The organism is Rhizobium sp. CG5 (assembly GCF_023701945.1).
GTDB lineage: Bacteria > Pseudomonadota > Alphaproteobacteria > Rhizobiales > Rhizobiaceae > Allorhizobium.
On record NZ_JABAEF010000010.1, the window covers coordinates 113,575 to 168,841 of the forward strand.

58 protein-coding genes (1 of these 58 cut by a window edge) are annotated in these 55,267 nt (G+C 62.0%); 18 read left to right on the forward strand and 40 right to left on the reverse strand.

Features of this window, described 5'->3' with window-relative positions; translation table 11 throughout:
* Positions 1 to 18: 18 nt before the first annotated feature.
* The 3 genes from HGO38_RS17440 to HGO38_RS17450 all read right to left on the reverse strand — a co-directional run bounded on the left by HGO38_RS17440 (position 19) and on the right by HGO38_RS17450 (position 3,729).
* Positions 19 to 402 (reverse strand): AGROH133_08824 family phage infection protein, encoded by a 384-nt coding sequence (locus tag HGO38_RS17440; protein WP_250957177.1) that lies wholly within the window; start codon positions 400 to 402, stop codon positions 19 to 21.
* Positions 403 to 512: 110 nt separating this feature from the next.
* Positions 513 to 2,714, reverse strand: coding sequence for a primosomal protein N' (locus tag HGO38_RS17445; RefSeq protein WP_250957178.1), 2,202 nt, complete (start codon positions 2,712 to 2,714; stop codon positions 513 to 515).
* 109 nt (positions 2,715 to 2,823) lie between these two features.
* Positions 2,824 to 3,729 (reverse strand): GNAT family N-acetyltransferase, encoded by a 906-nt coding sequence (locus HGO38_RS17450; protein ID WP_250957179.1) that lies wholly within the window; start codon positions 3,727 to 3,729, stop codon positions 2,824 to 2,826.
* Between the two features lie 139 nt (positions 3,730 to 3,868).
* On the opposite strand from HGO38_RS17450, the gene HGO38_RS17455 reads away from it, so the two are divergent.
* The 3 genes from HGO38_RS17455 to HGO38_RS17465 all read left to right on the forward strand — a co-directional run bounded on the left by HGO38_RS17455 (position 3,869) and on the right by HGO38_RS17465 (position 7,086).
* Positions 3,869 to 4,804: a tyrosine recombinase XerC gene (locus tag HGO38_RS17455; protein ID WP_250957180.1), complete on the forward strand. Its 936-nt coding sequence runs from the start codon at positions 3,869 to 3,871 to the stop codon at positions 4,802 to 4,804.
* Positions 4,805 to 4,887: 83 nt separating this feature from the next.
* Entirely contained in the window at positions 4,888 to 5,979 is a 1,092-nt protein-coding gene (locus HGO38_RS17460) for a TraB/GumN family protein (RefSeq protein WP_250957181.1), read from the forward strand.
* 222 nt (positions 5,980 to 6,201) lie between these two features.
* Entirely contained in the window at positions 6,202 to 7,086 is an 885-nt protein-coding gene (locus tag HGO38_RS17465; protein ID WP_250957182.1) for a TraB/GumN family protein, read from the forward strand.
* Here HGO38_RS17465 and HGO38_RS17470 read toward each other — a convergent pair.
* From HGO38_RS17470 to sdhC, 19 genes are all read right to left on the reverse strand, one after another.
* A complete protein-coding gene (locus HGO38_RS17470; protein ID WP_250957183.1) occupies positions 7,070 to 7,582 on the reverse strand; it encodes a DUF2867 domain-containing protein in 513 nt (170 codons plus the stop codon). The two genes, HGO38_RS17465 and HGO38_RS17470, sit on opposite strands and share 17 nt — an antisense overlap.
* Before the next feature lie 17 nt (positions 7,583 to 7,599).
* Positions 7,600 to 8,100: a cytochrome b gene (locus tag HGO38_RS17475; RefSeq protein WP_250957184.1), complete on the reverse strand. Its 501-nt coding sequence runs from the start codon at positions 8,098 to 8,100 to the stop codon at positions 7,600 to 7,602.
* A 115-nt stretch (positions 8,101 to 8,215) separates the two neighbouring features.
* Positions 8,216 to 9,622: a dihydrolipoyl dehydrogenase gene (lpdA, locus tag HGO38_RS17480; protein WP_250957185.1), complete on the reverse strand. Its 1,407-nt coding sequence runs from the start codon at positions 9,620 to 9,622 to the stop codon at positions 8,216 to 8,218.
* Positions 9,623 to 9,637: 15 nt separating this feature from the next.
* Positions 9,638 to 10,402 (reverse strand): SDR family oxidoreductase, encoded by a 765-nt coding sequence (locus HGO38_RS17485; RefSeq protein WP_250957186.1) that lies wholly within the window; start codon positions 10,400 to 10,402, stop codon positions 9,638 to 9,640.
* Positions 10,399 to 10,908 carry a hypothetical protein gene (locus HGO38_RS17490; protein ID WP_250957187.1) on the reverse strand — a complete coding sequence of 170 codons (510 nt, stop codon included), beginning with the start codon at positions 10,906 to 10,908 and terminating at the stop codon, positions 10,399 to 10,401. The genes HGO38_RS17485 and HGO38_RS17490 overlap by 4 nt, the downstream gene beginning before the upstream one ends.
* A gap of 2 nt (positions 10,909 to 10,910) precedes the next feature.
* Positions 10,911 to 11,555 carry a LysE family transporter gene (locus HGO38_RS17495; RefSeq protein ID WP_250957188.1) on the reverse strand — a complete coding sequence of 215 codons (645 nt, stop codon included), beginning with the start codon at positions 11,553 to 11,555 and terminating at the stop codon, positions 10,911 to 10,913.
* 46 nt (positions 11,556 to 11,601) lie between these two features.
* Positions 11,602 to 12,012 carry an MAPEG family protein gene (locus tag HGO38_RS17500; RefSeq protein WP_250957189.1) on the reverse strand — a complete coding sequence of 137 codons (411 nt, stop codon included), beginning with the start codon at positions 12,010 to 12,012 and terminating at the stop codon, positions 11,602 to 11,604.
* A gap of 12 nt (positions 12,013 to 12,024) precedes the next feature.
* Positions 12,025 to 13,266 (reverse strand): 2-oxoglutarate dehydrogenase complex dihydrolipoyllysine-residue succinyltransferase, encoded by a 1,242-nt coding sequence (gene odhB / locus HGO38_RS17505; RefSeq protein WP_250957190.1) that lies wholly within the window; start codon positions 13,264 to 13,266, stop codon positions 12,025 to 12,027.
* 56 nt (positions 13,267 to 13,322) lie between these two features.
* Entirely contained in the window at positions 13,323 to 16,307 is a 2,985-nt protein-coding gene (locus tag HGO38_RS17510; protein WP_250957191.1) for a 2-oxoglutarate dehydrogenase E1 component, read from the reverse strand.
* Positions 16,308 to 16,509: 202 nt separating this feature from the next.
* Positions 16,510 to 17,412, reverse strand: a complete 903-nt coding sequence (gene sucD, locus HGO38_RS17515; RefSeq protein ID WP_250957192.1) for a succinate--CoA ligase subunit alpha — start codon at positions 17,410 to 17,412, stop codon at positions 16,510 to 16,512.
* A gap of 17 nt (positions 17,413 to 17,429) precedes the next feature.
* The gene (gene sucC / locus HGO38_RS17520; RefSeq protein ID WP_250957193.1) at positions 17,430 to 18,623 is read right to left on the reverse strand and encodes an ADP-forming succinate--CoA ligase subunit beta; all 1,194 of its coding nucleotides are present in this window, start codon (positions 18,621 to 18,623) and stop codon (positions 17,430 to 17,432) included.
* Positions 18,624 to 18,656: 33 nt separating this feature from the next.
* Positions 18,657 to 19,619: a malate dehydrogenase gene (mdh, locus tag HGO38_RS17525; RefSeq protein WP_168473379.1), complete on the reverse strand. Its 963-nt coding sequence runs from the start codon at positions 19,617 to 19,619 to the stop codon at positions 18,657 to 18,659.
* 178 nt (positions 19,620 to 19,797) lie between these two features.
* Entirely contained in the window at positions 19,798 to 20,961 is a 1,164-nt protein-coding gene (gene zapE, locus HGO38_RS17530; protein ID WP_250957194.1) for a cell division protein ZapE, read from the reverse strand.
* Between the two features lie 48 nt (positions 20,962 to 21,009).
* A complete protein-coding gene (locus HGO38_RS17535) occupies positions 21,010 to 21,540 on the reverse strand; it encodes a protease inhibitor Inh/omp19 family protein (protein ID WP_250957195.1) in 531 nt (176 codons plus the stop codon).
* Positions 21,541 to 21,735: 195 nt separating this feature from the next.
* Positions 21,736 to 22,515, reverse strand: coding sequence for a succinate dehydrogenase iron-sulfur subunit (locus tag HGO38_RS17540; protein WP_250957196.1), 780 nt, complete (start codon positions 22,513 to 22,515; stop codon positions 21,736 to 21,738).
* A 24-nt stretch (positions 22,516 to 22,539) separates the two neighbouring features.
* Entirely contained in the window at positions 22,540 to 23,424 is an 885-nt protein-coding gene (locus tag HGO38_RS17545) for an FkbM family methyltransferase (protein WP_250957197.1), read from the reverse strand.
* Between the two features lie 11 nt (positions 23,425 to 23,435).
* Complete coding sequence (sdhA, locus tag HGO38_RS17550; RefSeq protein WP_250957198.1) at positions 23,436 to 25,277, reverse strand: succinate dehydrogenase flavoprotein subunit; 1,842 nt, start codon at positions 25,275 to 25,277, stop codon at positions 23,436 to 23,438.
* 6 nt (positions 25,278 to 25,283) lie between these two features.
* The gene (sdhD, locus tag HGO38_RS17555; RefSeq protein WP_250957199.1) at positions 25,284 to 25,664 is read right to left on the reverse strand and encodes a succinate dehydrogenase, hydrophobic membrane anchor protein; all 381 of its coding nucleotides are present in this window, start codon (positions 25,662 to 25,664) and stop codon (positions 25,284 to 25,286) included.
* 13 nt (positions 25,665 to 25,677) lie between these two features.
* On the reverse strand, positions 25,678 to 26,073 hold the full coding sequence (gene sdhC, locus HGO38_RS17560) for a succinate dehydrogenase, cytochrome b556 subunit (protein ID WP_250957200.1): 396 nt from the start codon (positions 26,071 to 26,073) through the stop codon (positions 25,678 to 25,680).
* Between the two features lie 313 nt (positions 26,074 to 26,386).
* On the opposite strand from sdhC, the gene HGO38_RS17565 reads away from it, so the two are divergent.
* The gene (locus tag HGO38_RS17565) at positions 26,387 to 26,761 is read left to right on the forward strand and encodes a hypothetical protein (RefSeq protein ID WP_250957201.1); all 375 of its coding nucleotides are present in this window, start codon (positions 26,387 to 26,389) and stop codon (positions 26,759 to 26,761) included.
* Between the two features lie 15 nt (positions 26,762 to 26,776).
* On the opposite strand, the gene HGO38_RS17570 is transcribed toward HGO38_RS17565, so the two are convergent.
* The 5 genes from HGO38_RS17570 to tsaD are packed head-to-tail and all read right to left on the reverse strand — an operon-like array spanning position 26,777 to position 30,293.
* The gene (locus HGO38_RS17570; protein ID WP_250957202.1) at positions 26,777 to 27,421 is read right to left on the reverse strand and encodes a class I SAM-dependent methyltransferase; all 645 of its coding nucleotides are present in this window, start codon (positions 27,419 to 27,421) and stop codon (positions 26,777 to 26,779) included.
* 25 nt (positions 27,422 to 27,446) lie between these two features.
* The gene (locus HGO38_RS17575) at positions 27,447 to 27,878 is read right to left on the reverse strand and encodes an EVE domain-containing protein (protein WP_250957203.1); all 432 of its coding nucleotides are present in this window, start codon (positions 27,876 to 27,878) and stop codon (positions 27,447 to 27,449) included.
* Between the two features lie 8 nt (positions 27,879 to 27,886).
* Positions 27,887 to 28,180, reverse strand: a complete 294-nt coding sequence (locus HGO38_RS17580) for a YciI-like protein (protein ID WP_168473367.1) — start codon at positions 28,178 to 28,180, stop codon at positions 27,887 to 27,889.
* A gap of 29 nt (positions 28,181 to 28,209) precedes the next feature.
* Positions 28,210 to 29,199: an NAD(P)H-dependent glycerol-3-phosphate dehydrogenase gene (locus tag HGO38_RS17585; RefSeq protein WP_250957204.1), complete on the reverse strand. Its 990-nt coding sequence runs from the start codon at positions 29,197 to 29,199 to the stop codon at positions 28,210 to 28,212.
* The gene (tsaD, locus tag HGO38_RS17590) at positions 29,196 to 30,293 is read right to left on the reverse strand and encodes a tRNA (adenosine(37)-N6)-threonylcarbamoyltransferase complex transferase subunit TsaD (protein ID WP_250957205.1); all 1,098 of its coding nucleotides are present in this window, start codon (positions 30,291 to 30,293) and stop codon (positions 29,196 to 29,198) included. Before tsaD ends, HGO38_RS17585 begins: the two co-directional genes overlap by 4 nt.
* Before the next feature lie 71 nt (positions 30,294 to 30,364).
* On the opposite strand from tsaD, the gene hemC reads away from it, so the two are divergent.
* The 6 genes from hemC (at position 30,365) to HGO38_RS17620 (ending at position 36,208) form a co-directional block, all read left to right on the forward strand.
* Positions 30,365 to 31,294 carry a hydroxymethylbilane synthase gene (gene hemC, locus HGO38_RS17595; protein ID WP_250957206.1) on the forward strand — a complete coding sequence of 310 codons (930 nt, stop codon included), beginning with the start codon at positions 30,365 to 30,367 and terminating at the stop codon, positions 31,292 to 31,294.
* Between the two features lie 5 nt (positions 31,295 to 31,299).
* A complete protein-coding gene (locus HGO38_RS17600) occupies positions 31,300 to 32,019 on the forward strand; it encodes a uroporphyrinogen-III synthase (RefSeq protein WP_250957207.1) in 720 nt (239 codons plus the stop codon).
* Between the two features lie 79 nt (positions 32,020 to 32,098).
* On the forward strand, positions 32,099 to 33,394 hold the full coding sequence (locus HGO38_RS17605; protein ID WP_250957208.1) for a COG4223 family protein: 1,296 nt from the start codon (positions 32,099 to 32,101) through the stop codon (positions 33,392 to 33,394).
* Positions 33,395 to 33,398: 4 nt separating this feature from the next.
* A complete protein-coding gene (locus HGO38_RS17610) occupies positions 33,399 to 34,991 on the forward strand; it encodes a heme biosynthesis protein HemY (RefSeq protein WP_250957209.1) in 1,593 nt (530 codons plus the stop codon).
* A 19-nt stretch (positions 34,992 to 35,010) separates the two neighbouring features.
* The gene (locus HGO38_RS17615; protein WP_250957210.1) at positions 35,011 to 35,487 is read left to right on the forward strand and encodes a tellurite resistance TerB family protein; all 477 of its coding nucleotides are present in this window, start codon (positions 35,011 to 35,013) and stop codon (positions 35,485 to 35,487) included.
* Positions 35,477 to 36,208 (forward strand): glutamine amidotransferase, encoded by a 732-nt coding sequence (locus tag HGO38_RS17620; RefSeq protein ID WP_250957292.1) that lies wholly within the window; start codon positions 35,477 to 35,479, stop codon positions 36,206 to 36,208. Before HGO38_RS17615 ends, HGO38_RS17620 begins: the two co-directional genes overlap by 11 nt.
* Here the strand turns inward: HGO38_RS17620 and HGO38_RS17625 are convergent.
* A complete protein-coding gene (locus HGO38_RS17625; protein ID WP_250957293.1) occupies positions 36,193 to 37,440 on the reverse strand; it encodes an MFS transporter in 1,248 nt (415 codons plus the stop codon). The two genes, HGO38_RS17620 and HGO38_RS17625, sit on opposite strands and share 16 nt — an antisense overlap.
* Before the next feature lie 143 nt (positions 37,441 to 37,583).
* Between HGO38_RS17625 and HGO38_RS17630 the strand changes: the two genes are divergently transcribed.
* Together HGO38_RS17630 and HGO38_RS17635 are read left to right on the forward strand one after the other, a co-directional pair.
* Positions 37,584 to 37,874: a YggT family protein gene (locus HGO38_RS17630; RefSeq protein WP_250957211.1), complete on the forward strand. Its 291-nt coding sequence runs from the start codon at positions 37,584 to 37,586 to the stop codon at positions 37,872 to 37,874.
* The gene (locus HGO38_RS17635; RefSeq protein ID WP_250957212.1) at positions 37,871 to 38,185 is read left to right on the forward strand and encodes a DUF167 domain-containing protein; all 315 of its coding nucleotides are present in this window, start codon (positions 37,871 to 37,873) and stop codon (positions 38,183 to 38,185) included. The genes HGO38_RS17630 and HGO38_RS17635 overlap by 4 nt, the downstream gene beginning before the upstream one ends.
* A 9-nt stretch (positions 38,186 to 38,194) precedes the next feature.
* On the opposite strand, the gene ppa is transcribed toward HGO38_RS17635, so the two are convergent.
* On the reverse strand, positions 38,195 to 38,728 hold the full coding sequence (ppa, locus tag HGO38_RS17640; RefSeq protein WP_250957213.1) for an inorganic diphosphatase: 534 nt from the start codon (positions 38,726 to 38,728) through the stop codon (positions 38,195 to 38,197).
* A gap of 209 nt (positions 38,729 to 38,937) precedes the next feature.
* Here ppa and HGO38_RS17645 point away from each other — a divergent pair, with 209 nt between their 5' ends.
* On the forward strand, positions 38,938 to 39,540 hold the full coding sequence (locus HGO38_RS17645) for a hypothetical protein (RefSeq protein ID WP_250957214.1): 603 nt from the start codon (positions 38,938 to 38,940) through the stop codon (positions 39,538 to 39,540).
* Positions 39,541 to 39,579: 39 nt separating this feature from the next.
* Here HGO38_RS17645 and HGO38_RS17650 read toward each other — a convergent pair whose 3' ends face one another.
* The 3 genes from HGO38_RS17650 to HGO38_RS17660 all read right to left on the reverse strand — a co-directional run bounded on the left by HGO38_RS17650 (position 39,580) and on the right by HGO38_RS17660 (position 44,413).
* Positions 39,580 to 40,086 (reverse strand): GNAT family N-acetyltransferase, encoded by a 507-nt coding sequence (locus HGO38_RS17650; protein WP_250957215.1) that lies wholly within the window; start codon positions 40,084 to 40,086, stop codon positions 39,580 to 39,582.
* Positions 40,087 to 40,295: 209 nt separating this feature from the next.
* Positions 40,296 to 42,125, reverse strand: a complete 1,830-nt coding sequence (gene typA, locus HGO38_RS17655; RefSeq protein WP_250957216.1) for a translational GTPase TypA — start codon at positions 42,123 to 42,125, stop codon at positions 40,296 to 40,298.
* A gap of 224 nt (positions 42,126 to 42,349) precedes the next feature.
* On the reverse strand, positions 42,350 to 44,413 hold the full coding sequence (locus HGO38_RS17660; RefSeq protein WP_250957217.1) for a M3 family metallopeptidase: 2,064 nt from the start codon (positions 44,411 to 44,413) through the stop codon (positions 42,350 to 42,352).
* A gap of 391 nt (positions 44,414 to 44,804) precedes the next feature.
* On the opposite strand from HGO38_RS17660, the gene HGO38_RS17665 reads away from it, so the two are divergent.
* A complete protein-coding gene (locus HGO38_RS17665) occupies positions 44,805 to 45,041 on the forward strand; it encodes a hypothetical protein (RefSeq protein WP_250957218.1) in 237 nt (78 codons plus the stop codon).
* Between the two features lie 150 nt (positions 45,042 to 45,191).
* Entirely contained in the window at positions 45,192 to 46,385 is a 1,194-nt protein-coding gene (locus HGO38_RS17670) for a multidrug effflux MFS transporter (protein WP_250957294.1), read from the forward strand.
* Between the two features lie 56 nt (positions 46,386 to 46,441).
* Here HGO38_RS17670 and HGO38_RS17675 read toward each other — a convergent pair whose 3' ends face one another.
* Complete coding sequence (locus HGO38_RS17675; RefSeq protein WP_250957219.1) at positions 46,442 to 47,665, reverse strand: argininosuccinate synthase; 1,224 nt, start codon at positions 47,663 to 47,665, stop codon at positions 46,442 to 46,444.
* A 297-nt stretch (positions 47,666 to 47,962) separates the two neighbouring features.
* On the opposite strand from HGO38_RS17675, the gene HGO38_RS17680 reads away from it, so the two are divergent.
* The gene (locus tag HGO38_RS17680) at positions 47,963 to 48,826 is read left to right on the forward strand and encodes an SDR family NAD(P)-dependent oxidoreductase (protein ID WP_250957220.1); all 864 of its coding nucleotides are present in this window, start codon (positions 47,963 to 47,965) and stop codon (positions 48,824 to 48,826) included.
* Positions 48,827 to 48,891: 65 nt separating this feature from the next.
* Entirely contained in the window at positions 48,892 to 49,533 is a 642-nt protein-coding gene (locus tag HGO38_RS17685; RefSeq protein WP_250957221.1) for a LysE family translocator, read from the forward strand.
* Between the two features lie 22 nt (positions 49,534 to 49,555).
* Here HGO38_RS17685 and HGO38_RS17690 read toward each other — a convergent pair whose 3' ends face one another.
* From HGO38_RS17690 to HGO38_RS17710, 5 genes are all read right to left on the reverse strand, one after another.
* Positions 49,556 to 49,825: a hypothetical protein gene (locus HGO38_RS17690; RefSeq protein WP_250957222.1), complete on the reverse strand. Its 270-nt coding sequence runs from the start codon at positions 49,823 to 49,825 to the stop codon at positions 49,556 to 49,558.
* Between the two features lie 779 nt (positions 49,826 to 50,604).
* Complete coding sequence (rlmN, locus tag HGO38_RS17695) at positions 50,605 to 51,846, reverse strand: dual-specificity RNA methyltransferase RlmN (protein WP_250957223.1); 1,242 nt, start codon at positions 51,844 to 51,846, stop codon at positions 50,605 to 50,607.
* A 235-nt stretch (positions 51,847 to 52,081) separates the two neighbouring features.
* Entirely contained in the window at positions 52,082 to 52,585 is a 504-nt protein-coding gene (locus HGO38_RS17700; RefSeq protein ID WP_250957224.1) for an invasion associated locus B family protein, read from the reverse strand.
* A gap of 294 nt (positions 52,586 to 52,879) precedes the next feature.
* A complete protein-coding gene (locus HGO38_RS17705) occupies positions 52,880 to 53,272 on the reverse strand; it encodes a YkvA family protein (RefSeq protein ID WP_250957225.1) in 393 nt (130 codons plus the stop codon).
* A gap of 50 nt (positions 53,273 to 53,322) precedes the next feature.
* A complete protein-coding gene (locus HGO38_RS17710) occupies positions 53,323 to 53,625 on the reverse strand; it encodes a 4a-hydroxytetrahydrobiopterin dehydratase (RefSeq protein WP_250957295.1) in 303 nt (100 codons plus the stop codon).
* A 48-nt stretch (positions 53,626 to 53,673) separates the two neighbouring features.
* Between HGO38_RS17710 and HGO38_RS17715 the strand changes: the two genes are divergently transcribed.
* Positions 53,674 to 54,177, forward strand: a complete 504-nt coding sequence (locus HGO38_RS17715; protein WP_250957226.1) for a low molecular weight protein-tyrosine-phosphatase — start codon at positions 53,674 to 53,676, stop codon at positions 54,175 to 54,177.
* On the opposite strand, the gene thpR is transcribed toward HGO38_RS17715, so the two are convergent.
* Positions 54,087 to 54,677, reverse strand: coding sequence for an RNA 2',3'-cyclic phosphodiesterase (gene thpR, locus HGO38_RS17720; RefSeq protein ID WP_250957227.1), 591 nt, complete (start codon positions 54,675 to 54,677; stop codon positions 54,087 to 54,089). The two genes, HGO38_RS17715 and thpR, sit on opposite strands and share 91 nt — an antisense overlap.
* Positions 54,678 to 54,788: 111 nt before the next feature.
* Positions 54,789 to 55,267, reverse strand: the 3' portion of a protein-coding gene (locus HGO38_RS17725; protein WP_250957228.1) for an arylesterase. It continues 175 nt past the right edge of the window; 479 of the gene's 654 nt are visible here — the last part of the coding sequence; the start codon falls outside the window, past its right edge — the gene reads right to left on this strand; the stop codon is at positions 54,789 to 54,791.

The window sequence follows — 55,267 nt, forward strand, 5'->3', positions numbered from 1 at the left end:
CGCAAGGCCGCAGGCAGGTCAAATCATCGCAAGCCCATAGGCCAAAGGGCAAGCAGCCAGCGCAATCTGCACAATCAGAAGGAGAATATTGCGCAAACTACCGCCTTGATCCGACATGATCGACAAGATTCGCGCAAACGCTGCCAGGGCCATGGCGGCACCGAGCGCCAGGTACATCAGGTTCTGGGCAAGCAGAATCGGCGGCAGCGCGGAGGCGGCATAGAAGGCTCCCGCCGATCGGGTTTCGGCATATCCCTCAAACCGGCCTTCGCGGGCCTGCAGACCGAAGAAGCGCAGCGCAAGACCCGGAGCAAGCATGACGATCAGCCCAAGAACGGCGATGGTCGCCGCTGACAGAAAGGCCATCTGCTCGCCTGTCTCGGTTGGAAAATAGAATTCCATGGTGGTCCCCTGATCTGCCAGAATCGTTTGGCCGTTTATGGCATAGGCGCAGGCCAAGCGGAATCCGCCCTTGGCCGTTTTTCGTCAGAGCAGTGCCACTGTCCTGCACGTCAGAGAAAGCTCTGCGGATCCACGTCGACCTGGACATGGATGGAGCGGCGCTCCTTCGGCCCCTTGCCCAGCATGTCCTTGATGAAGGCCTGCATGTCGCTGTTGCGCCGCCCGTGCACCAGGAGCCGGAAGCGATGGCGGCCGCGGATCAGCGCCAGCGGCGCCTCCGCCGGTCCCAGCAGAGCAATGCCGGGCGACTGCGGTGCGGCATTTCGTAGCTGCCGGGCATGGGTTTCGGCGTCCGCCCGGTTGTCGGCCGACACGATGATCGACACCAGCCGTCCGAACGGCGGCAGGCCGGCCCGCTCCCGCTCAGTGATCTCGCGCTCGTAGAAGGCGCCTGCGTCGCCGGACACCAGCGCTTGCATCACCGGATGCTGCGGCTGGAAGGTCTGCAGCAGGCCATGGCTCTTGCGCCCGGTCCGCCCGGCCCGGCCGGTCACCTGGCTGAGCAGCTGGAACGTCCGCTCGGCGGCCCGCGGATCGCCATTGGCCAGACCGATATCGGCATCGACGATGCCGACCAGCGTCATCAGCGGGAAATTATGCCCCTTGGCGACCAGCTGCGTGCCGATGATGATATCGGCCTCGCCGTTTGCGATCGCCTCAAGCTCCAGCCGCAGCCGCTTCACGCCGCCGAGATCCGACGACAGAACGAGCGTGCGCGCATCGGGAAAATGCTTCTCCACCTCTTCGGCAATGCGCTCCACTCCGGGACCGCAGGCCACCAGATGATCGAGCGTTCCGCATTCGGGACAGGCGTTCGGCGTCGGTTCGGCATAACCGCATTGATGGCACTGGATCTGTCCGCGGAACCGATGCTCGACCAGCCAGCTCGAGCATTGCGGGCATTGGAACCGATGACCGCAGACCCGGCACAGGGTCAGCGGCGCGTAACCGCGCCGGTTCAGGAACAGCAGCGCCTGTTCGCCGCGCTCGACTGTCTTGCCGACCGATTTCAGCAGCAGCGGCGACAGGAACCCGCCGCGGTCCGGCGGATGGCGCCGCATGTCGATCAGATGCAGGTCCGGAAGTGCCGCACCGGCATAACGGGTCGGCAGGTGAATGCGCTTGTAGCGGCCGCTCAGGCAATTGACCTGGCTTTCGACCGAGGGCGTTGCCGACACCAGCACCACCGGAATATCGGCAATCCGGGCCCGCACCACCGCCATGTCGCGGGCATTGTAGAACACCCGGTCTTCCTGCTTGTAGGCCGGATCGTGTTCTTCATCGACGATGATCAGCCCGAGATCCTCGAACGGCAGGAACAGCGCCGAGCGCGCCCCGGCCACCACCCGCACATCGCCGGTCGTCACCTGGCGCCAGACCTTTTCGCGCGACCGCGCCGCCAGTTCCGAATGCCATTCGGCCGGCTTTGCCCCGAAACGATCCTGAAAGCGCTCCAGGAAACTCGCTGTCAGGGCAATCTCCGGGATCAGGATCAGCACCTGCCGTCCCTGGCGCAGGGTTTCGGCAATCGCCTCGAAATAGATTTCGGTCTTGCCCGATCCCGTTACCCCGTCGATCAGATCGACCGAAAAGCCGCCGGTCTTCATGCCCTCGACAATGGTATCCGCCGCCTCGCGCTGCGGCCCCTCCAACGGCTGGCCGCCGAAATCCGGATCAGGCCTGGCGACGATCGGCGGCGGCGGCAGGAAAATCGTCTCAAACGCCCCCTGCCCGGCCAGCCCATCGACGACGCTGAGCGAAACGCCCGCCGCATGGGCAAGACCCGAACGCGACCAGGACAACCCGTCGCGGGCCATGTCCAGCACCTTGCGGCGCGCCGGGGTGATGCGCTCCGGCTCCATGCCGGTAAACCGCAGCCCTTCGATCATCGGCTCCGGATCGAAGGCCGCCGGCGCCCGCAGCGCCATGCGCGCCACCAGTCCCGGCGGCGACAGCGTATAGGTCGCCACCCATTCCAGAAACGTGCGCATGTTCTTGTCGAGCGGCGGGCAATCGAAGACTTTTTCCAGCGGCCGCAGCTTGGCGGCATTGACCGGGCCGCCATCCGGACCGTCCCAGACGACGCCGATCACCTTGCGCGGCCCGAGCGGCACCTGGACGATCGAGCCCGGCTCGACCGCCATGCCCTCCGGCACGGCATAGCTATAGGGCACCGCCGCCGGCATCGGCACAAGGACCGGAACGGTGCGGGGCGCAGGCGTTTCAAACAGCTGGAGCGAATCGTCTTTCATGGGCTGTGCAACTTGCCTCCCGCGGCCGCGAAAGGAAACAGCAAAACGGTTGGCCCCCGCGTAAACTGCCCGCACGGACATTGGGCCGCCAGGATCTACCGAATGGTGGCTACACCTGGCGCGTAAAGACGGCGTTGCTGTTGGAGGCCAGCGCATGAACCGTGTGCTGCTCGAGCGCCGCCGTGATGTCGGTCACGTCGCCCTCCAGCTGCTCCGGCGGAATGAGGTTACCGATGGTGAAATCGAAGAGGTTGCCCTTCTTGTTCAACAGCTCGTAGAACACCGTCATGTCGCGCAGCTCGGTCGACCATTTGGCAAACCAATAGAACAGCCCGGAATTGCGCGCCGCCATATGCACGGGCAGGATCGGCAGACCGTATTTCTTGGCAAGCCCGACGGCGGAGGTCTTCCACGGCCGCTCGTTGAGCTGGCCGTTAGCCCAGTAGGCGATACGGCCGGAGGGAAACAGGATCGTCGCCTTCTGCTCCTCGACGGCCCGATTGGTCAGCTTCAGGGTTTCGCGGGCCTTCAGCTTGCTCTTGTGCTCTTCGCGCCACTCGACGGGGATGACGATCTCGACCAGCCGCGGATTGACCCGCACCGCATCGCGATTGGCAAAGAACGTCATATCCGGCCGTCGCGTTTTCAGAAGATCGAACACCGCCACGCCATCGGCAATGCCGGTCGGGTGATTGCTGACCAGGATGAAGCCGCCCTTGGCCGGAATGCGTTCGCCGCAGCGCACGTTGATGTCGAGCCGGAGAATATTGCTCAGATATTCAAAGACCTGGAATCCCGGCATATTGGCCACGTCATCGGCAAACTCGATCGCCTTGCCATAGCGCAGCAGCGTATAGAGAAAGGGGCGCATCAACGGCCACAGCGGGTGGTAGACGATCTTCTGGCCGCGTTCGGCAATCAGCGTATCGACGATATGGCCGGGCTGTCCTTGGGAGACCAGGGCCACGGCTTCGGCAAACTGCCCGAACATTGTCATTGAATCGCGGCGTGTCATCTATAACCCCGAATGCCTCGGTCACTGTCTATCGCAGCCTTTTGTGATCGAAGCATGACACGGCGACCCGCGTTAGCTTTTCCCTAACGGCTATCGATCATGTTGAAATAGCAGGCAATCAACGTAAAGGGAAAGCCCGGTGGCCGAATTGCTGACGATTGCGGCGCCTGATCTGCTGGCTGAGCGCCTGAAATGGCTGGAGACACTGTCCGCGGAGCGGCGCCTGTCCGGCAACACCGTCGAGGCCTACGAGCGCGATACCCGCCAGTTCTTAACCTTCATCACCGGCCATCTCGGCGGCCCGGCGAAAGTCAAGGATATCGGCACGCTGCGCCCGGCAGACCTGCGCGCCTTTCTGGCGGCCCGCCGCAGGCAGGGATCCGGTTCGCGCTCGCTGGCCCGCCATCTGGCAGGCCTCAGATCATTTCTGCGCTATCTGGAAAAAAAGGGCATGGTCAATGCCGCCGGCGCCGGCGCCATCCGCTCGCCCCGCCAGCCGAAATCCTTGCCCAAACCCTTGAGCGGCAAGCAGGCGCTCACCGTCGTCAGCGCCGACGCACAGATGAACGAGGAGCCCTGGATCGCGGCCCGCGACGCCGCCGTGCTCACCCTGCTCTACGGTTGCGGCCTGCGCATCTCGGAAGCCCTGGATCTGACACCCGCAGCCTTCGGCGCCGACACGACATCCCTGCGCATCACCGGCAAGGGCGGCAAGACGCGCCTCGTGCCGCTTCTGTCGGCCGTGACGGAGGCGGTCGCCGCCTATCGGAAACTCTGCCCTTACCATCTGGAGGCCAAGGAGCCGCTGTTTCGCGGCGCCCGCGGCGGCAAACTGCAGCCGGCCATCATCCAGCGCGAAATGCAGCGGCTGCGCTCGGCGCTTGGCTTGCCCGAAACCGCAACGCCCCACGCCCTTCGGCATTCCTTCGCCACGCATCTGCTCAACGGCGGCGGCGATCTGCGCACCATTCAGGAACTGCTCGGCCATGCCAGCCTGTCGACGACGCAGGTCTATACCGGCGTCGACTCGGTGCGCCTTCTCGAAGTCTACGAGCGCGCCCATCCACGTGCCTGAACCCGCCCGCCGTTAACCATGCCCGTTAAGGCTTCCTCAGGCCCTCGGCGATAGGTTTGCCGCTTGAAAATCGGACAGAAGACATGCTCGCCAACTTTGCCCATGAGATGAAGCCCCACTTGTCCCACCGGCGCTCGGCAGATCGCCTGCTCTGGCTGGTCGCCGGCCTGCCGATGGCGATCCTCGCCCTCCTGCTTCTCGCGCTGCTGTGGGCAGCACCTGCCCACGCCGCCGGCGAAACGGTCTGCGCCGGGCGCAACCTCCTGCCCGATCTTCAGCGCGAAAAACCGGACCGCTATGCGGCCATGCTGGCCGAATCGGAAGCGACGCCGAACGGCAAGAGCCGCTTCTGGAAGATCGAAAAGCCGGGCCTTGCGCCGTCATGGCTGCTCGGCACCATGCATGTCACCGATACGCGGGTGCTGACCCTGTCGGATGCCGCCCGCAAGGCGAGTTCCGAGGCGGACGTGATCGTCATCGAATCGGATGAAATACTCGACGAGAAAAAGGCTGCCGCAGCCCTGATGATGCAGCCGGAACTGACCATGTTCACCGACGGCACGACGATTTCCGATCGTCTGACGCCGGAGGAAAAGCTCAAGCTGGAGGCCGGCCTCAAGGAGCGCGGTATTCCGCTCGCAGCCGTCAACCGCATGAAGCCGTGGATCATTGCCAGCGTCGTCTCCATGCCGGCCTGCGAAATGGCCCGCAAGGCCACTGGTGCATCGTTTCTCGACAAGAAACTCGCCGAAGACGCCAAGGCGGCCGGCAAGCGGGTGGCCGGTTTGGAAACACTCGCCGAACAGATCAGCGCCATGGCGGATCTGCCGCTCGACTTCCACCTGAAGGCGCTGATTGAAACCCTGTCGCTGAACGACGAGATGGACGACATCATCGAGACGATGACCGAACTCTATTTGTCCGGCGACATCGGCATGACCATGCCGATGCTGGAGGCCGTGACGCCGGAGACCAGTGGCGAGCAGGACAGCGGCTATGCCGCCTTCGAGAAACGCATCGTGCTGGATCGCAACAAGGTGATGGCCGAACGCAGCGCAGCCTTGCTGGCCGACGGCAACGCCTTCATCGCCGTCGGCGCCCTGCATCTGCCCGGCGAAGAGGGATTGGTGGAACTGCTGCGCAAGCAGGGCTTCAGCGTCAGCGCCGTCGACTGAGAGATGACTAGGTTCGCTCATTGACAACCACAGCGCGCAGGGCAATTCTGAGCTTCGTTCAGTCCTCCCGAAAGCGTTATTCCCCCTATGCCGTTTTACAGCTGTGAATTTATCCGACGGGCATGTCTGCTTGTTTTATTCTTATTGGCGCCGACTGCTTGGAGACCCGCATGTGCGGAGGTAGCTCCTCCCGACTGTTCGGGGCAGAGCATTTTACCTCTTTTGCGGGAAAGCGACCCGAAGACCTACGATGCAGTCCTGACCGAGGCCGCATCAGTCAGGAACGGCAAGGGTGTCGCCTGGCGCATCGAAAAACCCGGTATCAAGCCATCATTTCTTTTCGGCACAGTGCACGTCAGCGACCCACGCGTCCTGCAGGTGCCAACGCCGGTATTCGAGGCATTCGACCATATCGACACGTTGATCGTCGAATTGAAGGAAGTGGCCAATCCAGGGTCCATGACTCTTGAGTTGCTCAAATATCCCGAACTGTACACGCTCCAGGACAAACGGCTCGACCAGATCCTTCCAGCCGAAGAGACCGAGATGCTGGCCGCCGGACTCCGGCAGCGGGGACTTACCATGGGCCTGTTGGCTCGGATGCGGCCCTGGTTTATTTACATGTCAATGCAGACCTCGGAATGCGAAGCCAGAAGGAGAGCTGCAGGACGACATGTCCTCGACCAATCGGCCGCGCTAAAAGCACTCGAAAATGGCATAGAGCTCGTTGGAATCGAGACATTCCGCGAGCAGATGGAGAGTTTGGCGAGCGTGAGCGACGAGTCCATGCTCAGAGGGCTCATGGAAGTGTTTGCCATAACCTACACGATCGATGATCAGGCAGAAACCCTCATCCAACTATATGAAAGCTCCGACACGGGTATGATTTTGGCGCTGGCTTCAGCGCTTGCCCGCGACAAGAAGCTGTTGCACGACTTCCTCGAGAAAGTTGTTTTCGAGCGCAATCGCAGGATGACGTCACGCGCATTGCCCTATCTTGAAAAGGGCAATGTCATGATCGCCGTCGGTGCCCTTCACTTGCCGGGCGAGGAGGGACTCGTTGAACTGTTCCGCACACACGGCTTCACGGTCACTGCCATCGAGTAACGGCATCGCGTGTCGCCAGGCTGGCAAGCGCGGTCGAGACGATCAGCTTGTGAAACGGCGTGATCACCGCAATGTAGAGCCGACCCAGCAGGATCTTGCGCCACACCAGCGTCGACACGCTGACCGTTTGCCAGTCCGGACCATCATCCGCGACATCAATGACAACCCTGAAATCCAGATGCCGGTCATCGAAGCCGAGCACCACCTGGGATGGCGTGTTGCGGACGATTGGAAAGATTGCGATCATATCCGCTCCGTCGCCCGCATCAGGGGCGGCGGGCTTCAAGCCGAACAGGCCGACGATGCGATTACGGATACGCATCAGCGCATCCACCCACCACGGAAAACCTGAGATCACCTGGCGGGCGGCCGCCTCTGCGGTCAGCCCGTGCCCGGCCACCCGCAACCGATAGCAATCGGCCCAATCCGCCAGAGGCAAAGCCGTATGCGGTAAAGTCACAGAGACGAGAACTGGGCGCATTGTCGCATCCGTCATTGGCACTCCTACTCCACTCAGCCCTTGGTCATGCGCTGGGCGACCGCCGTTTTCCAGTAGAACTGGTGGACCAGAACCGCGCCGACATGCACGACGATCAGGATCCACATCAGCAGCTTCATCGGGCCTCCATGCACGCCGCCCGCCGCCTCGAGACCGCCATAATAGGCCAGCGCGCCGCTGATCGGCATGGCAAAGAACAGCAGGTAGAAAGCGACATGCGCCACCTTGGCGGCCAGCCGTCCGAGCGGCGGCTCTTCTGCCGGTGCGTCCGGCGCGCCATGCGTGAGACGCAGGATAACCCGGATAGCGGCAAGACAGAGTACCGCAATTCCGACATAGGCATGGATATTGGCGGAGGCGATCATGTCCGGGGTCGGGGTCTGCCCTTCCTCCACCGCCTCGGAGAACTCCTCCATCGCTTCGGCAAACAGCAGGTTGAACAGGATGAGACCGGCCATCAGCCAGTGGATGAGACGTTGAGGAATGGAATAGGACGTAACGAGTGTCGAGGTCATTTTCTTGCCATTTGTCAAAGAGTTAAGGGCAATTACGACCGGATGATAGAAGCCGCGGTCAGGATAACAAGCCGCGGCTTCGATTATGGAGACGATTTAATCGATCTATAGAGATTTACATATGGATCGGCTTGAAGAAGGTGGCGAGCGCCGCCTCCTTGACCGCTTCCGACATGGTGGGATGCGCATGGCAGGTGCGTCCCAGATCTTCCGAAGAGCCGCCGAATTCCATCAGCACGGCGATTTCGTGGATCATCTCGCCGGCGCCGAAGCCGATGATGTGGCCGCCGAGGACACGGTCGGTGTCCTTGTCGGCCAGGATCTTGACGAAACCGTCGGTCGCCAGCATGGCGCGGGCGCGGCCGTTGGCGGTGAACGGGAACTTGCCGACCTTGTAGGCGATGCCTGCAGCCTTCAGCTCTTCCTCGGTCTTGCCGACGGAAGCCACTTCCGGCTGGGTGTAGACCACGCCCGGGATGACGTCATAGTTCACATGGCCGTGCTGGCCGGAGAGAATCTCGGCCAGAGCCACGCCCTCGTCCTCGGCCTTGTGGGCGAGCATCGGACCCTTGACCACGTCGCCGATGGCATAGATGCCCGGCACATTGGTGCGATAATGGCCGTCGATTTCGACGCGGCCGCGATTGTCGAGCACGACGCCCGCCTCTTCAAGGCCGAGACCTGCGGTGAAGGGCTTACGGCCGGTGGCGATCAGCACGACATCGGCGTCGATCGAGGAGGCCTCTCCGCCCTTGACGGGCTCGAACGTCACCTTGGCGCCAGCACCCGACTTTTCAACGCCAGTCACCTTGGCGCCGAGCTGGAAGTCCATGCCCTGCTTGGCCAGCATGCGCTGGAACTGCTTGGAAACGTCACCGTCCATGCCGCCCAGAATGGTGTCGAGATACTCGACGACCGTGACCTTGGCGCCAAGACGCAGCCAGACGGAGCCGAGCTCCAGCCCGATGACGCCGCCGCCAACCACGACCATCTTTTCCGGAACTTTGGAAAGCGCTATGCCGCCGGTCGAAGAGACGATGACGGTCTCGTCGATATCGACCGAGACGCCCGGAATGCCGGCAACATCGGAGCCCGTGGCGATGACAATGCTCTTGGCTTCCAGTTCCTGCACTTCGCCTTGGTCATTGGTCACCGACACCTTGCCGGCGGACACGATCTTGCCCGTGCCCTGGATGCCGTCGATCTTGTTCTTCTTGAACAGGAAGGAGACGCCTTCGACATTCGACTTCACGGTCGCATCCTTGTGCGCCATCATCTTGTCGAGGTTGAGTTTCGGCGCACCGACTTCGACGCCCAGCGCGTCCACACCATGGGCCACCTGGTGGAACATCTCGGAGGCATGCAGCAAGGCCTTCGAGGGAATGCAGCCGATGTTGAGGCAGGTGCCGCCATAGGTCGCACGCTTCTCGACGACCGCGACCTTCAGGCCGAGCTGCGCCGCCTTGACCGCGCAGACATAACCGCCGGGTCCGCTGCCGATTACAATCACATCATAAGCCATGGGATTTTCCTTTTTTCAGGGCGCCCCCCGCCCGCCACTGACATTGAGTAAGGCACCCGTCACATAGGATGCCGAAGGGGATAGAAGATAGAGGATCGCGCCGGCGACTTCGTCCGCCGTTCCAGGCCGTTGCAGCGGAATGACGGAGCTGAGGTCGCGAGCCCGGTCCGGCAGGCCGCCGGAGGCATGGATATCCGTGTCGATGACGCCGGGACGCACCGCATTGACGCGGATGCCCTCGCGCACCACTTCCTGGGCGAGGCCCACCGTGAACGTGTCGATGGCGCCCTTGGACGCCGCATAGTCGACATACTGGTTTGCCGAGCCGAGCAGGGATGCCACCGACGAGACATTGACGATCACCCCGCCCTGGCCGCCGTGTTTCGTCGACATGCGACGCACCGCCTCCGCCGCACAGCGGATCGAACCGATGACGTTGATGCGGAACATCCGCTCCAGCCGTTCGACCGACATCTCGTCAACCCGCGCCTTGACATCGACGACGCCGGCATTGTTGACGAGACCGTCCAGCCGACCGAATGCCCGGTCGACGCCTGCAAAGATCGACGCTATGCCCGCCTCGCTTCCGACATCGCCCTGCACGGCGGCGGCGACACCGCCGGCCTTGCGGATCTCATCGACCACGGCTTCGGCAGCTCCGGCATTCGAGGCATAGTTGACGACGACCCGCCATCCGGCCTTTGCAGCCATCCGGCAGACGCTGGCACCAATGCCGCGACTACCGCCTGTCACCAGCAGAACGGGGTCTTGATCGCTCATGACGCGCATCCTTCCAGAACCAGCACATCGCTTACGGACGCCGAGATATTTTTGGTCGACCAGAGGTCGGAAATACCGGCCAGGCGGCCGAAATCCGACAGGATCAGTTGGCGCGCCGCAGCAGCACCGGCTGCCGGCAGGTCGCCGATCCGCGCATCGGTCGCCACGCTATAGAACACTCCGTCCCACACCGTGCATTTGCGCAGATCCTCGCCGGTCACATCGCCCTCGGGGCATTGATACATCAGCAGACCATTGGCCCGCTGCCCGTCGCCGCCGGCCAGCACCACGCCATCCAGAACCAGCTTGCTGTCGAGCAGCGTCACCGTAAACCCATGGCTGGTGGCCACAGCTGGCTCCGTCACCGGCTGGAAGCGCAGTTCGAAACTCTTGTGGTTGTCGCGATAGATCGCCTTGTCCTGCGCGCAATCGGCGGCCATCGCGGACGATCCCGCGACAACCGCAAACGACAGCACAGCAGCCGACAGGCGATGGGCGGTCTCCATGATCAGCCCGCCTTCTCGGTGGCAAGCTTCAGGCCGAGCAGGATGAAGACGACACCGCTGGCGCGGTCGATCCATTGGCTCATCCGCCCGAATGCCGCCCGCATCTTCGGCGTGGTCATGAACAGGCTAACGCCGACGAACCAGGCAATCAGGCATGTAGCCATCACAAGCCCATAGCCGAACTTGATGAGGATCGGCGTATGGGCGCTGACGACGGTCGAAAAGATCGACAGGAAGAAGAACACCGGCTTGGGGTTGAGCGCATTGGCGGCAAAACCGAGCCCGAAGGATTTCAGCAGCGACTGGCCCCGCTGTTCCGTACCGGAAACCGCAGGGGCGTCGACGGACATATCCGTCTTGCCGGCCCGCAGCGACTTGATGCCGATATAGATCAGATAGGCGACACCGCACCATTTGACGATGTTGAATAGGGTGATCGACTGGGAAATGATCAGCCCAAGGCCGAGGATGGTGTAGGTGACGTGGAACATCAGCGACGTACCGATGCCGAAACTCGTGACGATGGCCGGACGACGGCCGTGCAGCAGCGACTGGCGCATCACCATGGCAAGGTCCGCACCCGGCGAAACGATCGCAAAGGCGAAGATGGCCATCAGGGATGCAAGTTCGATCAGATAGGCATGCATGCAATCGTCTCCCCGCCGTGCCGCAATGGGCCGTCTTGCCGGCGAATTAAAGAACCAGTGTCGCGACCATAAGACCAAGCCCCGCCAGCGACCCAAGCCAGGCGAGCGAGCGGATATAGGGCACACCGGCCAGGTAGAGCGGAATGTAGATCACACGGAAAACCAGCCAGATCCAGGCGCCGGTCAATCCCCAGCCCGAGGCATCGCCTGATATCGCCAGGGACAGCGCCAGGCCGATAAAGGCCGGATAGGTCTCGCGAAAATTGGCAGACGCCCGATCTGCACGACCGGCGATCTTTCCCGTCGGCTTTTTCTCGTCGTCGCGTGGACCGGCATTCCATGCCGATCCGAGTTCGCGGGTGGCGGTCATGCCCTGCAGCCCGATATGAAACAGCAAAAGCAACACGCTCCAGCCGACAAGCGCCGTCAAGGGCGATGCTGCCAATGCCATTTCCATCAGCTATCTCCTTTAAAGATCGAGAACGAGGCGTTCCAGATCTTCCAGGCTTTCCTTGACGCGGACCAGGAAGGTCACGGCTTCCTTGCCATCCACCATGCGGTGGTCGTAGCTGAGTGCCAGATACATCATCGGACGGATGACCACCTGACCGCCAATGGCCATCGGACGTTCCTGGATCTTGTGCATGCCGAGGATACCGGACTGCGGTGCGTTGAGGATCGGCGAGGACATCAGCGAGCCGTAGACGCCACCGTTCGAGATGGTGAACGTGCCGCCCTGCATGTCGGCCATCGACAGCTGGCCATCGCGCGCCAGACGGCCGAGACGACCGATATCCTTCTCGACTTCTGCAATCGACATCTGGTCGGCATCGCGAACGACCGGAACCACGAGGCCCTTGTCCGTGCCGACGGCAACGCCGATATGGCAGTAGTTCTTGAAGACGATGTCGGTGCCGTCGATCTCGGCGTTGACAGCCGGGATTTCCTTCAGCGCATGGGTGACCGCCTTGGTGAAGAAGCCCATGAAGCCGAGCTTCACGCCATGCTTCTTCTCGAAGATGTCCTTGTACTTGTTGCGCAGGCTCATGACCGCCGTCATGTCCACCTCGTTATAGGTGGTCAGCATGGCGGCCGTGTTCTGGGCATCCTTGAGGCGCTTGGCAATGGTCTGGCGCAGGCGGGTCATCTTGACGCGCTCTTCGCGGCCGGCGTCCTCAGCAGACGAAACCGGGCGCGGTGCAGCTGGTGCTGCCGGCGCCGGCGTGGCGCTGATGCCCTTGGCAACGGCAGCGATCACATCGCCCTTCAGAACCTGGCCACGCTTGCCGGAACCGTCCACCTGTTCGGCGGAAAGGTTGTTCTCAGACAGCATCTTGGCCGCAGCAGGGGCAGCCGGCATCGTCGAAGCAGCAGGCGCCGGGGCGGATACCGCAGCAGCAGCCACCGGTGCGGCAGCGGCGGGCGCGGCAGGAGCAGCCGCCTTGGCGGGTTCCGCCGGAGCCGTGCCGGCAGCAGCGGCATCGATCTGGCCGAGCAATGCGCCGAGACCGACGGTCTCGCCATTGGCGGCAACGATTTCGGTCAAGATGCCCGAGGCCGGAGCCGGCACTTCGACGGTAACCTTGTCGGTTTCCAGCTCAACGATCGGCTCGTCGGCCTTCACGGTGTCGCCAACCTTCTTGAACCAGGTGCCGACCGTCGCTTCGCTGACGGATTCACCCAGGGTGGGAACGCGGATTTCTGTGGCCATGATTTTGTGTTCCGTTAATCAGATAGCGTTTCTGGCGATGGTCGCTGGGAGGCTTTTCAGCCCCCAAGCGCGTCCTCGAGGAAAGCCTCGAGCTGGGAAAGGTGCTTGGACATCAGGCCCGTGGCCGGCGAGGCCGCAGCCGGACGACCGGTGTAGCGAACCCGCTGATACTTGGCGTCGATATGCGCCAGCACCCATTCCAGGTAAGGATCGATGAAGGACCAGCCGCCCATGTTCTTCGGCTCTTCCTGGCACCAGACCATCTCCGCATTGCGGAAGCGGCTGAGCTCGTTGATCAGCGCCTTGGCCGGGAACGGATAGAGCTGCTCGATGCGCAGCAGGTAGACGTCGTCGATGCCGCGCTTCTCGCGCTCTTCCAGGAGGTCGTAATAGACCTTGCCCGAGCACATCACGACGCGGCGGATCTTGGCATCCTTCTGCAGCTTGATCGGGCCATCCTTGATCACTTCGGCATCGTCCCACAGCAGGCGGTGGAACGAGGATTCCCCTGCCATTTCGGCAAGGCTCGAGGTGGCGCGCTTGTGGCGCAGCAAGGACTTCGGCGTCATCAGGATCAGCGGCTTGCGGAAGTCACGCTTCAGCTGGCGACGCAGCACGTGGTAATAGTTGGCGGGCGTCGTGCAATAGGCAACCTGCATATTGTCTTCGGCGCACATCTGCAGCCAGCGCTCGAGGCGGGCCGACGAATGTTCCGGTCCCTGTCCTTCATAGCCATGCGGCAGAAGGCAGACGAGGCCCGACATGCGCAGCCACTTGCGTTCACCCGACGAGATGAACTGGTCGAACACCACCTGCGCGCCATTGGCAAAATCGCCGAACTGGGCTTCCCAGAGCGTCAGCGCATTGGGACGGGCCAGGGAATAGCCGTATTCGAAACCGAGCACGGCCTCTTCCGACAGCATCGAGTTGATGACTTCGTACTTGCCCTGGTTCGGAGCCAGATGGGCAAGCGGAATATAGCGCTCTTCGGTTTCCTGATCGTAGAGCACCGAATGACGCTGCGAGAATGTGCCGCGTTCGCAATCCTGGCCCGAAAGGCGAATCTTGTTGCCTTCAAAGGCCAGCGTCCCGAAGGCAAGCGCTTCTGCCATCGCCCAGTCGATGCCTTCGCCGGTCTCGATCATCTGCGCACGGTTGTCCATGAACCGCTGGATGGTGCGATGCGCCCTGAAGCCTTCCGGGATGGTCGACAGCTTGCGGCCGATTTCCTTCAGCGTCTTCATCGGCATCGCGGTCTTGCCGCGGCGCTGTTCGTCGGCATTGTCGGCGGTCCGCAGACCCGACCATACGCCGTCCAGCCAGTCGGCCTTGTTCGGCTTGTAGGACTGGCCGGCCTCGAACTCCTGTTCGAGATGGGCACGCCAATCCGCCTTCATCTTTTCCAGTTCGCCTTCGGAAATCAGGCCCTCGGCGATCAGGCGTTCGCCGTAGATCTGCACGACCGTCTTGTGCTGGCGGATCGCCTTGTACATCTTCGGCTGCGTGAACGCCGGCTCGTCGCCTTCGTTATGGCCGAAGCGGCGATAGCAGAACATGTCGATGACGACAGGCTTGTGGAACTTCATGCGGTATTCGGTGGCGATCTTGGCGGCATAGGTGACCGCTTCCGGATCGTCGCCGTTGACATGGAAGATCGGCGCCTCGATCATCTTGGCGACGTCGGACGGATAGGGCGAGGAGCGCGAGAAGGCCGGATTGGTGGTGAAACCGATCTGGTTGTTGATGATGAAATGCATGGTGCCGGCCACGCGGTGACCGCGCAGGCCCGACAGACCGAGGATTTCAGCCACAACGCCCTGGCCGGCAAAGGCCGCATCGCCATGCAGCAGCAGCGGCAGAACCTTGGCGCGCTCCTTGAGCGGCACGATGTCGCCATCCCAGACCTTGGCCAACTGGTCCTGCTTGGCGCGGGCCTTGCCCATCACGACAGGGTTGACGATTTCCAGATGCGACGGATTGGCCGTCAGCGACAGGTGAACCTTGTTGCCGTCGAATTCGCGGTCGGACGAGGCACCCAGATGGTACTTCACGTCGCCAGAACCTTCGACTTCGTCCGGCTTGAAGGAGCCGCCCTTGAACTCGTGGAACACGGCGCGATGGGGCTTTGCCATCACATTGGTCAGCACGTTCAGACGGCCGCGATGGGCCATGCCGAACACGACCTCTTCCAGGCCTTCCTGGCCGCCGCGCTTGATGATCTGCTCCAGCGCCGGGATCAGCGCTTCGCCGCCGTCGAGACCGAAACGCTTGGTGCCCTTGTACTTGACGTCGATGAACTGCTCGAAGCCTTCCGACTCGATCAGCTTCTGCAGAATGGCCTTCTTGCCGTTCGGCGTGAATTCGACGCCCTTGCCGGGGCCTTCGATGCGCTCCTGGATCCAGGCCTTTTCGTCCGGATTGGAAATATGCATGAACTCGACGCCCAGCGTCGAGCAATAGGTGCGCTTCAGGATATCGAGCATTTCCGGGATGGTCGCGTATTCGAGACCAAGCACTTTGTCGATGAAGATCTTGCGGCTGTAATCGGCGTCCGTAAAGCCGTAAGCGGCCGGCGAAAGCTCGTTATAGTCCTCGACGGGTGCCGCCAGACCCAGCGGGTCGAGATTGGCATGCAGGTGACCGCGCATGCGGTAGGCGCGGATCATCATGATGGCGCGCACGCTGTCGCGCGTCGCCTGCAGGACCTGCGCTTCCGAAATCGGCTGGCCGACAGCTTCGGCCTTGGCCTTCACCTTGGTCTCGACAACCTTTTCAATCTGACCCCAATTGCCGTCGAGCGCCGAGATCAGCTCGCCATTGGCAGCGATCGGCCAGCTCTTCTTCTGCCAGGAGGCGCCCTTGGCGGCCTTCTTCACATCCTCGGGATTTTCGCCAAGCGCCTTGAAAAAGGCCTGCCATTCCGCCGGAACGGCGCTGGCGTCTTCTTCGTACCGCGCATAAAGCTGTTCGATATAGGCCGCATTCGATCCGTCGAGAAACGACGTGATCTGGAACTGCTCGTTGGCTTCTTGCCTTGCCATGGTGCTTCGCGGACGTTTCCGCCCGCCTCCCGACTTGAGGTGATGACCGTCGACCGGTCTGCCGCTTTTCACGATCGTCCGCGACGACCGCTGATTAAGTCCATTCGCCCCGCCTGCAAAACGTCAATTGTCCTGCAGACGGCAAATCCAGGCAGCCGGACCTCGCTCGAACGGTCCGCCTGCCTGGCATTCAATTGCGATCTCAGCCCTTGAGGACTTCGACCAGTGTCTTGCCGAGGCGCGCCGGGGAAGGCGAAACCTTGATGCCAGCCGATTCCATGGCTTCGATCTTGGATTCCGCGTCGCCCTTGCCGCCCGAAACCACGGCGCCGGCATGGCCCATGGTGCGGCCCTTCGGCGCCGTCCGACCGGCGATGAAGCCGGCCATCGGCTTGCGACGACCCTTCTTGGCTTCGTCCTTGAGGAACTGTGCAGCTTCCTCTTCGGCCGCGCCGCCGATTTCGCCGATCATGATGATCGACTGGGTGGCGTCGTCGGCCAGGAACATTTCCAGGACGTCGATGAACTCGGTGCCCTTAACCGGGTCGCCGCCGATGCCGACCGCCGTCGTCTGGCCGAGACCTTCGTTCGAGGTCTGGAAGACTGCTTCATATGTAAGCGTGCCGGAGCGAGAAACAATGCCGACCGAACCCTTGCGGAAGATCGAACCCGGCATGATGCCGATCTTGCATTCTTCAGGCGTCAGAATGCCCGGGCAGTTCGGACCGAGCAGCCGCGACTTGGAACGGTCGAGGCGAGCCTTGACGCGCACCATGTCCATGACCGGAATGCCTTCGGTGATGCAGGTGATGAACGGGATCTCGGCTTCGATCGCCTCGATGATCGCGTCTGCGGCACCGGCCGGCGGAACGTAGATCACGGTCGCATCGGCGCCGGTCTTTTCCTTGGCTTCGGCCACGGTGGCAAAGATCGGCAGGCTTTCGCCCTTAGAGCCAGTCCAGGTTTCCCCACCCTTCTTCGGGTGAATACCGCCGACCATCTGCGTACCGTAATAGGCCAGCGCCTGTTCGGTGTGGAAGGTGCCGGTCTTGCCGGTCAGGCCCTGCACGAGGACCTTGGTGTCTTTATTGACGAGAATAGACATTGTTTCCGGTCCTTAAATTAGGCGTTGATCGCAGCGACGATCTTCTTGGCAGCATCGTCCAAGTCGTCAGCAGCGGTGATCGCAAGACCAGATTCGTTGAGGATCTTCTTGCCGAGCTCGACATTGGTACCTTCGAGACGCACGACGAGCGGCACCTTCAGACCCACTTCCTGAACCGCTGCGACAACGCCCTCGGCGATGACGTCGCACTTCATGATGCCGCCAAAGATGTTGACGAGGATGCCCTCGACCTTCGGGTCGGCGGTGATGATCTTGAAGGCAGCCGCCACCTTCTCCTTGCCGGCGCCGCCGCCGACGTCGCAGAAGTTTGCCGGCTCCTTGCCGTAGAGCTTGATGATGTCCATCGTCGCCATGGCGAGACCGGCACCGTTGACCATGCAGCCGATATTGCCGTCGAGCGCCACATAGGCGAGGTCCCACTTCGAGGCCTCGATTTCCTTGGCGTCTTCTTCGGTCTCGTCGCGCAGCGCACGCACGTCGTCGTGACGGAACAGCGCATTGCCGTCGAAGGACATCTTGGCGTCGAGCACGCGCAGATGGTCATTCTTCATGACGATCAGCGGGTTGATTTCGAGAAGAGCCATGTCCTTCTCGTTGAAGGCCTTGTAGAGCAGCGGGAAGAGCGACTTCGCATCTTCGGCAGCCGCACCCGAAAGTTCGAGAGCCTTGGAGATGGCCTCGATGTCGGCAGCCGTGACGCCGGTTTCCGGATCGATGGCGATCGTGTGGATCTTCTCCGGCGTGTCGTGGGCGACAGCCTCGATATCCATGCCACCTTCGGTCGAGACGACGAAGGCAACGCGGCCGACCGAGCGGTCGACGAGCAGCGAGCAGTAGAGTTCGCGGGCGATATCGGCGCCGTCCTCGATATAGAGGCGGTTGACCTGCTTGCCGGCATCGCCGGTCTGGGCGGTCACCAGCGTGTTGCCGAACATTTCCTTGGCGTGGCTCTTGGCTTCATCGATCGAGAAGGCGAGGCGAACGCCGCCCTTGGCGTCGGGGCCGAGTTCCTTGAACTTGCCCTTGCCGCGGCCGCCGGCATGGATCTGGCTCTTGACCACATAGAGCGGACCCGGAAGCTGCTTGGCAGCAGCTTCGGCTTCAGCCGCCGAGAAGATCGCAACGCCTTCCGCGACCGGTGCGCCGTAGCCCTTCAGAAGAGCCTTGGCCTGATATTCATGAATGTTCATCGTCTAGTCCCTGTCTGGTGGGCCGGGTGGCGGTTACTTGAGGGAAGGAGCAATGTTGATGCAGGCTTCGCAGAGCCCGGCAACAGCACCGACCGACTTCTGGAAGGCTTCTTCTTCGCTCTTGTTGAATTCGACTTCGATGATGCGCTCGACGCCGCCGGCACCGATCACGGTCGGCACGCCGACATACATGTCCTTCACGCCGTACTGGCCAGAAAGATAGGCAGCGCAAGGCAGGACGCGCTTCTTGTCCTTGAGGAAGGAGTCTGCCATCTCAATGGCGGAGGCCGCCGGCGCATAATAGGCCGAGCCGGTCTTCAGGAGGCCGACGATTTCAGCGCCACCGTCGCGGGTGCGCTGGATGATTTCTTCCAGACGCTCCTTGGTGACCCAGCCCATCTTGACGAGGTCGGTCAGCGGAATGCCGCCAACGGTCGAGTAACGGGCCAACGGCACCATCGTATCGCCATGGCCGCCGAGAACGAAGGCGGTGACGTCCTGAACGGAAACGTTGAATTCTTCGGAGAGGAACAGGCGGAAGCGCGAGCTGTCGAGCACGCCGGCCATGCCGACCACCATGTTCTTCGGCAGGCCGGAGAACTTCTGCAGCGCCCAGACCATAGCGTCGAGCGGATTGGTGATGCAGATCACGAAAGCGTTCGGGGCATATTTCTTGATGCCGGCGCCGACCTGTTCCATGACCTTGAGGTTGATGCCGAGCAGATCGTCGCGGCTCATGCCCGGCTTGCGGGCGACGCCGGCGGTCACGATGCAGACATCGGCGCCTTCGATGGCCGAATAGTCGCTGGCACCGGTCAGCTTGGCATTGAAGCCTTCGACAGGCGAAGACTGGGCGATATCAAGGCCCTTGCCCTGCGGAATGCCGTCGGCAATGTCGAACAGGACGATGTCGCCCAATTCCTTCAAGCCGGCGAGATGCGCCAGAGTGCCGCCGATCATGCCAGAACCGATAAGTGCGATCTTGTTGCGCGCCATGGAAGTGCTTCCTCTTAGATCCAAAACTAAGGCTGGCATTGCTTCGATGCCGACCGTTGCGCCATTTCGCTTAGTCGAAACCAGTCAAAATGGCAACCGATAATTCTGGAAGCAACGTTTTCAATCGGTTAGATCATAAAATACTTACGTAAACGTAAGATATTCTGTCGTCCATCCGTCATGAATCAGGATGTTTCTCCCGATGAAGCTCCAGATAGCCGGAGCTTCGCATTTCAAACAGGCGCGAAACTGTCCTGTCAAACTCGAAACCTTCGGTTCCCTTTCGCTCCACCAGCAAACCTTCCGGCTCTGCCGCCGCAGAAGCGAACAGCCGGACCGACTGGTCGTAAAGGGTGTCGATGAGGATGATGAAGCGCTTGGTCTCGTTGCGCTTGGCAGCGTCCAACAGCGGGATGTGGTCGACGAAGACCGTATCGAACCGTGCCGCGATCTTCAGGAAGTCGGAGGCCCCCAGCGGCTTCTCGCACAGGTCGGCAAAACTGAACCGCGCCATGCGGCCGATCGAGCGCCTGACCGGGATCGAGCGGCCCTTCAAGGCAATCTCGGTCGCGGTTTCCGACCGACCGGCAGCCAGATAAGACCAGGCCGCATCCATGCCCTTGTCGGCCGCCGGTCCCAGCGGCGACAGATAGACCGGCAATTGCCCGATCTTCTCCAACCGGTAATCGGTCGGCGAATCCAGTGTCACCACATCGACATTTTGCTTCAACAACGTCACGAACGGCAGGAAAAGCCCACGGTTGAGACCGTCGCGATAGAGATTGTCCGGCTCGACATTGGAGGTCGCGACCAGAATGCAGCCCTTGGAAAACAGCTCGGTGAAGAGCCGCGCCAGGATCATCGCATCGGTAATGTCCGTCACGGAGAATTCGTCGAAGCAGAGCAGTTCCGCCTCGTTCATCAGGTCGGCGGCGACCGGCGGCACGGGATCGGCCTGCCGCGTCTCGCCGGCCTTCAGCTTCATGCGATGGGCATGGATGCGGCTGTGCACATCGGCCATGAATTCATGGAAATGGGCGCGGCGTTTCTTCTCGATGGGCGCCAGCTTGAAGAACAGGTCCATCAGCATGGTCTTGCCGCGTCCGACGCTGCCATGCACATAGAGGCCGGGGATCGGCGCCTGCTTGCGGCGGCGCTGCGCGAACATCCAGCCGAGCGCGCTGGATTTGGTCGCCGGGCGGCGCTGCTTCAGATCGGCCAGAATGCGGTCGAGCCGTCCGGCGACCTGCATCTGTGCCGCATCGGCGCTCAGCGACCCCGATTCGGTCAGCGCCTTCAGCTGTTCGCTGACGCTCAGCGCATAATCGGGGATTGGCTGCATGAAGGAACTCCGCGGGAGCGGACGCTCCCGCCATTGCAGGTCGCGCGGTTAGCGGCTCAGGCTGATCGGCTGGCCCGAATCGGTCGTGCCGTCGTAGCGGGCTTCGGCAGACTTGTAGAGGCGGCCGATGACATTGCCGTTGCGATCCTTGAGAACCACCTGCTTGCCGGCCACTTCCCAGGATCCCATCGTCGTCAACGGGCCGGCACAGCCGCGTGTACCGCCGCGCGAGCCGCTGCCAAGATTGGTCAGCGTCAGGAACATGTCGCAGGAACTGCCTGAATTGTTGACGCGCCAGTTGCCGACCATGGCTTCCTTGGTAACATCCTGCGCTGCAGCCGGAATGGCATTGGCCATTTGCGCACCCGGCGCGGCGCCGGCCGGAGGTGCCGGAAACTGTGATCCGTCCGCGGTCGGCGGCGGCAACTGACCGGACTGTACGGAGGGAACCGGCTGCGCCTGAAGCGGGGGAAGAGCCGAGGACGGAGCGGGAGAATTGAATCCAGAGTAGGATGTACGCTGGCAGCCAGCGAGCGAAAGAACGACAGCAAGCCCAGCCGCTGCATATTTCAACTTCATCATAACACTCCCGGTTATCCGCAACTGTCCGGTTTGTTGCGTAAGAACACGGCGGAATTATCGCGAAAGGACTGACCAAATCAAGTCAACACAAGGATAATTCGTGGCCGCAACGACAGAACATGCCATGTCCGCATGAACGAAGGGGCCGCGCCGACCCGACACAGCCCCGATAGACGAAGATCCGATCGGGTTCTAAACCCGGCGCTCGACCATCATCTTCTTGATCTCGGCGATCGCCTTGGCCGGGTTCAACCCCTTGGGACAGGTCTGCGCGCAGTTCATGATGGTGTGGCAGCGATAGAGCCGGAACGGATCTTCGAGATTGTCGAGGCGCTCGCCCTTGGCTTCGTCTCTGGAGTCGATCAGCCAGCGATAGGCCTGCAGCAGCACGGCCGGTCCGAGATAACGATCGCCATTCCACCAGTAGCTCGGGCAGGAGGCCGAGCAGCAGGCGCACAGGATGCACTCGTAGAGGCCGTCGAGCTTCTGGCGATCCTCGTGGCTCTGCTTCCATTCCTTGGCCGGCGCCGGCGACACCGTCTTCAGCCAGGGCTCGATCGAGCGGTGCTGGGCGTAGAAATTGGTCAGATCCGGCACCAGATCCTTGACGACAGGCAGATGCGGCAGCGGGTAGATCTTCACCGTCCCGTTGATTTCGTCCATGCCCTTGGTACAGGCCAGCGTATTCGTCCCGTCGATGTTCATCGCGCAGGACCCGCAGATCCCCTCGCGACAGGAACGGCGCAGCGTCAGTGTCGGGTCGATGTTGTTCTTGATGTAGAGAAGCCCGTCGAGCACCATCGGACCGCAATCGTCGACATCGATATAGAACGTGTCGATACGCGGGTTCTGGCCATCATCCGGGCTCCAGCGATAGACGCGATATTCGCGGACATTGCGGGCACTCTCCGGCTTCGGCCAAACCTTGCCTTCGGTCATCTGGGAGTTTTTGGGCAGAGCGAGTTCAACCATTGACAAGCCTCTTTGATTTGACGGTTACCTGGACGGACCAGATCCGGCGAGGCGATGCGTTGCGGCATCGCCGAGTTCAAACAACATGTTTCCACGGGTCTTCGAAGACAGGACATAGCCGCAGTCCTGCAGGCAGGCGATGCAATCGCCCTTCCATTCGGAACGCGACGTGAACTCGATCACGATCCGCGTGGGCCACAGCGTCTTCGGTGCTGTCGCGAAGAAGGGCAGGATCACGTCATCCTCGAAACCCTCGACATCGATCTTCAGGGCATCGATCCGCATGACGCCCAGCGACTGCAAAATGGTCTGCAGCGGCCTGACCTGAACCTCGATTTCACCATCGGCATCAAATCGGCTCTGGCCCAGATTTCCCGCCTGGCTCTGGAAGCGCGCGACACCCTCGGCGCGACCCGCCGCCTGGTCGACCACCGTGATCCGGTCCCGCATCGCCTCGGTATTGAAGCGCAACCGCTCCAGAACCACCGGATTGGGCTCGATGGCGATCACCCGGCAGCCAGCGCCGCATTGCGCGGCAAGCTTGACCGAAAAGAACCCGACATTGGCGCCGATATCGACGAACACGCCGCCCTTGCCCATCACCTCGGCGAGAAATTCAAATTCCTCGCGATTGTATCCAGGGTGCAGCAACGATTGCCGGTCGGTGGAATTGTCCCGAATGTCGAAGCGGAACGGCGAGCCGCCCAGCGTGTAGTCGATCGGGCCGTCCCGCAGCCGCCGCAACAGGGCGGCAGCCAGACGCCGTCCGCGCCCACGGCCAAGCGGCGTATGATGGGCCAGGATCAAAATGAGCTTCTGGACCGGCGTCGGCGCCCATGTACCAAAGGACGCCCCCTGCGCGGGGCGCGGGGACTGTTCCTTTCCGATGGGCAGGGCCAGTGTCGTCACCGGGTCAGTCCTCAATATACGCGCGCCTTGGGCTCGATCTTGTAGGGGTCGATGCCTTCGGCGATGAGGTCTGTATGGACCGGGCGATAGTCGAGCTTGACGTCGCCAGCCTCGCTGACCCAGGACAGTGTGTGCTTGCGCCAGTTGACATCGTCGCGGCCGGCGAAGGGGCCATCGACATAGTCTTCGCGCGCATGGCTGCCGCGGCTTTCCTTGCGCGCTTCCGCGCCATAAACCGTGGTGATGGCGTTGGCCATCAGATTGTGCAGTTCCAGCGTCTCGACCAGATCCGAGTTCCAGATCATCGAACGGTCGGTGACCTTGACATCGGGAAGCTCCTTCCAGATCGCCGAGATGCGGCGGCAGCCGCTCTCCAGTGCTTCCTGGGTGCGGAACACGGCGGCGTCTTCCTGCATGGCGCGCTGCATCTTGTCGCGCAGCACCGCGGTCGGCGTCGAGCCGCTGGCATTGCGGATGCTGTCGAAGCGCTCCATGATCTTGTCGCAGGCGGCAACATTCAGAGCCGGGATCGGCTCCGCCTTGTCGATGACCTGCGCGGCACGGATCGCCGCGGCGCGGCCGAACACCACCAGGTCGATCAGCGAGTTGGAGCCCAGACGGTTTGCACCGTGCACCGAGGCGCAGCCGGCCTCGCCGACCGCCATCAGGCCGGGCGCGATGCGCTCGGGATTTTCCGCGTCTGCATTCAGCACTTCGCCCCAGTAATTGGTCGGAATGCCGCCCATGTTGTAATGCACCGTCGGCAGAACCGGGATCGGCTCGCGCGTCACGTCGACGCCGGCAAAGATCTTGGCCGATTCCGAGATACCCGGCAGACGCTCGTGCAGAACGGCCGGATCCAAATGGTCGAGATGCAGGTAGATATGGTCCTTGTTCTTGCCGACGCCGCGACCCTCGCGGATTTCCAGCGTCATGCAGCGGGAGACGACGTCGCGCGAGGCCAGGTCCTTGGCGGACGGGGCATAGCGCTCCATGAAGCGCTCACCTTCCGAATTGACGAGATAGCCGCCTTCGCCGCGGGCGCCTTCGGTGATCAGGCAGCCGGCGCCATAAATGCCGGTCGGGTGGAATTGCACGAATTCCATGTCCTGCAGCGGCAGGCCGGCGCGCGCGATCATACCGCCGCCGTCGCCGGTGCAGGTATGGGCGGACGTGGCCGAGAAATAGGCGCGGCCGTAGCCGCCGGTCGCCAGCACCACCATCTTGGCGGAAAAGCGGTGGATGGTGCCGTCGTCGAGGTTCCAGGCAACGACGCCCGTGCAACGGCCGTCTTCGGCCATGATCAGGTCGAGCGCGAAATACTCGATGAAGAATTCGGCATTGTGCTTCAGCGACTGGCCGTACAGCGTATGCAGGATGGCGTGACCGGTGCGGTCGGCGGCAGCACAGGTGCGCTGCACCGGCGGGCCTTCGCCGTAATTCTGCATATGGCCGCCGAACGGCCGCTGGTAGATCTTGCCCTCGGCATTGCGCGAGAACGGCACGCCGTAATGCTCGAGCTCATAGACGGCCTTCGGCGCTTCCATGGCGAGATACTGCATGGCGTCGACGTCGCCGAGCCAGTCCGACCCCTTGACGGTGTCGTAGAGATGCCATTGCCAGCAATCCGGCGTCATGTTGGTCAGCGAGGCGGCAATGCCGCCCTGGGCCGCGACCGTGTGGGAGCGCGTCGGGAAAACCTTGGTGATGCAGGCCGTCTTGAAACCCTGCTCGGCCATGCCGAGCGTGGCGCGCAGACCGGCGCCGCCGGCGCCGACCACGACCACGTCATAGGAATGGTCGACATAGGTATAGGCCTTGCCGTTCGGGGCGGAGGAGCTGTTGGATGCCATGATGAATTATCCTACGAATGCGATTTTCAAGATGGCGAACAGACAGAGCCCACCGACCAGGATGCCGAAGAACGTGTTGAGCATCAGCAGGACGATCTTGAGGCCATCGACATGGATATAGTCCTCGATGATCACCTGCATGCCGAGCTTCATGTGCACGATGCCGGAAATCACCACGAGACCCATCAGCACGGCAACGATCGGATTGGACAGGGCGCCGACGACTTCCGCATAAGGCGCGCCAGCGTAGACCAGCAGGAAGATGACGAAGAAGGTAATCAGCGGCACATTGGCGACCGCCGTTAGGCGCTGGCGCCAGAAATGTTCCGTTCCGTCCTTGGCCGAGCCAAGGCCGCGAACCTTACCCAGAGGCGTACGCATATCCATGTTCAATGACCCTTCAGAAGCGAATGACGTAACCGATCACCCAGACGACTACGGTCAGGACGATCGATCCGATCACATTGGCCTTGGCAAGTTTGGTCGAAAACGACTTTTCGAAGCCGTATCCCAGATCCCACATGAAATGGCGCAGACCGCCGAGCATGTGATGCAGGAGTGCCCAGGTATAACCGAACAGGACGAGACGTCCGATGATCGTGCCCATGAACCAGCTGACCCATTCATAGTAACCGGCGCCGGTCGACGCCGCGACAAGCCACCAGGCAACCAGCAGCGTGCCGAAATAGAGCGCCCCGCCGGTGATGCGATGGATGATCGACATCGCCATCGTCGGAATAAGCTTGTAGATTTGCAGATGCGGCGATAACGGCCGGTTATTTGTCACATTCGCCATCAGGACCTCGCGGCGTTGTAATGCGTTCCGAATTTTTCGGACATCCCCACTGCAATGGCTGAACCCGTATCGAATGGGTGCATTGCATCAATGGCGTGGTTTAATCGCCGAATTGTCATACGACAAGCACTATTGCACCAAGTTCATATTTTAATCGATTGGCACATCAATGACCTCAGACGAAGGTCTGATGCGCCGTGGATTTTATCCTGATCCGGTTAAAAAAATGGTGCCGGAAGCGCCGATCTCCTTGAAATCGCCGACGCAGGCGTTAACCTTTCGCTAACGTGTCATCGACCCGGAGATCTTGACCATGGTATCGCGTATCGGCAGGTTCGGCCCGGCAGCGCTCATCGCTGTCCTTGCATGCACCGTCTCGCTGCCGGCCTTGGCGGCCGACCACCGATCAGATTATCGCAAGCACCCCCACCGGCATGATGGATACCGGACAAACGCAGGCATCACCGGTTCCGGCCTTCCCTCGGTCCTGCCCGGCATCGGCACCTATGCCGGCTCGGTGTCGGCCGTGTCGTTTCGCGGCGTCGGCACCTATTTCGCCATCGACCACAGCGGCCGCCGCACACGCTCCGTCGTTCTCGCCCCCAAGGCGCTGATCATTGAGGTGGATGCCGAGAAGAGCGATGCGGCCTGCTCTTACGAGGCCGGCGTCTGCGTCATCAGACCCTGACCATCGCGGCAATGTTCAGGCAAATCGCCACACCGTCGTCTTCTTGATTTCGCTATCCTCCAGGATCCGGCTGACCGGAACCTGATAGGTGACGATCGGCTCAAGCCGCTGCTTCGGGCAATAGGCCCGTCCGGGATCGCCGACCAGAACCGTCTTGCCGGCTGCCGTAAGCGCGGCGAACCAAGGGATCAAAGCATCGGCAAAATCGCGATCGTAGAAGACATCGCCCGCCAGAACGATATCCGCATCGACCAGACGGCCGATAATGTTCTCATTCGAAACGTCGAGCTCGACGCCGTTTTCGCGGCTGTTGAGACGGATGGCCGTGCCCGCCCATGGATCGATGTCGCAGGCCGTGACGCTTGTAGCCCCCGCCATTTTCGCGGCAATCGCCACGAGCCCCGAGCCGCTGGCAAAATCGACCACCCGCCTGCCGCAGACGCTGTCCCGGTGATCCAGCACATAGCGCGCCAGTCCCTGCCCGCCGGCCCAGGCAAAGGCCCAGAACGGCGGCGGCAGGCCGATCGCGTCGAGATCCTCTTCGGTCTTCAGCCAGAGGTCATGCACCTCGCTGGCCAGATAGAGCCGGATCTCAGGCACATGCGGCGGCGCCATCAGTGCGGTATTGGCGACAATGAAGCTCTCCGGATCCGTCTTCAATCAGCACACCCCTGCAGACCGGCCTTTAGCGTGGCGGATTATCGAGGCCACCCATGCGGCAAACCTCGAGATATTCCTCGTCCGTCACCGGTTGAACCGAAAGCCGCATCGAGGTGACCAGCGCCATCTTCTCAAGCGCCGGGCTTGCCTTGACGTCCTTGAGCGTTACGGGTTTCGGCATGTCGCAGACCGCGCGGATGTCGACGCAATCCCATTTGGGATCGCCCTCGGCGGTCGAATCCGGATGCGACAGCGCGCAGCCCTCGACGATGCCGACCACTTCGAGCCCTTCGTTCGAGTGGTAGAAGAAGCCCTTGTCGCCGATCTTCATCGCCCGCATGTTGTTACGGGCCAGATAATTGCGCACGCCGGTCCATTCGGTGCCGGCGGCGCCCGCCGCCTTCTGCATGTCCCAGGACCATTTGAACGGTTCGGATTTGTAGAGCCAGAATGCCATGGCGAAGCTTACGCCTCCGGATTGTTGAAGACCCAGTTATAGGGCTTGATCTCGACGCTCTCGAAAAGGCCGGCCAGGGCGTAAGGGTCCTGCGCGGCAATGGCCTTGGCGCCGTCCAGGTCGTCGGCCGCGATCAGCAGCATGGAGCCGCAGGGCTTGCCGTCGCCGTCGAGGAACGGGCCGCCGATCTTCAGCGTGCCGGCAGCGTTCAGGCCGTTCAGCCATTCCACATGCGGCGGCCGCGTCTCCATGCGAAGGTTGAGGTGATTGGGCTTGTCCTTGCACAAAACAGCAAAAAGCATGGTGTGTCTCCCGTATCTATGAGGTCGGTTTATTCGGTGGTGATCGGTCGCGTCATCAGCTGTTCGATGGCAGCCGGAATATCCAGCCGGCCCTCGATGATCAGCGCGATCGCGTCGGTAATCGGCATGTCGATCTTGAGCCCTTCGGCGAGGCGAGCCGCAACGGCGGCAGCATAAGCGCCCTCGACCAGGCCGCCGCTGGCAAAATCGGCGGCCGCGCCATGCCCGAGCGCGATGCCGAAGCGCAGGTTGCGCGATTGATGGCTGGTGGCCGTCAGCACGAGATCGCCGAGGCCCGAAAGACCGCGCACCGTATCGGCCGAGCCGCCCATGGCCACCACGAGCCGCGACATTTCGGCGAGCCCCCGGGCTATCAGCGCGGCGCGCGCCGACTCGCCAAGCCCCATGCCTTCGACAATGCCGCAGGCAATCGCCAGCACGTTTTTCAAGGCGCCGCCCAGCTGCACGCCGACGCGATCCGAAGACGCGTAAAGGCGGAAGGTCGGCCCCGAAATCACCCGTGCCAGCCATTCGGCATGGGCAAGATCCACGGAGGCGATCGCCATGGCGGTCGGCAGGCCGCGCGCGATATCCATGGCAAAACCCGGACCGGACAGAACCGCGATGCGATGGTTCGGCAATTCTTGTTCCAGAACCTGCGTCAGCAGTTTCGACGAATTGCGATCGATCCCCTTGGCGCAGGTGACGACGGTCGCATCGGCGTGGAGATAGGGTCCGTATTGTTCGGCGGCATCGGCCTGCGCCTGCGACGGCATGGCAAACAGCACGATATCGGCGGAGGCCAGCACATCGGGCTCGAAAGCGTATTGCAGGCCATCGGGCAGCATGATGCCGGGCAAGGCGGCATCGTGAATGCCCTCGTTCCTGAGATCCGCCATCAGCGAGGGATCCCGGCCAAGCAGCGTCACATCCACCTTGCCATCCAGGGCCATCACGGTTGCCAGCGCCGTGCCGAAGGCGCCGGCTCCCACCACCACGACCCGCTCTCTCTCGCTCATGCCTTGGCTCCTCTCTTGCCCGATCCGATCAGCGCTTCCGCCGACATGTCCAGCGGCCATCGCGACCGTGGCGACACATCCAAGGCGTCCGGACCAAATCCGGCCGCCATGCGCTCAAGCCCGGCCCAGGCGATCATCGCCGCATTGTCGGTGCACAGCGCATGCGGCGGCGCCACGAAACGAACCCCGTGCCGGTCGAAAAGCGCCTGCAGGCAGGTCCGCAGTTCCAGATTGGCCGCCACGCCCCCCGCCACGACCAGCGACGGCTTTTCGTCTCGCACCGGAAATTCCTCTGCAAAGCGCTGCAGCCCGCGCCCAATGCGGTCATCGAGCGTCCGTGAGACCGCCCGTTGAAACGACGCGCAGATATCGGCGATATCCTGCTCCGACACCGGCGCTGCGGCTTCCGCCGCCTGGCGCACGGCTGTCTTCAGGCCGGAAAACGAAAAATCAAGCCGCTTCTCGCCGACCAGCGGCCGCGGAAAGGTGAAGCGCTGGGCATCGCCACTGCGGGCCGCGTTTTCCACCGCCGGTCCACCCGGATAGGGAAGCGCCAGCAGCTTGGCTGTCTTGTCGAAAGCCTCGCCCAGCGCATCGTCGATGGTCGTGCCCCAGCGTTCGTATTGACCGACGCCGCGCACCAGCACCAGCTGCGTGTGGCCGCCGGAGACCAGCAGCATCAGATAGGGGAAAGCGAGCCCGTCCGTCAGCCGCGCCGTCAGCGCATGGCCTTCCAGATGGTTGATCGCATAGAGCGGCTTGTTGGCCGCGCGCGCAATCGCCTTGCCGGTCATCAGCCCAACCAGCAATCCGCCGATCAGGCCGGGGCCGGCGGTTGCGGCAATGGCGTCCATGTCCTTCAAGCTTGTGCCGGACCGCGCCAGCGCCTCGGCGATCAGCGTATCCAGCGCCTCGACATGGGCGCGCGCCGCGATTTCCGGCACCACGCCACCATAGGCGCTATGCTCGTCCATCTGGCTGAGCACGACGTCGGCCAGGATCTCGCCGCGGCCATCGGCATGGCGCACGACGACGGAAGCCGCGGTCTCGTCGCAGCTGGTTTCAATGCCGAGAATACGAAGAAAGGAAGCCATTTGCCCTTTGATTGATTGCGATGGCCCGGAAAGGCGTTTACGAAACCGTCGGTAACAATGGATGAAGTCGGATGCAAACAAAACCTTTCCGGATCGGCACACGCGGCAGTCCACTGGCTCTCGCCCAGGCCCATGAAACCCGCGACCGCCTGATGGCCGCCCATGGCATGCCTGCCGACATGTTCGAGATCGTCGTGCTGTCGACCACCGGCGACCGCATCACGGATCGCTCGCTGGCCGAGATCGGCGGCAAGGGCCTGTTCACCCTGGAACTCGAGGAGCAATTGCTCTCGGGCGATCTCGATTTCGCCGTCCATTCCTCCAAGGACATGCCGACCGCCGTGCCGGACGGCCTGGAGATTTCCGCCTACCTGCCGCGCGAAGATTTTCGCGACGCCTTTGTCGGCCGCACCGCCCCGACCCTGATGGAATTGCCACAGGGCGCCACCATCGGCTCGTCGTCGCTGCGCCGTCAGGCCCTGATCCGCCGCCTGCGCCCGGATATAGAGGTCATCACCTTCCGCGGCCTGGTCGATACCCGCCTGCGCAAGCTGGCAGAAGGCCAGGTCGATGCAACACTGCTGGCCTTTGCCGGCCTGAAGCGTCTCGGCAAGGAAACCGTGCCGACGCAATTGCTGGATCCGGCCACCTTTCCGCCCGCTCCGGCCCAGGGCGCCATCTGTATCGAAAGCCGCATCGGTGACAGCCGCATCGCCGATCTTCTGGCCGCCATCAATGATCGCCCGACCTACGATGCCGTCACCTGCGAGCGCAGCTTTCTGGGCGCCCTCGACGGTTCCTGCCGCACGCCGATTGCCGGCTATGCGATCTGCGAGGGCGACCAGCTGCGTTTCTCCGGTCTGATCCTGACGCCTGACGGATCCGTCTCCCATTCGGTCGCCATTGAGGGGCCTAGCCGCGACGCCGTCGCCCTTGGTCGATCGGCAGGTGAGACTGTGCGCGACAAGGCCGGCACCACCTTCTTCGACGGCTGGAGCTGACAGCCATGCGCATCCTCGTGACCAGGCCGGAGCAGAGCGGGCAGAAAACCGCGCACATGCTCGAAACGCTTGGCCACCAGCCGGTGCTCCTGCCGCTCGCAGCACCGTACCATCACCCCGACGCAATACTGGACGCCCTGGCCCGTCACGAAGGCCCGCTGGCGGTGACGAGCGCCGTGGCAATCTATGGCCTGGCCAAGCTCGGCGACCGCCTGCTCCCCTATCTCGACTGGCCGCTTTATGCGGTCGGTCCGGCGACCGCCAAAGCGGCCGAACAGGCGGGCTTTCGCCAGGTCGTCGCCTCGTCCGGCGACGGTGGCGCCCTTGCCGATACCATCGCCTCCCATCATGCAGCGGTGCCGATCCTCTATCTGGCCGGCCACCCCCGGGCCAAAACGTTTGAGCAACGATTGAGCGAGCGGCAGATCCCGTTCACGGTCTGCGAAAGCTACGCCATGCAGGCCTTGATCCCTGACAGGGAGACGCTGCATCGGCTGCTTGTCGACAGCCCGGTCGATACCGTCCTGCTCTATTCCACTGAGACCGCGCGGCGCTTCTTCGACCTGCCGATCTTTGCGGAGAGGCCCGATCTTCTGTCGTCCCTGCCCATCCTCTGTCTGAGCGCGGCGATTGCCGCAACCGTTCCGCCGCAATATCGCCGCCATGCGCAGGCAGCACGAAGCGCGGATGAGGCGAGCCTGCTGGCCCTACTGCCAAGGTCTTGAACGCAAAATTGCGCCGGCCCCTTTCCTTCGGGGTCATCACTGACTAATTTCATTGCACTGCAAGGAAAATGAGGTTGCCATGGTTTCGGAAAAAACGCCCCGCCGCTCCAAGACGACCACCGACCCGGTAACGATCGACCTGCAGGCGACCGCGTCCGATACGGTGGAAACGGTGAGCGAGCCGATCCCGCCGGCAAACGATGCAGGTCCTGCCACCGAACCACCTGTCGATATCCAGCCGGCAAGCGATGAGGTTGCTGGCCCGGCGCCCGAGATGGCGGATACCCCTGCGGCAGATGCCGAAACCGCATCAGAAAACACCGCGTTCTTGCAGTCCGATGCCGCCCCGGAACCCGAAGACGTCACTCCAGACAAGACCAAGCCGGAACCGACAGTGACACCGCCAAGGCCCGCCCAATCGTCTTCGTCCTCCTCGACCGCAAGCCTGGCCGCTGCCGGCATTTTCGGCGGTCTCGTGGCGCTGGCCGGTGCCGGCGCCATGCAATATGCCGGCGTCATTCCCGGCCTGTCTCCCGAGGGCAATGTCTCGATTTCCGCCCTGTCCTCCGAGGTCTCGTCGCTCAAGTCCCAGATCGGCAGCCTCTCCAGCGCCGCACCGGTAGACAGCTCCGCGCTTGAAGGCCGGATCGCCGCCCTCGAAGCAGCCCTTGCCACCCAGCCGGACAATGCCGCCGACGCCACGGCCGTCGAGGATCTGCAGACCCGCCTGACCCAGACCAGCGACGCACTCAACGCCTTGCAGTCCCAGGTCGCCGGCACGGCCGATGCCTTGAGCGAAAGCGAGACCCGCCTCGGCGACAAGCTCACCCAGATCGAAACCAAACTGGATCAGCCGCGCGACGATATCGAAGTGGCACGCGCCATTGCCGCCTCGGCGCTGAAGACGGCAACCGATCGCGGCGGCCCCTTCCTGTCGGAGGTGGAAACCTATGCCGGCATCGCGCCGGAAGAACCGGCCCTTGCCGAGCTGCGCGGCATTGCCACGACAGGCATCCAGTCGCGCTCGCAGCTGATGCGCGACGTCACAGCCGTCACGACCGGCATCGTCGAGGCCGTCAACCAGCCCGATCCCGAACAGGGTTGGACCGGCCGGCTGCTGTCGAGCGCCAAGTCCCTGGTCAAGGTCCGCCCGGTCGGCAGTGTCGAGGGCGACAGCGTCGAAGCCGTTGCGGCCCGGTTCGAAGACAAGCTGAAGAACGGCGACCTCAAGGGTGCCGCCAGCGAGTGGAATGCCTTGCCGGAGCCCGGCAAGCAGGCCTCAGCAGTGTTCAAGGCGCAGCTGGACGCGCGCATCAAGGTCGAAGACCTGGTGGGCACCATCATGGCCAAGGCAGTCGCAGGCAGGCAGGGTTGAGATCATGATTAAACTCGCAATCTTCGTCATCCTCATCGTCGCGCTCGGCTATGGCTTCTCCTGGGTCGCCGACCGTCCCGGCGACATCGCTCTCGTCTGGGAAGGCCAACTCTATCAGACCGACCTGATCGTCGCCGCCAGTGCCCTGGTTGCCATCATCGCCGCCGTGATGATCGCCTGGTGGCTGGTTCGCACCCTCTGGACCTCGCCCCATTCGGTGCGCCGCTATTTCCGCGCCCGCACCCGCGACCGCGGCTACCAGGCGATCTCGACCGGCCTGATCGCCGCCGGCGCCGGCAATGCCGCCATGGCCCGCAAGATGAGCGCCCGCGCCCGCGGCCTGATCCGCGCCGACCAGGAACCGCTGATCCTCGTTCTGGAGGCCCAGGCCGCCGTCATCGAGGGCAAGCACGACGAGGCCCGCCGCCTGTTCCAGCAGATGTCGGAGGATCCGGAAACCCGCGAACTCGGGCTGCGCGGCCTCTATGTCGAAGCCAACCGGCTCGGCGCCCACGAGGCCGCCCGTCAATATGCCGAGGAGGCCGCCGAAAAGGCGCCCTACCTACCCTGGGCCGCCAAGGCAGCGCTGGAATACCGCTGCCAGTCCGGCCAATGGAATGAAGCGATCCGCCTGCTCGACCAGCAGCGCATTGCCCATGTCCTGAGCCGCCAGGAGGCCGACCGGCTGAAAGCCGTGCTGCTGACGGCCAAGGCCGGCGAACAGCTGGAAGGCGATCCGGCGGTTGCCCGCGACAATGCCCTGCATGCCCTGAAGCTCGCCAAGGACCTGGTGCCCGCCGCGGTAATTGCCGGCAAGGCCCTGCTACGCGAGGACAATCTGCGCAAGGCAGGTTCCGTCCTCGAACAGGCCTGGAAGCTCACGCCTCATCCCGACATCGCCCGCACCTATCTGCGGGCGAGAAGCGGCGACAGCGCCGTCGATCGCCTGAAGCGCGCCGAACGGCTGGAGAGCCTCAAGCCGAACAATGTCGAATCGTTGCTGATCGTTGCGGAAGCTGCCCTTGACGCCAAGGAGTTCACCAAGGCCCGTGCCAAGGCGGAAGCTGCTGCCCGCAGCGAGTCCCGCGAACGGGTCTTCCTGCTGCTGGCCGATATCGAGGATGCCGAAACCGGCGATCAGGGCCGTATCCGCTACTGGATGGCCCAGGCGCTGAGGGCGCCGCGCGACCCGGCCTGGGTCGCCGACGGCCAGGTCTCGGAAAAATGGCTGCCCATCTCTCCGGTCAGCGGCCGCCTCGATGCCTTCGAATGGAAAATGCCCTATGGCCAGCTGGCAGGACCCGTCGAAGACGGCGTCGTCGTCAGCGGAGCCGGCGCCATCAGCGCCCAGCCACCGCTGGCCCCGGTCGACACGCCTGCGGAACCAAAAGTCGAACAGCAACCCATCGAGGTGACGGCAAAGCCGGAGGTCGAACAGGCCCTTCCGGCCGGCACCGACATCGAGGCCGAGCCGTCCGACCGCAAACCCGATGCCGGAACGGTTCCCGAACCCTTCTTCGGACGCCCGCCGGATGATCCCGGTGTCCGCGACCCCAACCGCATGGCCGATGAAAAGACGCGGCTTCGCCTGTTCTGACCGCCAAGGAGGCCCGACAATGCTGGAGCGGCTGCAGTCATTTTTTCAGAGCCTCACGGCCGAGCCGGAGAGCGACTTTCCAAGCGACGATCCGCGCATCGCGGTCGCCGCCCTGTGCATCCAGGTGATGGAGGCCGATGGGGTCGTGCGGGACGCGGAAAAGCGTATGCTGCGGGTCCTGCTGCGGGAAAAATATGCCCTGGACGAGCCAAAGCTCGACGCCTTGCTCGAAGCCGGCAAGAAAGCCGAGAGCGAGGCGGTCGACTATTACCGCTTCACCTCGGAGCTGAAGCGCCGGCTGGACGAAGAGCAGCGCCTTGAGCTGATCGGCATTCTCTGGGATATCGTCTACGCCGATGGCAACCGTAGCGAGATGGAAGACCATGTGGTCTGGCGGGTCGCCGACCTCCTAGAGGTCTCCGATCGCGACCGCGTCAATGAACGCTTGGGCGCTGCGGCCCGCGCCGGAGATCCAGGGGGTGACGATGCTGCATGATCCGGCCCGGAAAACCGCCAAACCTCCGATCCTGATCGTCCTGCATCAGGAGCGCTCCAGCCCCGGCCGCGTTGGCCAGCTGCTGCTGGAGAAAGGGTTTCCGCTCGATATCCGGCGGCCGGTGCTGGGAGATCGCCTACCCTCGACATTGGCCAATCACAGCGGCGCCGTGGTCTTCGGCGGCCCGATGAGCGCCAATGACCCGGACGGCTTCGTACGCTCGGAGATCGACTGGCTGTCCGTGCCCTTGAAGGAAAACAGGCCCTATCTCGGCATCTGCCTCGGAGCCCAGATGCTGGTGCGCCAGCTGGGTGGCAAGGTGGCGGCCGACAGCCAGGAGCGCGTCGAGATCGGCTGGTATCCGATCCATCCGACCGAAAAGGGCCGCCTGCTGATGCACTGGCCGAAAATGGTCTACCATTTCCATCGCGAAGGCTTCGACCTGCCGCACGGCGCCGACCTGCTGGCCAAGGGCGATCTCTATCCGAATCAGGCGTTCCGTTATGGCGACAATGCCTGGGGCATCCAGTTTCATGCCGAACTGACCCGCGCCATGATGCAGCGCTGGGTCGTGCATGGCGCCCACCGCTTCATCATGCCCAATGCCCAGCAGGGGCGCGAGCATCTGGAGGGCCGCATGCTGTTCGATGCGCCGCTGAAGGCCTGGCTGTCGGGCTTCCTCGATCAGGTCTTCGAGAAATCCCTTCAGTCCGTCGATTGACGGCTTGGTGCATCGAGACTGTCGATCTTGCGCAATTGCGGGAAGCCGACCGCCCAGAGGATCGCCACCGCCAACGTGCCGACGCCACCGATAACTACGGCGGGCACCGGTCCCATCAGGGACGCCATGGTGCCGGCCCGGAATTCGCCAAGCTCGTTGGAGGCCCCGACAAACACCATATTGACCGCATTGACCCGGCCGCGCACCTCGTCGGGCGTCCAGAGCGCAATCAGCGTCTCGCGCACATAGACCGAGGCCATGTCAGCCGCCCCCATCAGCATCAGCGCGGCAATCGAGATCCAGGCGGTTTCCGACAGGCCGAAGATCAGCGTGCCAAGGCCGAACAGCGCGACGCCGGCAAACATCAGCAGGCCGGCATTGTGGCGAACCGGATAGCTGGCCAGCGCCACCGCCACCAGGATGGCGCCGATGCCGGGCGCGGCGCGCAGCATGCCGAGCCCCCAGGGTCCAAGCGTCAGGATATCGCGGGCAAAGATCGGCATCAGCGCCACCGCGCCGCCCAAAAGCACCGCAAAGAGATCGAGCGAAATCGCCCCAAGCACCACCTTCTCCGACAGGATGAAGCGGAAGCCTGCGAGGATCGTGCCCCAGCTGACGGCTTCCGAGGATGTCTTCTGGGCCGGTCGCTTGACCAGGAAGATCAAAAGGGCCGACGCCACGAAGAAGAGAAGCGCCACGGAATAGGCCGTGGTGGCGCTCAGGCCATAGAGCAGGCCGCCGACCACCGGGCCGACGATCGAGGCCGTCTGCCAGGATGTGGAATTCCAGGCAATCGCATTGGCAAGATCGGTTTCCGGCACCAGATTGGGCGCCAGCGACTGCACGGCCGGCGCATTGAAGGCCCGCTCGATGCCGAAGACGATGAGGATGCCGAACACCGGAATGGGCGAAAAGGCATCGGCAAGAGTGAGGCCGAGTAGCGCCCCGCCGCACAGCGCGCTGACGATCATGCAGATCGCCACGATGGCCCGGCGATTGTAGCGGTCGGCCACGGAGCCGGTCACCAGCATCAATATGAGCGAGGGCAGGAACTGGAAGAGGCCGATCAGACCGAGATAGAAGGCACTGCCCGTCTGGTCATACATCTGCCAGCCGACCGAGACGCTGACGATCTGGGTTGCGAAGGCGCCCAGAAACCGGGCGAAGAAGAACAGCGTGTAGGAGGAATGCTTGAACGCGGCAAACCTGTCGCCGGACATAGGCGCGTGCATTAGGCGAACTTTCCCGTCGAGGCCGGTCATCGATGCGGGGCTGACCGCCTCGTTAAACATGATTTGTTTTCCGTCAGCCCGCAGTACTTGCCGGTTTAGTCCCCAATGTCTATCTGTCTGTCAACCAAGAAATGGAGACGACAATGCTTGCCCTGTTTCAGACCATCGATCTGGCACTGAATCTTTACACATGGGTGCTTATCGCAAGCGCCATATTCTCCTGGCTTTATGCCTTCAACGTCATCAATTCGAGCAACCGCTTCGTCAGCTCGATCGGCATGTTCCTGTTCAACGTCACCGAGCCGGTCCTGCGGCCGCTGCGCCGCGTCCTGCCCAATCTCGGCGGCATCGACATCTCGCCGATCGTCGTGCTGCTGCTGATCTTCTTCATCCGCTCGCTGATGTGGAACAGCATCTATCCGCTCGTCGCTTGAGCCTGCCCTACCGCATCGTCGGTGACCATGTCCGCCTTTCGGTTCGCTTGACGCCGAATGGCGGGCGTGAGGCGATTGACGGTGTGGAGATCAACAGTGGCGGCGAAGCCTATCTGAAGGTCCGCGTCACCGCCGTGCCCGAAAAGGGCAAGGCCAACAAGGCGCTGATCGCCCTGCTCGCCAAGCGCCTCGGCATGGCCAAATCGTCGATCGAGATCACGTCAGGCGACACCGCCAGACAGAAAAACCTCCGGCTCGAGGGCGAACCGGAGGTCTTGATCGCAAAGCTCACCGCCCTGTTGGACGGTTGAAAGCCCGAATTACTTGGTAGCCTTGTACCGCTCGATCGCCTCGACGATCAGCGTCTTGGCGACGCCGACATCCTGCCAGCCGCCGATCTTCACCCACTTGCCGGGCTCCAGATCCTTGTAGTGCTCGAAGAAATGCTCGATCTGCTTGAGCGTGATCTCCGGCAGATCCGTATAGTTCATGATCTTGTCGTAGCGCTGGGTCAGCTTCGGCGCCGGCACGGCAATGATCTTCTCGTCCTTGCCACCATCGTCTTCCATCACCATGACGCCGATCGGGCGAACATTGATGACGCAGCCGGGCACCAGCGGACGCGTATTGCAGATCAGCACGTCGATCGGATCGCCGTCCTCCGACAGGGTATGCGGCACGAAGCCGTAATTGCCCGGATAGGTCATGGGAGTGTAGAGGAAGCGGTCGACGACCAGCGCGCCGGCTTCCTTGTCCATTTCATACTTGATCGGGTGCCCACCGACCGGAACCTCAACGATCACGTTGACATCGTCCGGCGGATTCTTGCCAATGGAAATTGCATCGATACGCATGTTTCACCCCATGGATATGTAAAGGTCCAGCGTTTCCTAAAGGGTTTCATTTCGCAAAGCAACATAGCTTTGGGTGCGGGTGGGCAACCAAAATTGGCACTTTCCCGCAAACATCCGGTCGAATGGCTTAGCATAGTTCCCTTTTTCCCCGTGCTGATCTAGCTTCTCGCCCATCATGGCAATGCGATCCGGGGGGATGGGCAATGGGGATGAATTCTTACGCATTCGGTGTGGCAGCGCTGCTTTTCGCACTCCCTTCGACCGCCAAGGCCAATGACAGCGTCTACAGCGATCTCAATCTGGACGCCTGCCAGACAGTCCATGTCGAGGAGGGCATCAGCATCACGCTGAAATGCGCCGGCCCCAAGGGCTATCCCTTCTACTTCAAGGAAGGAGATCTCCGCCAGACCGTGCTGTTCGGCCACATGAGCCCGGCCTATGTCGATCAGGCGTTCGAGACCTTCGGCACGTTCAATCATACCGGGACCAAGGCGGAGTGGCGGCTGGATGGCGATGGCCGGGCGATCGCCGTCATCCTGCGCTATTTCCTCGAACATTCCGACCCGAAGACCGGCATGCCCGCCGAACAGTTTTGGGGCCAGGTCCTGGTCGTATCGCGGATTGCGCAGAAAGATTACGGCAAGGGCTGCATGGCCGCCTTCGTCGACGCCCGGGCCAACAAGGATGCCAATGGTCTGGCACGGCAGCTGGCCGACACGCTGGCGCCCTCCTTTGCCTGCGGCACGGACCAGGCGGTCTATCACGGAAAAAGAGGCGCAACCGCCGATGATCTGATGAGCAACCTGCCATAAGCGGCGGCCAGGCCAGTGCCGGGCAACCGGCACCCCGGATTATTTCCAGATGAACCCGAGCTTCTTCAGCCGCACCTCGTCGAAATCCTCGATGCCTTCGACCGCATCGACGCCGCCGTTCGACCGGAAGAACTGCGACGCTCCCCCGCTGTCCTCCAGGCACCAGACCACCATGCCCGAGCAGCCGAGCGATTTCAGCAGCCGGCGCGCCTCGCCAAACAGCATGTGGCCAAGACCAATGCCCTGGTATTCCGGCCGCAGATAGATCTCGTAGATTTCCCCTTCCTGGGGCAGCGCCCGGGCCCGGTTGAGACCCACGGTCGCATAGCCGGCAATGGTCCCGGCAACCTCGACCACCAGAACGGTGGCCGGGCCACGCGTCGCCTTGCGCCACCAGGTTTCGCCCCGGCGCTCCATCATCTTGGTCAGTGCCTTGTGCGGAATAAGACCCGCATAGGCGTTCTGCCAGGACTGGCGGTGAGCCTCGGAAATGGCGCGAGCGTCCTGCGGCTCGGCAGGGCGCACATCAATCGACAACGTCTTCATAACGCTACTCTTGGTCCTGCCGGGGCCCGACGAACACCCGCAACAGCGCGGGAAACCGCCTTACCCACAGACTTTTGATCTGGACAATGGACCTGAGGTTAACGCTTTTTTAAACATGGCGGCAAGTCTGTCCTGCCCCAAAACACAAAAAATTAAAGCCCCGGCGGGTCGGCCGGGGCTTCAGAAAATCCTACAAAATGGATCGGCGATCAACCCTGTGCAGAACGGGCCTTGCCGAAGCGCTTGCGATCGTTTGCATCCAGGTAGAACTTGCGCAGACGGATCGACTTCGGCGTGACTTCCATCAGTTCGTCGTCCTGGATCCAGGACAGCGCCCGGTCGAGCGTCATGCGGATCGGCGGCGTCAGACGAACGGCTTCGTCCTTGCCGGCCGAGCGGATGTTGGTGAGCTGCTTGCCCTTGAGCACGTTCACTTCCAGGTCGTTGTCGCGCGAGTGGATGCCGACGATCATGCCTGCATAGACCTTTTCGCCCGGCTCGATGATCATCGGGCCGCGATCTTCCAGGTTGAACATGGCATAGGCCACGGCTTCGCCGGACTGGTTGGACAACAGCACGCCGTTAGAACGGCCGCCGATTTCACCCTTGAACGGCTGATAGTCGTGGAACAGGCGGTTCATGATCGCCGTGCCGCGGGTGTCGGTCAGCAGTTCCGACTGGTAGCCGATCAGGCCACGGGTCGGCGCGAAGAACACCAGACGAACGCGATTACCACCAGACGGGCGCAGTTCGGTCATCTCGGCCTTGCGCTCGGACATCTTCTGCACGACCACGCCGGAATGCTCTTCATCGACGTCGATGACGACTTCTTCGATCGGCTCCATCAGCGTGCCGTCTTCGGACTTGTGCATGACGACGCGCGGACGCGACACGGCAAGCTCAAAACCTTCGCGGCGCATGGTTTCGATCAGAACGGCCAGCTGCAATTCGCCACGGCCGGAGACGTAGAACGAATCCTTGCCTTCCGATTCCTCGATCTTAAGCGCCACGTTGCCTTCGGCTTCCTTGAACAGACGGTCGCGGATGACGCGGCTGGTCACCTTGTCGCCTTCGGTGCCGGCCAGCGGGCTGTCGTTGACGAGGAAGGACATGGTGACGGTCGGCGGATCGATCGGCTGTGCAGACAGCGCTTCCGTCACGGACGGATCGCAGAACGTATCGGCAACGGTGCCCTTGGAGAGACCGGCAATCGCGACGATATCGCCCGCATGGGCTTCATCGATGGCGGTGCGCTCGATGCCGCGGAAGGCGAGGATCTTGGAAATACGACCGGTTTCGATCACCTTGCCGTCCTGGCTCAGGACCTTGACGGACTGGTTCGGCTTGATCGAGCCGGAATGGATGCGGCCGGTGATGACGCGGCCGAGGAAGGGGTTGGCTTCCAGCAGCGTGCCGATCATGCGGAACGCGCCGTCTTCGTCGCCGACGCTCGGCTCAGGCACATGCTGCATAACCAGGTCGAGCAACGGTGCCAGACCCTGGTCTTTTGGGCCTTCCGGGTTGACGTTCATCCAGCCATCGCGGCCGGAACCGTAGAGGATCGGGAAGTCGAGCTGCTCGTCGGTGGCGTCAAGGCTTGCGAACAGGTCAAAGACTTCGTTGATGACTTCTTCGTGGCGGCCGTCCGGACGGTCGATCTTGTTGATCGCGACGATCGGGCGAAGGCCGACCTTCAGCGCCTTGGAGACCACGAACTTGGTCTGCGGCATCGGGCCTTCCGAGCTATCGACCAGCACGATCGCGCCATCCACCATCGACAGGATACGCTCGACTTCGCCGCCGAAGTCGGCGTGGCCGGGGGTGTCGACGATGTTGATGCGGGTGTTCTTCCACTCGATCGATGTCGCCTTGGCGAGAATGGTAATGCCACGCTCTTTTTCGAGATCGTTCGAGTCCATCATGCGCTCGACGGTGCGCTGGTTCTCGCGGAACGAGCCGGACTGCTTCAGAAGTTCGTCGACAAGGGTCGTTTTCCCATGGTCAACGTGCGCAATGATCGCGATATTGCGAATTTTCATGATAAGAATCTCTGGTAGCTGGGGCGCGCAAGGGGAGCGGGCGCCGGTTTACTTTGACGCGCTCATACCCTGTTTTTTGCAATTGCGAAAGGGGGGCCTGCCGTTTCGCCGGAATTGCGATACTTTTGCGGCAGTCCGTGTCTTCGAGGCAGCGGCGCACAGGCGTCGAAAACCTCCCCGCCATGGCGCGGAGAGGCTCTTCTACATCCTCACATGCCAGTCGATCAGGCCGCCAGGCCTTTTTTGACGAGCATGGCATCCGGGCTCGGCATCTTGCCGCGGAAGGCCTTGTAGGCGTCTTCCGGGTCGATCGAACCGCCAACCGAATAGATATTGTCCTTCAGGCGCTCTGCCATCTGCGGATCGAAGGCATTGCCAGTCTCCTCGAAGGCCGCAAATGCATCGGCATCCAGCACTTCCGACCACATGTAGGAATAATAGCCGGCCGAATAACCGTCGCCGGCAAAGACATGCTGGAAATGCGGCGTGGCATGGCGCATCACCAGCGACGCCGGCAGGCCAAGCTCGCTCAGCACCTCGGCCTGGACGGCCATCGGGTCGTCGACCTTGCCGCGGGTGTGGAAGGCCATGTCGACCAATGCCGACGAGGTGAACTCGACCGTCGCAAAGCCGGCGTTGAACGTGCGCGATGCCAGCACCTTCTGCAGCAGCGCCTCCGGCATCGGCTCGCCGGTCTCGTAATGCACGGCATAGGTCTTCAGGATCTCCGGCACCGTCAGCCAGTGCTCGTAAAGCTGCGACGGCAGTTCGACGAAATCGCGCGACACGCCGGTGCCCGCCACCGAGGGATAGGTGACATTCGACAGCATGCCGTGCAGCGCGTGGCCGAATTCATGGAACAGCGTACGCGCATCGTCGAGCGACAGCAGCGCCGGCCGGCCCTCGGCAGGCTTTGCGAAATTGCAGACATTGTAGATGATCGGAATTTCGCCCTTGGCGCCATTCTTCAGCGCCAATCGATGCTGCGACTGGAACGAACTCATCCAGGCGCCCGAACGCTTCGACGACCGGGCGAAATAATCGCCGAGGAACAGGGCGACCAGGTCACCACCGGCATTGCGGACCTCGAACACCCGCACGTCAGGGTGATAGCCGACCACATCCGGCAGCGGCACGACCTTGATGCCGAACAGCCGGCCAGCCACATCGAAACAGGCCTCGATGATCTTTTCCAGCTGCAGATAGGGTTTCAGTTCGGCCTCGGAGAAATCGAATTTCTGCGATCGCAGCTTTTCGGCATAGTGCCGCCAGTCCCACGGCATGACGGGATGATGGCCACCCTCTTCCGCGATCAGTCCCGCCAGTTCGGCTTCTTCGATCCGGGCCTGCGCCAGGGCCTTGCCCCAGACCTGCTTCAACAGGCCGTTGACCGCCTCCGGCGTCTTGGCCATGGTATTGTCGAGCTTCAGCGCGGCGTAATTGGCATAACCCAGCAGCCCGGCCTTCTCGAAGCGCAGCGCCAGCGTTTCGGTGACGATCGCCCGGTTGTCGGTTTCGCCACCATTGGCACCGCGCGCCACCCAGGCGGCAAACGCCTGTTCGCGCAGATCGCGCCGCGTCGAGAATGTCAGGAACGGCTCGATGATCGAGCGCGACAGGGTGACGATATAGGGCGCATCCGTGCCGCGGGTCTTGGCCGCAGAGGCCATCGCCTCCCTGACGAAATTCGGCAGGCCGGCCAGGTCGGCCTCGTTGAGGATCGGCAGCGACCAGTCCGTCTCATCCGCCAGCACATTCTGGCCGAATTGCGCGCCAAGGCTTGCCAGGCGCTCGTTGATGGCCGCAAGCCTCTCCTGCTCCGGCCTGGCCAGCTTGGCGCCGGACTTCACAAAACCCTTCCAGTGCCGCTCGAGCACGCGCATCGCCTCGGTCGTCAGGCCGAGACCGTCGCGGCTCTCCCAGAGCGTATCGATCCGCGCGAAGAGGGCCTCATTCATGCCGATCTTCGAATAGTGGCGCGACATCTTGGGCGCGATCTCGCGCTCCAGCGACTGGATCAGATCATTGCTGTAGGCACCGGCGCGGTTCCAGAACAGGGCCGAGACGCGCGACAGCATGTCGCCGGCAATCTCCAGCGCCACCACCGTATTGTCGAAACTCGGCGCCTCGGGATTGGAAGCGATCGCATCGATTTCCGTCTCGTGTTCGGCAAGCGCCGCGTCAAAGACCGGCGCGAAATCTTCATCACGGACGGCTTCGAAGCGTGGCAGGCCATGCACTCCGGTCCAGAGGGTAAGCGCGGCGGGGGAAGGAGAGGTCAACGGCATAGGAATGTCCCTGATTTGGTGCGTTAACCTTCATATAGGACATCCGTCCAGGGATTGGTATGTCCTTCAAGGAAAGCCGAAGACTGGCCCTTTACAAGAATAGATGGGGGAAAAGTCATAGACGACAATTAACCTTTTGTTAACGATTGACGTAACGCCGTCCGAATAGTTATCTATAGTGGAGCCGGAAACGGAGGATATTGACATGGAAATATCTTCTCTGCGTTCTCTCTCCAGTTCGTTCAACCGGAATGGAGGTCGAGATAACAAGGACTTGGCCGTACCGGCCGAACGCAAAGCCGCGTCCGATCCTGTTTATCAATTCGAAGTCACCGAAGATCCCGAATCTCCCTACACCTCGATAACCCCCAGCCAGCTCCGGGAAATGGCCGTGGAAAGCTTCGAGAGCGGTGAAATCGACCAGGAAACCTACGCCGCCCTGGCCGATGAATTGCCGATGCAGGCGCTCGACCGGCAGGGCCAGATCATCGATCTCTCTGAGATCACCGACGATACGCCCTTCGATTTTCAGGATTACTACAAGAACCAGCTGGAGATCGCCATGACCATGGGCGACGACCAGTCCGCCAAAGTGCTGAAGTCGGTCGTCGCCTTCCTCGGCATATGATCCGGCCTTTCTCCGGCAATTCCTGCATTCCCTCTCGCCATTCCAGGTCCGCACGCCTATAGCTCGCGTCATCGCCGTGCTCCGACATGCCGGCGCGATGTCTGTCCCTTGGCACCTTGTCCAGGTGCTGCCAAACGGAATGCCTATGTGATGACGCCTGCCCGCATGACCGAACGCCGGACCTCACTGATCGGCGCCCTGCTGACCACCATCGGTCCGGTCTCCATGGCCATCTACACGCCGGCCATGCCGGAACTGGTCCGCGCTTTCGGCACCACGGATGCGGCGATCAAGCTCAGCCTCTCGGTCTATTTCGGCGGCTTTGCCGTCGCCCAGCTGCTGTCCGGCCCGACATCGGATGCCTTTGGCCGCCGCAAGGCGACACTCGGCTTCCTGATGATCTACCTGATCGGCAGCCTTGTGGCAGCCTTTGCCCCGACGGTCGACTGGCTGCTGGCCGGCCGGCTGATCCAGGGCATCGGCGCCTCGGTCGGCATCACCGTGTCGCGCGCCATCGTGCGCGACCAGTTTACCGGCGCTGAAGCCTCCCGCATCCTCAACATGATCGGCATCATGCTGGCCATCGGCCCGGCCGCCGGCCCGACTCTGGGGGGCCTCGCCCTGACATTCTTCAACTGGCAGGCGGTGTTTTTCCTGATGGTCGGCTTCGGGCTGGTCAGCTGTCTTGTCGTCGGCCTGCTGTTGAAGGAAACCACGGTCCCCGATCGCGCCCTCATCCGCCCGTCGCGCCTGATCGGTTCCTACCAGACGCTGATCGTCGACCCTCGCGTGCTCCTGTCGGCCCTGGTGCTGGCCGGCACGGTCGGGGCGCTCTATGCGCAATCGACCATGCTGCCCTTCGTGCTGATCAACAGGGTCGGGCTGTCCCCCGGCCAGTTCGGCCTTGGCATGCTGATGCAATCGGGCTTCTTCTTCTTAGGCTCCGTCAGCCTGCGTGTCCTTGCCAGGCGCCTCGGCGAAAGCGGCGCCATCAACACAGGGCTGACATTGGCCGGCCTCGGCGGCGCGATGATCGCTCTGTCGGTGCAGTTCATCGAGCCGACCTTCCTGTCGATCATGGGGCCGGTCGCTGTCTGCGCCTTCGGCATGGCCTTCGTCATTCCCTACATCACCACGGCGGGCCTGGCACCTCATCCGAAGATCGCCGGCTCGGCAGCCGCCCTGTTAGGCTTCATCCAGATGGGCGCAGGCTTCCTGGGTGGCGTTGCCGCAGCCCTGATCGGCGATCCGCTGCTGGCCTTCGGCACCGTGATCCCGCTGATGAACTTCATTGCGATCATCGCCTATCTCGGCTTTGTCAAAGCCCGCAAACGCCGGGCATGAAAAAGCCTGCCGGTGGATCGACCACCGGCAGGCTGATAATTCCAACGTTTGTCCGATTATTTCGACAGGTTGCGCTTGGCGAGTGTGCGCAGGCGCAGCGCGTTCAGCTTGATGAAGCCGGCCGCATCCTTCTGGTCATAGGCGCCCTGGTCGTCCTCGAAGGTCACCAGCTTGTCGGAATAGAGCGACTTCGGCGATTCACGGCCGGTCACCATGACATTGCCCTTGTAGAGCTTCAGCGTCACTTCGCCTTCGACATGCTGCTGGCTGAGGTCGATGGCGGCCTGCAGCATTTCGCGCTCCGGTGAGAACCAGAAGCCGTAATAGATCAGCTCGGCATAGCGCGGCATCAACTCGTCCTTGAGATGGGCCGCACCCCGGTCGAGCGTGATGGATTCGATGGCGCGATGCGCCGTGAGCAGGATCGTCCCGCCGGGGGTCTCGTAGACGCCGCGCGACTTCATGCCGACGAAGCGGTTTTCGACGAGATCGAGACGGCCGATGCCATTGTCACGGCCATAGGTGTTGAGCTCGGCCAGAAGCGTCGCCGGGCTCATGCGCACGCCGTTGATCGACACGGCATCGCCCTTTTCAAAGCCGACCTTGATCACGGTCGCCTGATCGGGGGCGGCTTCTGGCGAAATGGTGCGCATATGCACATATTCCGGCGCCTCCTGGCTCGGATCTTCCAGGACCTTGCCCTCGGACGACGAATGCAGAAGATTGGCATCGACCGAGAACGGTGCTTCGCCCTTCTTGTCCTTGGCAACCGGGATCTGGTGCTGTTCGGCAAATTCCAAGAGGTCGGTGCGGCTCTTGAACGACCAGTCGCGCCACGGCGCGATGATCTTGATATCCGGGTTCAGTGCATAGGCCGACAGCTCGAAACGCACCTGGTCATTGCCCTTGCCGGTCGCACCATGGGCAATGGCGTCGGCGCCGGTCTTCTTGGCGATATCGATCAGGTGCTTGGAGATCAGCGGGCGAGCGATCGAGGTGCCGAGCAGATAGACGCCTTCGTAGACGGCATTGGCGCGAAACATCGGGAAGACGAAATCGCGCACGAATTCCTCGCGCACGTCCTCGATGTAGATTTCCTTGATGCCCATCATCTCGGCCTTCTTGCGGGCCGGCTCGAGTTCTTCGCCCTGGCCGAGATCGGCGGTGAAGGTTACGACTTCAGCGCCAAGTTCCGTCTGCAGCCATTTCAGGATGATCGAGGTATCGAGACCGCCGGAATAGGCGAGAACGACTTTTTTCACGTCTTTATGTGATGCCATGTTGAGGAGTCCACTTGTGTGCGTCAGGCCGAGAAACCAAGCCTTTTGGTTTGCCGCACTTTTAGCGAGATTGGCGCGGCGTGCAAGAGCATCACGCTGCGACGCAAACGCTTAAGGCCTACAGATGCGCCGCGACAGTCATCCTTTGTGGGTGGAGGATACGGACGATCGTGACGGAATTCCCCGGCGATGGACGTCACTTTTCCCATGCGCCGGCACCTCACCAGTTTGATTTCGTTTTCAACCACACCATATCAAGACCGCACAGACCACGAAACGGCATAAGGAGAACAAGCCATGGACATCCTCCATCCGGCAATTGCGAAATCCAATGTGGCCGTTGTCACCGGCGGCGCTTCCGGCATCGGCCTTGCCGCGGCAAAGGCCTTCGCCAGGGCGGGCATGAGCGTGATCATCGTCGACCTGGGCGGCGACGCACTTGCCAGCGCCCACGCGGAGGTGGCATCCCTTACCGAACATGGCGAGACCGATATCGTCGCCATCGAAACCGACGTCAGCCGTCGCGACGAGCTGGAGGCGCTGGAACGCGCCGTCATCCAGCGTTTCGGCCGGGTTCACGTGCTGATGAACAATGCCGGCATCCAGCCCGGCAGCGCTATCTTTGGCCCGCAGGCCAATTGGGAACGGGTGCTGGCCGTCAACCTGATGGGCGTGATCGACGGCAGCCGGGTGTTCGGTCCCGGCATGATCGCCCATGGCGAGCCGGCCCTGATCATCAACACCGGCTCCAAGCAGGGCATCACCACGCCGCCCGGAGATCCCGCCTATAACGTCTCGAAAGCCGGCGTCAAAGCCTTTACCGAGGCCCTGCAGCACGAGTTGCGCAATGTGCCGGACGGCAAGGTCGCCGCCCATCTGCTGATCCCCGGCTTCGTCTATACCGGCCTGACGGCCCAGGGACGCACCGAAAAACCGGCAGCCGCATGGACGCCGGAACAGACCGTCGACTTCATGCTGCAAAGCATTGCTGCCGGCGATTTCTATATCCTGTGTCCCGACAACGACGTCGATCGGGCAACCGACGAGAAACGCATGCTGGGGGCGGCCGGCGACATCGTCGATAACCGCCCGCCGCTATCGCGCTGGCATCCCGACTACAAGGAAAAGTTTGCAGCCTTTCTGCAATCGCCAAAACCCTGATTGGCAGCAGCTTGAAAGCGCGTTAAGGACTCCTCCTCACCGCGCTTTCAAACCTCGAGTTCGTCATGGATTTCATCCCGAGCCTGCCCACGCTTCTGGCCTTCAGCGCAGCCTCGTTTCTGCTGGCTGCAACGCCGGGCCCGGACATGACCCTGTCGATCAGCCGCGCCCTGCGGGATGGCCGGGCCGCTGGCCTCGCAGTCCTGGTCGGCACCAATATCGGCATCACCTTCCATACCATGCTGGTGGCTTTCGGTGTGTCGGCACTGATCGTCGCCTCGCCGCTCGCCTTCCTCATCCTGAAAAGCGGTGGTGCTGCCTATCTTGCCTGGCTGGCCTTCCAGGCGATCCGGACGGGATCGAAATTAGTCGCCAAGGCGGAAACCGGAACAAAGGGCAGCGTCAAGGCGGCCTTCCTGAACGGCATCTGGGTCAATCTGCTGAACCCCAAGGTCATCATCTTCTTCATGACCTTCCTGCCGCAATTCGTCACGGCGAGCGACCCCAACGTCACGGGCAAGCTGATCTTTCTGGGCGGCTGGTTCATGCTGGTCTCCCTGCCGATCACCATCGCCATCGTGCTGGGGGCAGACAAGCTTTCGGGTTGGCTCCAGGCCAACCCGAAAGTTCTGCGCGGTATCGACTACACCTTCGCCGGCGTCTTTTCGATTTTCGCCGTGAAGATCCTGTTCACCCAGGCCAGGTGATCAGAGCAGGCCGCAACCCGCATCAGCGGGACGGCGGCGGTGGGCAAGACTGTTGGCCACGATTATCCGGATTCCCCTGGCTCGAGCAGGCTTTAGCCTTTTTGGCAGGGCTGGCTTTTTTGCGAGGCTTTTCTGGCACGTCATTTTGCTTCATCTGAGCGATTTGCACAGTACCGGTCTCTTGATCGGGAACAGTGTTGAAAGCGCTCTGCGCGCCGGCGGCCCCTGCTATCCCCAGCCAGCTGGAAAAAATGATCGTTGCGAGGGTTGCGAGTTTTGGTGACGAATACATATGGGTCTCCTTCGTATTCCAAAGCGCGTCGTGATCTCTAAGATCCGCCCCGTCCGCTTTGTTTCTTTATGTGCTGCATCTGCGCTGCCGAACGGATCGCAAGACAGATCAAGGCGGGTCTATGCGATCGCGCAGACCCGCCTTGGCACGCTTCAACTTTTGCTTACCGTGCAAAATCCAGCCGCCCTGGCACGGGCACGCCCTGGCATCGGCACGGGGCACCCGGGGGGCCCGGGCGCTGGGCTCGACATACCACCGGGGGGGCGCCGGCCGGAGCGTCAGGGGGTGGCAGGATCATGCAGACCATCGGTGGCGGCGGAGGCGCATCGCCCATGCCTGGCGACGGCGGCGGCATCTGTCCGAATGCGTCCCCGACAAAACAACTTATCGCAATGGCAGGCATCAGTGCGAGCCGTAGCATTCCACGAGATTTTGTTTTCAATTTCTTCTCACTGCGTCGGATAATCGGAAACGCAGTGTAACGTAACGAACGTTAAGTGCCGTTAACTTTTGTAAAGTTGCGTAAAATCGCTCAAGCCAATACAAGAGCGGGAAGTTTAATATAAATTCCCCAATCACCCAGGCTCTCTGCAACGGCTCTAAACTTATGCTGCTAAGTCAGCATATGGTATTGGCGCCTGCTTCGAGGTCGCGCCAAAGTGTATGATCCCCAGCACGAAATCGATAGCGACGACAAAAAGGCACCACGAGGCGAAATCGGCCCTGCCGCCGGCCCTTGTCCATCGAGGACATGGCACGCTGGAGCACCCTGCACAAGATCAGTCGTCGTCTTCGCCATGGCCGGCGATCATCATCGCCTCGAAGGCCAGGCGCTCGGTCTTGCGCATGCGCTCCGACTCCGACTTCAGCTGGCCGCAGGCGGCCAGGATATCGCGGCCGCGCGGCGTGCGGATTGGCGAGGCATAACCGGCCGCATTGATGAAATCGGCGAATTTCTCGATCTGTTCCCAGTCCGAACACTGGTAATTGGTGCCCGGCCAGGGATTGAACGGAATGAGATTGATCTTGGACGGCACGCCCTTCAGCAGCTGGATCAGCCCCTTGGCATCTTCGAGGCTGTCATTGACGTCCTTCAGCATCACATATTCGAATGTGATGCGGCGGGCATTCGAGACGCCGGGATAATTGCGGCAGGCCTCGATCAGCTCCTTCAGCGGATATTTCTTGTTGATCGGCACCAAGAGGTCACGCAGATCGTCGCGCACCGCATGCAGCGAAATCGCCAGCATCACGCCGATTTCCTCGCCGGTGCGGTAGATTTCCGGCACGACGCCGGAGGTCGAGAGCGTGATGCGGCGCTTCGACAGGGACAGCCCGTCGCCATCCGAGGCGATCAGCAGCGCCTTCTTCACCTCTTCGAAATTGTAGAGCGGCTCGCCCATGCCCATCATCACCATATTGGTGACCCTTCGGCCTTCCGACGGCACCATGGCGCCGACCGGCGCATCGCCCGCCGGGAAGTCGCCAAGCCGGTCGCGCGCCAGCAGCAGCTGCGCGAGGATTTCCTCGGCCGTCAGATTGCGCACCAGCTTCTGCGTGCCGGTGTGACAGAAGGAACAGGTCAGCGTACAGCCGACCTGGCTGGAGACGCACAGCGTGCCGCGGCCCTCTTCGGGAATATAGACGGTTTCCACCTCAACCGGCCGACCGGCGCCGCGCGGCGGAAAGCGCAACAGCCATTTGCGGGTGCCGTCATTGGACACCTGCTCCTCGACAACCTCGGGCCGGGCGATGGTGAAATGGGTCTTCAGCATCTCGCGCATGTCTTTGGAGACATTGGCCATCCCGTCGAAATCGGAGACGCCGCGCACATAGATCCAGTTCCACAGCTGGCTGACCCGCATCTTGACCTGCCGATCCGGCACGCCCTTGTCGCGCAGCTGCTCGCCCATCTCCTCGCGGCTGAGGCCGACCAGCGACGGTTTCAACGCGCCGGAGGAAGGCCTCGGGCCGGCCGACGGCGGGGTCTTGCGCTCGATGACGATTTCAGTGGCAGCCATGCATCACCTCTTGCACCAAACCGGTCACGCTCCGCAGTCTTGAAGCGAAGTCGTGAACTCGGCCTGCAGTATCATAGAAAACCGGAAAGGCCGAGCAAACGGCCGAAAGCTTTGGGCTCAAGCGCGGCGCTTTAGCATCAAAAAACGCCTTTGGCAAAAGGCTTCTGCACAAATGCGAAAGGCTGGCATGGCGCCAGCCTTTCAAAATCGCGACGGGACGGTCCGTCTTCAAACCTTACTTGCAGGTCTCGATCTGCTTCAGGGCTGCCGAGATGCCGGCCAGCGAATAGGTGTAGGACGTGGGTGTGCCGCGCGCCGATGTTGCCCTTACGGTCATCGCCTTGCCCGACTTCATCGCCGCCACCAGCGCCGGCTCTTCCGCCGCGTTCTCCACCCAGGCAGCAGTCTCCTTGGTGAACATCACGAAAATCTTGCCGTCGATATCGACATTGACCTTCGAGGCATCCTTCAGGGTGTAGCCCATCATCGCCTGCGGCTCGTAGGAAATGTTCTGGCCGGGCCGCTGCGACACGATGAAGAAGATATCGCCATGGTTGACGGAGGGCGGCTCCTTGCCGGTCGGAACGGACAGCACGTAGCAGACCGTGCCGCTCGTCGCCTTGTAGGAGTAGGCACCCCAGGCCTTGAACTGCTCGATGCGTGTCGGGGACTGTGCCGAGGCCATGCCGGCACTTGCCAGCGTGAAGACGACTGCGGATGCGATACTTTTTACAAACATGTTTTCCTGCCGGTTGTTTTTCCGTCAATTGTCCCGGTCGAACATGCCGGGCGTCCACCATCAAACTTGATTCAGTTTGACTTAATTTACGTTACCAAACCGTCAACATCGCGGCGGTTGGTAGCTTAGACCGCTTCATTTTTGGCCAACGTACCGGTTTTTCTACGGATTTTTTCAAGAAGTGCGAATGCCGGAAATCCGCCGGTATCGATGTGAAACACAAGGAATCGGGCGAGAATTGGGCTTGAGGCAGGATTTTACCGTGCAGGCCGCAAAGCCGGGCCTTGCGGCAGATCAACTCTTCGTGGTTTCGGCCAGGTCTTCGTCGGCAAGCGCCCTGTCGGCGGCCAGATAGTGACGGTCTTTGATATTGCTGTTGATCAGGGCGATGGCAGTCGTCAGCACGGCGATATCGTCGGTAAAGCCGATAAAGGCCAGGACATCGGGAACCACGTCGATCGGCATGACGAAATAGCCAAGCGCCGCCAGCAGAACGCCACGCACCCGCAACGGGGTGTCGCGGTCGGTCGCGCAATAGAAGGCCGCAACGACATCGCGGCCCAGCGGCACCTGCCGGACAGCCTTCTTCAGGGTCGGCCAGAATTTGGCACGGACCGTCCGCTCCTGTTTTTCCTGGGTCGGTTCATCGCCCGGCAACAGGATCTCGCCTATCTTGATATCGTCCATCGCCTCGTCCTCAACATTTGCAGTCGATATGGGGATCGGCCCGGGGAGTGTCAATTGCGCCGCTGTGCGGCCTTGTCCATCAGGCGCGCCAGCTCGAAGTCAAGTTCCGTCAGCCCGTCCGCGCTGTGAGTTGTCAAAGTGATCTCAACCCGCCGATAGACATTCGACCATTCCGGATGATGATCCAGTTTCTCGGCAAACAGCGCGCATTCGGCCATGAAGCCGAACGCTTCGGCAAAATCCCGGAACTCGAAATGGCGAACGATCGATAAGCCGTCTTCGGAACGCTCCCAGCCATCAAGGTTTCGCAGGGCATCGTCGATTGCCTTGCTGTCCAGCTTTGCATATTTCATGAATCCGCCCTTGTTTTGCATTTGTCGTCTCGCTGCGGAGATACCGGCATGAACACCCACCCCATCCTGTTCGTCTGCATGGGAAACATCTGCCGATCGCCGCTTGGCGAAGGTATCTTCAGGCACCTTGCCATCAACGCCGGGAAAGCCGATTTGTTTCCCTGCTCGTCGGCCGGAACGGGGAATTGGCATGCCGGCAATAGGCCCGACAGCCGATCGGTCGCGGTGGCGGCACGCCATGGCATCGACATATCAGGGCAGCGCGCCCGCCAGATCGAACCCGCCGATTTCGACCGCTTTGCCCTGATCCTTGCCATGGACCACGACAATCTTGCCGGCATCCGGCGGGTGGCACCGGCCTCGGCGGCGAGCCGCATCGATCTCTTCAGCGCCTATGCGACAGGCGCCGATGTCGACATACCGGATCCCTACTATGGTGGCCCCGATGGGTTCGAGACCGTCTACAGCATGGTTTTTTCCGGCTGCAGCTCCCTGCTCGCCAGGCTGACCGACGAGCGCTCGTGCAGCGGGAACACTTCCTCGGTCAGGTAGGGCCCGCCGCCGACCGATTCCCGCGACGACAGCAGCACGAAGCGCGACACGGAAAACAGCGAGGTCTGGAAATTGCCGCGGCCGGCAAGGTAATGCACGACATCGTCGACGCGCGCCGATTTCAGCCGCGCCAAAGTGACATGCGGCATGAACTTGCGCGGATCCGGCGGCAGACCGATCCGCTGGCAGATGCGTTCGATCTCACCCTGCAGCGCGGACATTTCCGGCGTCGGGGTCACGCCGGCCCAGATGGAATGCGGCTTCTTCGAACCGAAGGAACCGATGCCGTTGAGGCTCAGCTGGAATTCCGGACGATCGATCCGGTCCAGCCGATCGACGATCTCGTCGGCGGTACGACCGTCGACATCGCCGATGAAGCGCAGGGTGATGTGATAATTTTCCACGTCGATCCATCGGGCTCCGGGAAGCCCTCCGCGCAGCAATGAAAGGCTCATCGCCGCATTACGCGGAATTTCGAGGGCAGTGAATAATCTCGGCATGGCGAGCTCCCCGAATCTTTTGCAGACGCTAACAGCGAATCATGCAATCGAAATTCACGCAAGCCCCAAGCTTTGGGAGTCATTTTTTAACGTTAAAACCGCAAAGCTTTGCTACTCGGTTTTGGCCGGAAGCGTGGCGATAAACTGCTCGATCTGCGGCAGCATCAGACCGGCCATCACACCAACGCCTTCAGCGTTCGGATGCATGCCGTCATCGAGCTTGAGGCCGGCCTCGGTGATCACGCCATCCAGGATAAACGGATAGAGCGGCAGCGTGTGCTTGTCGGCAAGCCTCTGATAAATCCCGTTAAACCGCTTCTGGTACTCGTCGCCCATATTGGGTGGCGCCAGCATGCCGACCAGCAGAATGCCGACCTTCTTCTCCTTCAGCCGCGTGATGATCGCCTCAAGGTTCTTCTCGGTTTCTTCCGGCGCAATGCCGCGCAGCGCATCGTTGGCGCCCAGTTCCAGGATCACCCCGTCGGTGCCGTCCGGTACCGACCAGTCGACCCTCGAAAGGCCGCCGGCGCTGGTATCCCCGGAGACGCCGGCATTGGTGACCACAACATTCAGGCCCTTTTCCTGCAATG

What these genes read in the sequence shown, in the direction of transcription:
- HGO38_RS17440 (WP_250957177.1), bottom strand. Translation starts at nt 402, where the DNA reads ATGGAATTCTATTTTCCAACCGAGACAGGCGAGCAGATGGCCTTTCTG.
- HGO38_RS17445 (WP_250957178.1), bottom strand. Translation starts at nt 2,714, where the DNA reads ATGAAAGACGATTCGCTCCAGCTGTTTGAAACGCCTGCGCCCCGCACC.
- HGO38_RS17450 (WP_250957179.1), bottom strand. Translation starts at nt 3,729, where the DNA reads ATGACACGCCGCGATTCAATGACAATGTTCGGGCAGTTTGCCGAAGCC.
- HGO38_RS17460 (WP_250957181.1), top strand. Translation starts at nt 4,888, where the DNA reads ATGCTCGCCAACTTTGCCCATGAGATGAAGCCCCACTTGTCCCACCGG.
- HGO38_RS17470 (WP_250957183.1), bottom strand. Translation starts at nt 7,582, where the DNA reads ATGACGGATGCGACAATGCGCCCAGTTCTCGTCTCTGTGACTTTACCG.
- HGO38_RS17475 (WP_250957184.1), bottom strand. Translation starts at nt 8,100, where the DNA reads ATGACCTCGACACTCGTTACGTCCTATTCCATTCCTCAACGTCTCATC.
- lpdA (WP_250957185.1), bottom strand. Translation starts at nt 9,622, where the DNA reads ATGGCTTATGATGTGATTGTAATCGGCAGCGGACCCGGCGGTTATGTC.
- HGO38_RS17485 (WP_250957186.1), bottom strand. Translation starts at nt 10,402, where the DNA reads ATGAGCGATCAAGACCCCGTTCTGCTGGTGACAGGCGGTAGTCGCGGC.
- HGO38_RS17490 (WP_250957187.1), bottom strand. Translation starts at nt 10,908, where the DNA reads ATGGAGACCGCCCATCGCCTGTCGGCTGCTGTGCTGTCGTTTGCGGTT.
- HGO38_RS17495 (WP_250957188.1), bottom strand. Translation starts at nt 11,555, where the DNA reads ATGCATGCCTATCTGATCGAACTTGCATCCCTGATGGCCATCTTCGCC.
- HGO38_RS17500 (WP_250957189.1), bottom strand. Translation starts at nt 12,012, where the DNA reads ATGGAAATGGCATTGGCAGCATCGCCCTTGACGGCGCTTGTCGGCTGG.
- odhB (WP_250957190.1), bottom strand. Translation starts at nt 13,266, where the DNA reads ATGGCCACAGAAATCCGCGTTCCCACCCTGGGTGAATCCGTCAGCGAA.
- HGO38_RS17510 (WP_250957191.1), bottom strand. Translation starts at nt 16,307, where the DNA reads ATGGCAAGGCAAGAAGCCAACGAGCAGTTCCAGATCACGTCGTTTCTC.
- sucD (WP_250957192.1), bottom strand. Translation starts at nt 17,412, where the DNA reads ATGTCTATTCTCGTCAATAAAGACACCAAGGTCCTCGTGCAGGGCCTG.
- sucC (WP_250957193.1), bottom strand. Translation starts at nt 18,623, where the DNA reads ATGAACATTCATGAATATCAGGCCAAGGCTCTTCTGAAGGGCTACGGC.
- mdh (WP_168473379.1), bottom strand. Translation starts at nt 19,619, where the DNA reads ATGGCGCGCAACAAGATCGCACTTATCGGTTCTGGCATGATCGGCGGC.
- zapE (WP_250957194.1), bottom strand. Translation starts at nt 20,961, where the DNA reads ATGCAGCCAATCCCCGATTATGCGCTGAGCGTCAGCGAACAGCTGAAG.
- HGO38_RS17535 (WP_250957195.1), bottom strand. Translation starts at nt 21,540, where the DNA reads ATGAAGTTGAAATATGCAGCGGCTGGGCTTGCTGTCGTTCTTTCGCTC.
- HGO38_RS17540 (WP_250957196.1), bottom strand. Translation starts at nt 22,515, where the DNA reads ATGGTTGAACTCGCTCTGCCCAAAAACTCCCAGATGACCGAAGGCAAG.
- sdhA (WP_250957198.1), bottom strand. Translation starts at nt 25,277, where the DNA reads ATGGCATCCAACAGCTCCTCCGCCCCGAACGGCAAGGCCTATACCTAT.
- sdhD (WP_250957199.1), bottom strand. Translation starts at nt 25,664, where the DNA reads ATGGATATGCGTACGCCTCTGGGTAAGGTTCGCGGCCTTGGCTCGGCC.
- sdhC (WP_250957200.1), bottom strand. Translation starts at nt 26,073, where the DNA reads ATGGCGAATGTGACAAATAACCGGCCGTTATCGCCGCATCTGCAAATC.
- HGO38_RS17565 (WP_250957201.1), top strand. Translation starts at nt 26,387, where the DNA reads ATGGTATCGCGTATCGGCAGGTTCGGCCCGGCAGCGCTCATCGCTGTC.
- HGO38_RS17575 (WP_250957203.1), bottom strand. Translation starts at nt 27,878, where the DNA reads ATGGCATTCTGGCTCTACAAATCCGAACCGTTCAAATGGTCCTGGGAC.
- HGO38_RS17580 (WP_168473367.1), bottom strand. Translation starts at nt 28,180, where the DNA reads ATGCTTTTTGCTGTTTTGTGCAAGGACAAGCCCAATCACCTCAACCTT.
- HGO38_RS17585 (WP_250957204.1), bottom strand. Translation starts at nt 29,199, where the DNA reads ATGAGCGAGAGAGAGCGGGTCGTGGTGGTGGGAGCCGGCGCCTTCGGC.
- tsaD (WP_250957205.1), bottom strand. Translation starts at nt 30,293, where the DNA reads ATGGCTTCCTTTCTTCGTATTCTCGGCATTGAAACCAGCTGCGACGAG.
- hemC (WP_250957206.1), top strand. Translation starts at nt 30,365, where the DNA reads ATGCAAACAAAACCTTTCCGGATCGGCACACGCGGCAGTCCACTGGCT.
- HGO38_RS17600 (WP_250957207.1), top strand. Translation starts at nt 31,300, where the DNA reads ATGCGCATCCTCGTGACCAGGCCGGAGCAGAGCGGGCAGAAAACCGCG.
- HGO38_RS17605 (WP_250957208.1), top strand. Translation starts at nt 32,099, where the DNA reads ATGGTTTCGGAAAAAACGCCCCGCCGCTCCAAGACGACCACCGACCCG.
- HGO38_RS17610 (WP_250957209.1), top strand. Translation starts at nt 33,399, where the DNA reads ATGATTAAACTCGCAATCTTCGTCATCCTCATCGTCGCGCTCGGCTAT.
- HGO38_RS17615 (WP_250957210.1), top strand. Translation starts at nt 35,011, where the DNA reads ATGCTGGAGCGGCTGCAGTCATTTTTTCAGAGCCTCACGGCCGAGCCG.
- HGO38_RS17620 (WP_250957292.1), top strand. Translation starts at nt 35,477, where the DNA reads ATGCTGCATGATCCGGCCCGGAAAACCGCCAAACCTCCGATCCTGATC.
- HGO38_RS17625 (WP_250957293.1), bottom strand. Translation starts at nt 37,440, where the DNA reads ATGCACGCGCCTATGTCCGGCGACAGGTTTGCCGCGTTCAAGCATTCC.
- HGO38_RS17630 (WP_250957211.1), top strand. Translation starts at nt 37,584, where the DNA reads ATGCTTGCCCTGTTTCAGACCATCGATCTGGCACTGAATCTTTACACA.
- ppa (WP_250957213.1), bottom strand. Translation starts at nt 38,728, where the DNA reads ATGCGTATCGATGCAATTTCCATTGGCAAGAATCCGCCGGACGATGTC.
- HGO38_RS17645 (WP_250957214.1), top strand. Translation starts at nt 38,938, where the DNA reads ATGAATTCTTACGCATTCGGTGTGGCAGCGCTGCTTTTCGCACTCCCT.
- HGO38_RS17650 (WP_250957215.1), bottom strand. Translation starts at nt 40,086, where the DNA reads ATGAAGACGTTGTCGATTGATGTGCGCCCTGCCGAGCCGCAGGACGCT.
- typA (WP_250957216.1), bottom strand. Translation starts at nt 42,125, where the DNA reads ATGAAAATTCGCAATATCGCGATCATTGCGCACGTTGACCATGGGAAA.
- HGO38_RS17660 (WP_250957217.1), bottom strand. Translation starts at nt 44,413, where the DNA reads ATGCCGTTGACCTCTCCTTCCCCCGCCGCGCTTACCCTCTGGACCGGA.
- HGO38_RS17670 (WP_250957294.1), top strand. Translation starts at nt 45,192, where the DNA reads ATGACGCCTGCCCGCATGACCGAACGCCGGACCTCACTGATCGGCGCC.
- HGO38_RS17675 (WP_250957219.1), bottom strand. Translation starts at nt 47,665, where the DNA reads ATGGCATCACATAAAGACGTGAAAAAAGTCGTTCTCGCCTATTCCGGC.
- HGO38_RS17680 (WP_250957220.1), top strand. Translation starts at nt 47,963, where the DNA reads ATGGACATCCTCCATCCGGCAATTGCGAAATCCAATGTGGCCGTTGTC.
- HGO38_RS17685 (WP_250957221.1), top strand. Translation starts at nt 48,892, where the DNA reads ATGGATTTCATCCCGAGCCTGCCCACGCTTCTGGCCTTCAGCGCAGCC.
- HGO38_RS17690 (WP_250957222.1), bottom strand. Translation starts at nt 49,825, where the DNA reads ATGTATTCGTCACCAAAACTCGCAACCCTCGCAACGATCATTTTTTCC.
- rlmN (WP_250957223.1), bottom strand. Translation starts at nt 51,846, where the DNA reads ATGGCTGCCACTGAAATCGTCATCGAGCGCAAGACCCCGCCGTCGGCC.
- HGO38_RS17700 (WP_250957224.1), bottom strand. Translation starts at nt 52,585, where the DNA reads ATGTTTGTAAAAAGTATCGCATCCGCAGTCGTCTTCACGCTGGCAAGT.
- HGO38_RS17705 (WP_250957225.1), bottom strand. Translation starts at nt 53,272, where the DNA reads ATGGACGATATCAAGATAGGCGAGATCCTGTTGCCGGGCGATGAACCG.
- HGO38_RS17710 (WP_250957295.1), bottom strand. Translation starts at nt 53,625, where the DNA reads ATGAAATATGCAAAGCTGGACAGCAAGGCAATCGACGATGCCCTGCGA.
- HGO38_RS17715 (WP_250957226.1), top strand. Translation starts at nt 53,674, where the DNA reads ATGAACACCCACCCCATCCTGTTCGTCTGCATGGGAAACATCTGCCGA.
- thpR (WP_250957227.1), bottom strand. Translation starts at nt 54,677, where the DNA reads ATGCCGAGATTATTCACTGCCCTCGAAATTCCGCGTAATGCGGCGATG.